Here is a 54,188-nt window from a genome sequence, read left to right as displayed (position 1 = left end):
TTTTAAGTCAGTTAATGACTACCGGCCTTCATGAAATACCCGGGCTAGAGCCCGTACTTGAGCAGAGCCCAGAAGCGCGCTTCGGGACCTTTCGAGTTCGCGAGCCCTTCAAGCATCAGCCTTAGCGCGGTTGAGACCCATTGAGACATACGCGGAGAATCCAGCTCGCTTCGCGAACTTGATGCGTCGTCGCTGCGTCTCGGTGAATCCGAGCTTAGCGTACAGTCCCAGGGCGGGCGTGTTGGTGTCCTTGATATCACGCAGCACGAATTCGTCGGAGGGTAGCTCCAGGAGCTGACGCATCAGTGCAGTGGCTACGCCTTTGCCCTGATGCTGCGGCGCTGTCGTGACGAATGCAATCTCCGTCAGACTGTCGCGGGCACCGTCACAGGCCCCCATGAATTGACTTCGGATGATCCGATAGCTGATGATCCCGTGTATTGGACCGAGCACGCGCTGGAGCTCGTGCCGATCCGGCTCGAAGCATTCCTGCTCGCCTTCGGTGACGACCGCGACCGCGGCGGGCTTGCCGTCGACGAGCGCGATGTGGAAGCGCTCCAGGATGAGCATCGGGGCGAACGCGTCGGCAAGCACACCGGGGTCTTTGGAAAAGAAAGCGAAATCCTCGGCGAACCCTTGCGTGAGAACTTCCGCGATCTGGTGTCGGTATTCCTCTCCGAGTTCGTCTGCGCGCGCGACTTCGATCTTCATCGGGGTCCTCCTGTGAACATTCGTAGGATCAGGTCGACATCGGGCTCCGCAGATTCGTCCCCCTGAGCAACATGCAACGTGGTGATGCCGGCAAGCATGGCGAAGTAGTGGGCGGTCAGTCGGGCGGAGTCTCCCTTGGCGATCTGGCCCTTAGCCTGGCCTCGCGCGATAAGCGATGCGAAGGCCCGCCCGATGGCTCTCTGCGATGCGGCCAGCCGAGATGAGGTTCCCTCCGGGGTGTTTGACGTGACGCCCTGATTTATCATCATGTAGAACTCGGCCGCGCCATTGTTCGCTGCGAGGTCCGCCACGTAGACCTCGGTGAAGGATCGGATCATGGAGATCGGATCGCCTTCGGTCGAGAGCTGCGCGGCGGCAGCCCCGAGCCCCCGCGAGGCCTGTTCGATCAGTTCATCGAACAGCTCTTCCTTGCTCGCGTAGTGCCGGTAGATCGACCCGGTGCTGATCCCCGCTTCGGCGGCGATCTGACGCATGTTCGTGGCCGCGAAACCGCGGTGTGCGAACACCCGCACGGCAGCCGTCTCCACAGCAGAGCGCGTGGCTGAGCGCAACGCTTCGTTCTGCTCCGTCGTCCGCGGCACGATGATCCTTTCAATGAACTTGTGTTCATTTTATGCAGCGATCGCACCGGGCGCAACTGGGTGCCCGACTAGGGTTGCTACGAGGTGCCATGTTCGGCGCGCTATCAATCACTGAAATAGTCATAGTATGAAACGCTAAACTTTGCCGTTACGACAAGGTCAAACTCGGGGAGTTGTGTGGTGGTTCCAGAGGTTGGTATCTGTGGCGACGTCGTGGAGTTTAGATTTAACGTCTAACTTTTAGAGCTTTAGATGCCCGGTTTTTATAGGGCGGACTCTAGCGGTCGATGCAACACCAGACGGCTAAGCCACTAATAGTAATTCATCAAGACGCTCGGCTGGAGTTTTCCAGCCGAGCGTTTTGCGTTGTCGCCCTGTTGAGGTAAATACACACATGCTCCAAGTCCGCTGGACCATAAACAGATAGATCAGCACCCTTGCGGCCTGATGCGGGACTATTGTCTAGCTAGTCCAACTTTTGGAACCCAGTTCAATTGGTGAGGAGTCCTTATGCGTCTGTTCGATTGTCGATTATGTCGGGTAAGCCGGGGACAATGAGATTGTGAATAATTTTAACTTCCTCAGTGAATGGGATTCCGCACCGAAGCCGCCTGTAAAGGTTTCTTCGCGCGGCTTCAGACTGGCCATCGAGGAATCGATGATCGGCAGTTATACACGGGAGACTCTCGAAGCAGTGCTGCATGAAGAGCTTCGTTTACCGTGGCCAAAAAAGGATTATCACCCGAACGATTCCAACTTCAGTAAGCGTGATGTCATCAAGGGCTATACCTCGGGGTGGGAACTCCCGCAGCTAGTTGCTCTGGCTCGACGCGTGGTTGCTGAGCTTGACGTGGAAGAGGTGCTTCGGGCTGACGTCATTGCTCTGCTAAATGAGTACGATCGAGGCGGTGGTGTTGGTGCGCCGACGAAGAACCTCATATTCGCTGCGAATGGTCCCAAACCAGATCTGGTGATTCGTGACGCCGTCAGTAATGACATTGAGATCGTCCGAAATGGCGAGTTCTGCTTGATTTATGATCAACCTGTTCCTGCCGATGGGTTGAAGTTTAGGCAGCTAATTCAGTGGTGGCGTAAGCGCGAGGGACTCCCGGATTCGGTACTTGAGCGGGATGTTGGGATCAATCTTCATCAGCGATTGAGAGCTTCAATCGGAGGCAATCCGGTAGAGCTTTGTGTCTTTGACGCATATGCATCTCGATACAACGGAGACAATTTTGATGTCCCAGTGCTGATCCCACAGGTGTATCTACATTTTGACCCTTCGACGCAACTGGCTCGTCGCGCGGCTGGGCAAAATGGCAGTCCGCTTGCCCGTCAGCGTATGGATTTCCTGATTTTGTTTTCTGATAGGCATCGCGTCGTTATTGAAGTGGATGGAAAACAGCACTATGCCAATGGGGAGATAGCAAGTCCTACGCTATATAGCGACATGGTCGCTGAAGACCGTCGACTTAAGTTGACTGGATACGAGGTCTACCGGTTCGGTGGGGCTGAACTGATGAAACCCAATGCTCCTCAACTGCTCACCGAGTTCTTTGACCAGCTCTCGGAACGCATGCTCTAGGATGTCATTGCCTGCGCGACAGATCTTAAAAGTGACGGCTGACCATTATGGTTCGTCGCTGATGTTGGCGACTCCGGCGCTGTCGATTCATGTCAGCGTGCTATGTACCGTACCTACGGAAACGCCGAGCGCACGAGCGATTTCTCTTATTGACTCACCTTTATCCCGACGTGCCAGAATGATAATTCGCTTATCATCATGAATCACCCGTGAGCGGCCAACAACCTTGCCGTACTTGCGTGCCGCTTCGAGCCCGTTCGTGGTCTTACACACGATGTTGCGCCGACGGCATTCTGCCAAGGCCAATGCCATATCCAAGACGAAGCTTCGTTGGGTGTGTTCACCGGCGGCGATACCTCCTAGTACTTTGACCGCGATGCCGCGCGTGAACAGGTCATTGAGCACGACGGGACCTTCAAGCAGGCTTCCTACCCAGGCGACCAACCTCCTGCGCCGTGAGCATGTCATCAGGCCGTAAGTAGGCGATGACTGCGCTAAGTCCCGGACGATGGTCAAGGGCGAGCTTGCTCTTGACGTTCTCTTCGAAAACTTTGACGCAGATCTTATCTAACGCATCGTGCTAGCATTCTGTTTCTTGCTTCGTTGTGCTGACGCGTACCAATCCGAACAGTGTCACAACAATCTCCGGTCAATAAACCTGTTCCGTTACATCTGTCCGTACTATCAATTGTTAAACGCTCTGCGAGCTGTACGAAGCTGCACCTGGTGTCAATCTCAACACGACGCTTCATCGATGCGGTTGGATCTTCGCCGGCCATTTGACCATGGAGGTTCCATGGCCAGCGAAGGATTCAATATAAGAAGTGTTGTCACCCGTTGGCGGTGCGAACTAAGGTCCTGATGCTCTCGACTGGCAATGCTATTTGGCCGCTAGGTTCTTCTTCGCAGTTTGTTGAAGCAAGGGCGTATGTTGCGGCATTCTTATTGCCTACACCCTGGCCGCTTTTAACTAATGTCTGAAGGGTATCGTTCCAGCTTGGCCAGTCGTTGTTGATGATTGTCTCAAGCGTGTCGTCGACCGCGTGAAGCTCAGGAGACAACGCTCCAATTGGGTAATCGAGCTCGTCCAGGTTGAAGTAGCGTTGGAGAGCACGGTTGTCTCCGACATGGTTGCGCACGGCATGTTTGATGGCCCTCGCGTTCTCTTTGATCTTGTCAGGATTCGTCTCATGCTTTTTCTTCTCGGTCATCCGCGCTTCGCAGCCTGAGTCATTGTCGAAGACGACCATCGTCGGAATTTTTAGTTCACTCAGAATTGCATGGGGGATGTAGAGATGTCCTTTGCCTTGTGCCGCGGCGACAGCAATGCCGTCAGCGGAAAGGTGCTTGGATCGCGCAGCAATGCCTTCGAACACGGCCTTATCGTCATCGCCCTCTACCAGCATCACGGCATCGGCAAAGAGGGCTTCGGATAGGTGCTGATTGCAAACCATATCCCACCGAGCGGTCACGACCTTCGGGTCGACGTAACCCGTCAATCTGGATGCAACCGCATCCAGTTTTGCATGCGAGACCGTGACCTCAGCGTGCTGATCTGGGGCAGCGATGCTTCGCCGAACGCGTCGAATCTCATCGAAGTACCGCGCGTCTACAAAATAGGGTGAGTGTGTTGCGTAGGTGATCTGCAAACCGTTGGCGGGATCACTTGCGAGTGTCCGCAGTACGCTGGAGAATGCACGAGCTTGAGTGGGATGCTGGAAGAGCTCTGGCTCTTCAATGGCTAGGCAAATGACGCTCTCGGAATCTTCGCTGGCGCTCTTGCTGGCAAGCATTTTTAGGCTGGAGATCAATAGGGCACGTTGGAATCCATGTCCTTGCCGGTCGACATCAGTTTGAGTCAACTGGTCCCTGACGGTCACTCGGATTTTCGACATTTGAGGTTTCATTTCGGGCTCTTCGGCCGACAATTGGATCTTGCGACCGGAGGTGAACGCCTCGATTTCATTGCTTAGGTCAGCACCGAGCTTCTCAAGCTGGGAATTGAGATGCTCTTTCGAGATGGCTTCGCGACGAGCTGCTACTTCCTCGGCGAGCTGGGAATACGCTTCGTCGGCAGCTGCTCGGTCAACCGTCTTTTCGAGGATGCGACTAATAATCGTGCCTCTGGCATCCTGACTTTCTTCGTTCGCTCGAAGATCTGCTGTTACCAAGACGAAATCAAAGATTCCAGACAGAACGTTCTGTCCGTTGAATCCAAATAGATGATTTCCACCTGATTCAGACTCTTCAAGGTGCTCAGGATGAGTGCGCTCCCAGTCATCCATGGCGGACTCAACTTTGGGGGCGGAAGTCCACTTAGGTAGATCATGATCCGGGTGAGCATCGAGAACCTTTTGCCAGGCTTCCTTTTTGGGGCCAGCTCCAACAGCATTTCGGACATCTTCGAATGGCGGGAAGGCCAAGGCGTTGCCGGTCATCTTGTCCTGGCCATTGGACCACGTGCGCCAAGCCGTGAAAGTATCTGTGCCCGCTGGAGCATACTTGTCGCCCAGGGCCGCGCGATCTGTGCTAGTCAAAGTGTCAAAGGTGACTCGCACTCGTACTCGCTGTTGGTTGCTTCCCGACCAGACATCCTTCTCGTCAATGACTCCACCGTTGAAGAACCAGTCCAACGCACGAAGCACTGAGCTTTTTCCGGCCCCATTGGGGCCAATAAAAGTCGTGATCTGGCTAAAATCGATGTCGGCTTTGTTTAGGCATCGAAAATTCTCAATACCGACTGACATCACACGCATACATACCGCCTTTGGTCTGTTCCACTGATTCGCTGGCAAGTCTTCCATGGACAAGTGACATTTATGCTGCATGACGCAAGGCAAGACCTCGGCTGCATCTGCAACTGGTGTCTTGCCTTCTCTATATCCAACGGGCTGGTGACCCTAGAGAAGGATCTTCAGCACCGTGTCTCCGAGTTCGCCGCACATCTTGTTGAACTTGACTGCTTCGGCCTTCTTATCGGTTATGGCGGCCCCGTCGTCAATGCCGTGCATCTGACTCAAGTACCTGTCGGTGACTTCTGCTGGCGGCCGACTAGTTCTACGCCGTTAGCGTCTGGAACCCATCTGATCTAGTGTGACCCTTCGGCGTAGCCGGCTGGTGCCAGGGTGCCGCTGCCTTCGACGCTGAAGGATCCCAATGCTCATGTACCGAGCGCATGATACCTGTGTGTCGACTACACAGATAGCTGCTGGTCGGCCTGATGGTCTGACATGTCGAGCTATGCGCTGCGTTCTCACCGACGACGGCCTTCAGATACGCGCTGTGATCCTCGTCGCTGATGTCGTAGTCACCGGCTGCCAACTTTGCATCTAACCAATCACGGCGCTTGTTGGAGCAACGCAACTCTCTGCTCAGCGTCTTGAACCTGGACCCATGCTGGGTGAGGTAGCCTTTAGCAGATAGAATTTCTTTGCGCTCCTTCAACAACGCGCGACCCGCGGTGTACTCGATATCGCGTTCTTCAAGAAGCCCTACGTGCAACCGCAGTTGCTCGCTGACGGCAGGGTCGAGATGGTCGCCGAACTCGTTCAACCAGGCTTTGCTGATGCCGGAAGGAACCTGCGAGTCATCAAAGCGCTGCGCAGTGGACAGCACTTTCCACGCATGCTGCTCTTCGAACTCAGCCATGGCCTCGACTGCGTGCTGTTTGCGTTGATTGGGATGACGCACCATGCGAAGCAGGGACTGTCGCAGGGCATCAGGTGGAGCTTTTTCTTGTCCAACCGAAGGGGCCAGTTCATTCTTTTGAAGCCGAGGGCGTTTTTGCGCTCAGCGCCAACGGCTGCGAGGAACGTAGCATGGCGGTAAGGCAAACATCTTAAAGAAGAGTGACACCGTTGAACTTAGATTTTCAAACTAACCTCGGTGGAGCAGTTCACTCCCTAGAGAGGGACTTTAACGCTCGCATGTGAAATCGCAATGCGTTTGCGGCGAACCCCGCGGCTTCCGCTGTGCCAAAGGCGATATGGAAGTCGGGGTTCGATTCGTACTGAGCCGCTAGACCTCGGATCAGGTCGATGGACTTCGCCGTATCGCCTGTGTGGTTAGGAGTAACAGGAATCTCTTTGAACCACTCCAGATGAACGGCCGCGTGTTCTTGCGCGACGGGGGAGCCCACATCATGTCCTTCTTCCTGGATCTCACGCCAGCAGACGAGAAGGGCGTCGGCTCTGGCCTTCCAATCCTTCTGTTGCTGGAGTGACTTATCGTGCCACCACTGATTCGACGCGTCGAATGCTTCGAGACCCCATCGCTCGACAACCTCAGTCTTGTATCGGTCGTTGAATCCTTTGAGCATGACATCCATGCGAGGTTCGCGGCCCTGTCGACGCATTGACAAGGTGTGTTCCACCGCGTTGATGCGTCGATCCAGGGCAGAGCGTTCACGAGCCAGAAACTCCAAATGTCCAGCGAGTGCTTCGATTTCCACCTCAGGCGTCACGAGCGCATCGAGCACGGTCGCGATGTCAAGCAGTGGCATGCCCGTGTCACGCAACAGCAGGATTCGTTGCAGCCGGGCGACCGCGTCGGGACCATAGTAGCGATAGCCGTTGGACCCAACGCGGTCTGGTTCGAGCAGCCCAATCTGGTGGTAGTGGCGCAGCGTGCGGCCACTGATGCCCGCACGCTGCGCGAGTTGGTGCACGGTCCATTCCAAGGACTGCCTTCTGTTGGTTGACTTCGTTCTCAGTATTCCCGATTGAGACGCAAGCCCAGTTGAGGCGCTGCGACACATAGAACCTCGTCCACTGACGTGCCGATGCTCTGAGCCGCGGTGGTACCCGCGGCATCAAGATACGCTTGTACAAGCCGTGCACCGTCGGCATAGCCCGTACCGGTGCGCAGACCCACTGGCTCTGCGCCCAGGAGACGAGCATTAGCGTCACCATGCACCCAGGCCGTGAAGTTCTGCATTCCGGTGGTGTGCAGGCCGCTCGCGACTTTCGCAAGGACTTCGTCATCATTATGGGTGCTCTCGCTGACGAAGTGCGTATATCCACGGTCACCGTACAGCTCCGCAGCGAACACGTCTGCAAGCCCTTCCGAGATCACCTGTTCGCCTACGGTGACCGTCATCGGATCCCATACGACTCCGCCGGGTGAGTACCGCACATTGTGGTGCAGTACATGAACGGCAATCGCTTCGAGCTGTTCGAGAACCTGGGGCGTGGGCCAGATAGTGATGGTGATGTAGCCGCTGATTCCGCCGAATGCGGACAGCCCCTGGATTTCGTTAACGAAGTGTTTGTTAGCGGGATCGCCCAATACGAGAAGAACTTGCAGATCGGGCACCTCTATGTCCGGCTTGGCTAACCGCAGGGCTGCGGATCCGGACTTGAGCGCCTCGGTGATGCGGTTCCAGGCGTCTGCCTCGACGAGACGTTCGAGGCCCTCCTGAATTGGTTCGGTTGTGCTCTCCCAATCGAAGCCGAAATTCTGGCGGTGTACGGTGGCCAAGTCCACACCTCCGGGAATGAAGTGGTACATCCCGACCAGTGGCGACCACATCTCCCGGACAAGGTCGGCGCGGTCGTCGGGTGTCGCTGTTAGGACTCGGCGCATGCTCGACTCGCTGTCAATCATTGAAATAGTCATAGTAAGAAACCGTAAACCTTGCCGCAACGGCAAGGTCAAATCTGGAAAGTAGCGAACTGCGTATAGAGGTTGGTATATGTGGCAACGTGGTGGAGTTCCGCTTCAACGTCTAATCATTCTTGTCGCGTCTGCCCTCGGTTTCTATTGAAGCCGGGGGCATTCGTGCGTTCTACGGCAACGGCTGCGAGGGATAAAATGCGATGGTGCGGTTTATACCTTGGGGGATGGCTATGCCGTAATATTTAGATTCTCAAACTGATATCTGGCAGCGAGACAAGAAGGAGCCCTGATAGCGAGCGCGATGTCTAACGATCCTTTAAAACTCGACAATGCTGGCGAGTGGGCTGGCCTGTGGTGGCTTCCGGGCGACCCGGAAGAGAAGGTCCCAGGCGTTCTCCGATACGACCCAGACCATGGGCTCTCACTCTCGTTGATCGGCACGTTCGAAGATCGTGTCACGTCCAACCCTGCCTCTGGCGTGACCGCGTTCCACGAGGGGATCCGTACTTGGGATACGATCCATGGGGCAGCCGAGCGGCGCGATGTGACTCTGCTGGGTTGCATCCCGAAGAACAGCAAGAGGACATCAGGTGCGAGGGCGAAGAGCCCCGACAAGCAGATCGTGGCGGCTACGACCGCGATCATCGGTGCGCATGTCAGCGGCGAGGTGGACCCGGTGTTCGCTGGGGCAGAGGTCTCGGTCGAGGATTTGGGTCTCTGGGCGGCGTCTTCCGTGTTCGAAGGAATCCTCGGCGCTCCCGACGGCAAGATCGACGGGACCGGGCGTATCTCGGTGAAGCCCCTCGAAGCGCAGTCGGTCGTTGTCGAAGACACCGAGTATCGCCTTGTGCACACTCACACGTTGCCGCATTTCGACCAGCGCAAGGGTGGCACTGTCGGACGTATGAAAGACACAGTCTCCATTCGCGTCACGCCAGGCGATTCTTTCTCGTTGAGGGCTGCTCTGCAGACGGCGAGCCTGGTGCAGGACCTGATCTCCCTGGCGACGCATCGCGCCGCCGGAGTGATCTGGCTCCGGCTAGAGGTTGCCGGTACCGAGTCACTGCTGCCGAACGGTCGGCCCCTGCCGCGCCGGCGCGCCGATGTGCTCTACTCGCCCGTCGCGCTGGGCGAGCATGACGCAAAGGGCGTCGAGCACCACCGAGTGTTCTTCACCTGCGACTCGCTCCCGTTTGAGGAGGTCCTGCCCCGTTGGTGTGAGACCCATGGCCGCCTGCGGGCAGCGACGAACATGATATTGGGCCTGCGCTACGCGCCGGCCCGCTTCGTCGAGAACAATCTCCTGACTGCAGTCGGTGCCGCCGAGGTTCTGCACCGTAACCTCCGCATCGACGAGAAGCCGTTTCCCAAGGCGGAGTTCGCGGCAATGCGAGAGGCGATGCTGGCGCAGGTCCCTGATGAGCACCGAGACAGGTTCAAAGGGGCCATCCGCAACGATCCGACGCTCCGGGACCGGCTCCACGCCCTCTCCACGCGCCCCGATCAGGAAGCGATCGCGCAGCTTGTGCCGGACGTCGACCACTGGGCAAGGAGGACGACGCGGGCGCGCAATGACCTCGCGCACGAGGGCAGCACGCCGAACCATTCCATCGAGGAGCTGTTCGCCATCGTCGAGGTGACGACCGCGGTCGTGATCCTCAACGTCCTGCACGAGATCGGCCTGCCGGCGGACCGGCAGCGAGAGATCGTGCGGGCGCACCCGCAGCTGAGGGCAACGTTCCGGACCGCGAGCGAGTGGCTGGTTGCGTCGAATCCTGACTCCTGAGTGACCGGATCTCGCGGGTGCTCATCGGAGGGGCAAACCTCTGCCTCGCCTCGTGCTCGCACGGGGCCGTCTTCATGATGAGGCGCAACGGTGGGCACCACATAGCGAAGCGAAACGCTGCAGTCCGACCGCAAGCGACTCGTCCCAAAGTCTGCGCGTCGTCAGATGCTGGTATGTGAGGCGATGTGGTGGAGTTTAGATTTCCGTTCGACCGTCTCGTAGGGACGATCCGGCCTGCGATGTGCGGTTTGCATCGTTCTCACGCGCCTGTTGCAGCATTGCAATACCTCCGGGAAGCGACGCGGGCGTTGCGCGTTGCAGGCCGCATGCGTAAGATAGAAACTACTAAGACCGGTTCCGCCTACCTCGGTAGGCCCAGGGCCGGTCCTCATTTTTATCAGGCGGTGTTCATCGTCGAAGACGTCAAGAGCTACAAACATTACACCGAGCAAGTGGAGATCCTAGCGGATCGCGGCATGGATATGGGAGACCAAGAGTCAGCTGTCGCGACGCTTCGGCGAGTAAATTACTACCGGCTGAGCGGCTACTGGTACCCGTTCAGAAGGCAGACTCCCAATGGCCGTCACGATGACTTTTACACCGGCACGCGCTTCGGCGATGTCGTCGCACTATACGAGTTCGATGCGCGCCTTCGCGCCGCCACGTTTGCAGCGCTGGCTCCGATAGAGCTGGCCATCCGTGCGCTACTCGGGCATGAGCTCGGGCGCATTGATCCCTGCGCTCATTTGCAATCTTCACTGCTAGGCCCCACGGCGCGCAGCGGCGGCGGGTACGCAAAATGGGTGAAGCGTTACGAGGACGAGCTGAACCGGTCGCGTGAGGACTTCGTGGAGCACCACCACAAGAAATACGGCGGGAAGCTGCCGGTATGGGCAGCAACTGATCTGCTGGATTGGGGGAGCCTGACGTACCTCTATGGCTTCGCCCCTCGCCGCGTCCAAGACGTCGTTGCTGATGCATGTGGGCTCAGTGCGCCCCAGCTAACTAGTTGGCTCAAGTCGCTCAATCTCGTGCGAAATACGTGTGGCCATCACGGACGTCTGTTCAACCGCGTCCACACGATTACGCCCAAGCTCCCTAAGGTTAGTCGCCACCCTGACCTCGATGCCGTCTGCGCGGACTGGAGTCGCACGTTCGGTCAACTCACGCTGGTGCAGTTCCTATCTGACAGGTTGGGCACTGGTCGCAGCAGACTTCTCCCTGCGGTGGTGGCGAGCTTTCCGGTGGTCCAGATTGTCCCGATAATGCACATGGGCGTCCCCGACGGCTGGCAGGACAACAGCCCGCTCTGGGCCTGAGCGTGCGTTGCAGTCAGAGGTTGGTATGTACCGGAAGCCGGGTGTTTTCCGGCTTCCGGTGAACTTGCGGGCCGGTGGCTGATAACCGCTAACTGCGAGCGGATTTCACAGGTAGGGGCGTGTGATTAGCTCGAGGTAGTGGCCTGAGGGATCGAGCAGATAGACGCCGCGACCGCCGTGCTCATTGTTGATCTCGCCGGGTCGGGATCGCTGAGGGTCGGCCCAGAGCTCCTGCCGCCGGTCGACGATCTTCGCGTATGCGCGATCGAAATGCGCGTCATCGAGCAGGTAGGCGTAGTGCTGCGGCGGGAACTCCATCGGTGGGCTTGCGAACTGCAGCAGGACGCCATCGGCGATTTTGATGTTGACGAACGGACCCCAGGCCGGAGCTTCGTCCGCTTCGAGCAGGTCTCGATAGAACCTGGCCATATCGGCAGGGTCCGTTGAGGCGATGATCGTGTGATTGAAGCGCGCTGTCATGATTCTCCTGGTGGTGGCGTGAGTGAGCTCCGCTGACCTCACGCAAGGATGGACACGAATCAGGGAACAACCAGAGAGCCGTTCCCGGTGCGTCCGACTTGGGCCTGACTTGTCATCATCGCGGAGAGCCTACCTCCCCGTTGGATGGAGGTCAATCATCATTTGTTCTGACCAGAGCGCAGAAGTTGTTCGGTGCCCGAACTGGGTTGAATTCCGCTTCAACGTCTGACGCACAAGTTCTGGATAATTGCCTGCAGATCTTGCAGGGTCTAAACTGTTGGCGTCTGGGGTGTAGACATCGAGCTGATCGCGGGCGACAAGGCTGGCGATTAGTAGCGTTTGTACAAGAGGAGCATTCCACTGGCTGACGTACTGTTCGATGAGCACCTGCGCAGATCGAGAGGAGAACGATCGAGATGGCCAAGACCCTGAAGGACTTCGTCGCCAAGCACCCCGTGGACCGGGAGCTCGTTGAAGCGCACAAGGAGCGGATGCTCGCCGAGGTGCGTGCGTACCGCCTCCGCGAGTTGCGCGAAGGGGCGGGCCTGACCCAGGCCCAGCTCGCCGAGCGCATCGGCGTGGGCCAGCGCCAAGTCTCCAAGATCGAGCATGGCGACCTCGACAGCGCGAAGATCGGCACGATCCGCAGCTACCTCGAGGCAGTCGGTGGCGGGCTGGCAATCGAGTTCGTGGTCGGCGACCAGCGCGTCCGGGTGGCCTGAGCCCAGACGTTTGCCAACCGTGGCGACGTGGTGGAGTGCCGCTTCAACGCCTAAAACTCCTGACTAGAATGAATTTATCCTTCTTGAGATCGGTGTAGTTTCGTTGAAGCTGTAGCCGACTTGTCGCAGCCGTCGCGAACGTGTTGATTTCGATGGTGGGCCCATCGGAGGCCTAGCAATCGTCCCTCGATCCGGCGGCCATCGGAGTTCGGGGTCGGTTTCGTTGAGCCTAACGTTCGAGCAGCCTGTGGTTGGCGACAAAGGACACCAGGGGCGAGAGCGAAGCTAACCGGACTCCGTTGAAGACACGGTTGGCTTCGCTCTCGCGTGCCCGAACTCAGACGGTCAGAACGATTTTCCCTGCGACGTGTCCGCTCTCGCCGAGTTCGTGGGCGCGGTGCCCATCTCTCAGAGGGAAGGTAGCTGCGATCACGGGGCGGACAGCCCCGTCGTGGAGGAGTTCGGCGATCGCCTGCATGCCCGCTTGGTCGCCTTCTACGAGCATCATCTCGTGGCGGGCACCGATGGCGCTGGCTTCGGCAGAATGGTCAGTGGTGGTGTTCAATGCGATGGAGACGATGGTGCCGCCGGCTCGGAGGGTTCGCAGGGAGCGAGGAACGTAGTCGCCGCCGATTGTGTCCAGTACTACGTCAATGTCTTGTGCGGCTGCCGAGAAGTCATCTTTGGTGTAATCGATGACTTCGTCTGCTCCCAGCGACGTGACCAGTTCATGGTTCTTGGAACTCGCCGTCCCGATCACATATGCACCCTTGGCTTTGGCGATCTGCACGGCGAAGTGACCAACTCCACCAGCGGCCGCATGGATGAGAACTCGCTGTCCCGGTTGCACGTCGGCGACATTGACGAGCGCCTGCCACGCGGTCAACGCTGCGAGTGGCACGGCAGAAGCTGCTTCATGATCGATGTTCGCCGGCTTCCGGGTCAAGTGCCGCGCAGGGGAAACGACGAACTCGGCCGCGGCTCCGTGCCCCTGCGGGTAAGGGAGCATTCCGAACACCTCATCACCCGCCTTGTGGATGGAGACACCGAGGCCGACCTCCTCGACGACGCCCGACACATCCCAGCCGAGCACTTTCGATCCGTCCCCTAGGAATCCGGGGATACGCCGGTGCACCCAGTCTGTCGGGCTCAGTCCCGTCGCGCGGACCCGGACGAGGACTTCGGCTGGTCCAGGGGTCGGGCGCGGCTGTTCAGTCAAGTGGAGTACTTCTGGCCCGCCGAGAATGTTCTGGGTGAGCGCTTGCATGGTGTGATCTGTCATGGTTCCAATTCTGGTCTCCTCGCGTCGCCCTGACGAGTGGCCCGCTGGCCATTATGTGGGAGGATTGGGCCATGCATCGTGTTGTAGTTCTCGCATCCCAAGGAGTGCTTCCCTTCGAGCTGAGTATCGCGACGCGGCTGTTCGGTTCCGCGCTCGACGAGAATGGTGAGCCTCTGTATGAGGTGATCACCTGCTCACCAGATGGGCACCCGGTCCGCACGGCCGCAGACTTCACGATCACGGTGACGCACGACGCGTCCGCTCTCGCGACCGCGGACACTATCGTCATCCCCGCGGGGGAACACCACGCGAACATCACCGGGCCGGAGCAGCTCCCAGAGGACCTCGCTGCCGCCGTCGCGCTCGTCCCGCCCGCTGCGCGCATCGTTGCCATTTGCCTGGCGTCGTATGTGCTCGCTGCGGCGGGTCTACTCGAAGGGTGTCGCGCCACAACGCATTGGAAGAGAACTGAGCATTTCATCGCTTCCTACCCGGCCATCGAGGTAGAAGTTGATGTGCTCTATGTGCAAAGTGGACGGATCTTCACGTCCGCCGGAGCCGCGGCCGGCATCGACCTGTGCCTGCAGCTGATCCGCATCGACCACGGCAGCCGGGTTGCGAACGATGTTGCACGACGCTGCGTCATTCCGCCCTGGCGTGACGGTGGACAGGCGCAGTACGTGGAAAGACCTGTGCCCCATTCTGACGACTCGAGCACCTCTGGGACCCGAACGTTTGCACTCCGACACCTTCAGCGTCCGCTACCCGTCGCCGAGCTGGCCGAACACGCCGGAATGAGTCGCCGGACCTTCACCCGACGATTCCGCGCGGAAGTCGGACAAAGCGTCGGGGAGTGGCTCACCCGACAACGAATCGAACTCGCGAGAGCGCTCCTTGAGACCACAACGCTCCCCATTGATCAGGTCGCAGAGCAAGCCGGATTCGGAAGCGCCTTCACGCTCCGTGACCACTTCCGCGCTTCTCTTGGCACGTCTCCTAGCCAATATCGGAACAGTTTCCACGAATAGCAACAGGGCCCGGCATGCCAGTCTCGCCCCGGAGCAGCAAGCGACGAGGGATAGAAATATCGGAACCCGGATTCTGCGCCTTGGCCACCGGCGAGAGGTCTATCGATGAGGGACAGTATGGCTCAGAGTCAGAGGTTATTCCGTACCGTAATGCGGTGGAGTTCCGCTTCAATATCTAAGCTTGGCAAGCGCTCGGTCTTCTTCGGCATCGTCGAGCCCGCCTGCGGCGAACGATTATGGTGTTGTTCGTAGGCATAAACGTCGGGCGAATCATTAAACTTGAGCCGGGCTATTGTGTCATGCAGGAGGGCCCGAGGCATGGCGATCGTGACGCAGTCGCGCTAGCCCGGTTCCATGATCCACAGCGGCAGCGTAGCAGGCTCTATCCATGAATTGATGCCAAGAACTGAGCGCCATCCGGCAGGCATGAATCGGATCAATCCCGAGGGCACAATCGTCGAGGAAGACTCAGTGAATTGCGATCATCGCAGCTAGACCGGATTGGGCCTGTTGGCCCCATCGAATACGAGACCATCTAGGATCTGGCCGTGACCCTCGCGGTCCGGCACCCCACCGCCGCCTAATCTTCTTGCAACCCTCAGACGGGTGGCTGAGGTGATCGCGAGGCAATTTGCTCCGCTCAGAAACGCCACCTATCCTGAGCGAGGTATTCAGAAACATCTATAGGTGGGAGGTATCGCAAGTGAGAAAAATTTCACGGGTTGCCATGCAACGCGTGGCGCTATACCTCGGCATCTCCGTTTTTGGCATGGGCCTGCTGATTGGAGCGTATTGCCTGATATCGGGTAGGTCGCCGGTAGAAGTTCTTGAAAACCTGTGGGTCGCATTGTTATTCGCTTTCTTTGTGGCCGTAGCCACCGCGTTGCGCGACCAGCGGAAAGACGAAGCACCGCGTTCCAAGGGAACGAATCGCAAGTGAGGTGGGGGCCTTCTTTTTGTTCCGTCTGGGCAGCTCAGGCCAGTCGCTGCTGGGCATGCTGAGCGAGGTCTCCGGGGGAGAGTCAGACGAGGACATCCGTGAGGCGAATACACTGTGCAGATTCGTTGTGCCCGACCGCGAGAGCTACAGCTAGTGCCCACTTTTCCAATGGCATACGTGCCAGAACGCGGCTGTATTCAGGTTTAACGTCTAGCGTTATTGGCGCACTCCGTTATATACTGGAACTGTGATCAGATCGTTTGGCAGCAAGGATACCGAGCGTCTGTGGCTTCGTGAGCGCGTGCCGTCCATTGATCCTCGGATACTCCGGGTGGCGCTGCGCAAGCTCCGCCAGGTGGGGTCAGCGACGAACCTGGATGACTTGCGAAGTCCGCCGGGCAATCGGCTCGAAGCCTTGAAAGGCGACCGGGCCGGCCAGCACAGCATACGTGTTAATGACCAATGGCGGATCTGCTTCAAATGGACAGACGCCGGACCAGAGGAGGTGGAGATCGTTGACTACCACTGAGAAGATGCAGCCCATCCACCCGGGCGAGGTCCTCATGGAGGACTTCATCGAGGGATTCGGGATCACGCAGAACAAGCTCGCTGTGTCGATCGGAGTGCCGCCGCGGCGCATCAACGAGATCGTGCACGGCAAGCGTGGGATCTCGGCGGACACCGCGCTGCGGCTCGCGAAGTACTTCGGCACATCGGCCGAGTTCTGGCTCAACCTGCAGAGCCACTATGAGCTCGATCGCGCAGAGGATATCGCAGGGGAGCAGATCGCTTCGATCACGCCGCTGAAGGTGGCATGAACGGTGGAGTGCGGGTCGCAGGCCCCGATCGACACATGCCAAATGATGTCGCGCTCCTGCTCGTCACGGTTTCCCAGTAGTTCGGGCAACCGGAATCCAACGCCGAGCTGCGTTTCACCGTTGTCGGCCGAGCAGTGCACGGTTCAGGCCTCGGTACCTCGATGCGCAGGGTTATCGATGACTCCGCCCACCACGGGGCCTGCTTCCTGGAAGTGAAGACGCTCGCAGCCTCTCATCGGGATGCCGGATTCACGCGTACACGCGCTTTCTCCGCGAAGTGGGGGATTTTTGCCGCTGGTGGAGGCTGAACTATGGGGTGAAGCCGGTTTCTTGGGAAGCAGCTGCTTCCTGAGAATCCGGGCGTAAAGAATTGCCGGCTCGTGATCTGAACGAGTGCGGGCAAGGGAGCGGACCGACGAGGTGGACTCTGACACTCGTCAACGGCTTGTCGCCCAGAAAGCCTTGCGCCTATGTCGAGCGAGCCCGTCGAGAAGATTTGGCCCACAGTATTTCTGTCGGAATGCGATTTCGCGAGAGGTTGCTCCGTGCTAGAACCCGGTGGAGCTAAGCTTCAACGTGTAAAAATTCATTGAAAAGTGCTTGTAGGCCCGCGGGCTGAGGACGGCTTTTATACCCGGCGTGGTGATGCCGCCGCGAGAACCATTTCCAACGATACTTCTCTGGCAGGAGCCGGCTAGAACTTGCCTATGCGAGGCTGTCTCGCAGCGACATCAGGTGAGCGCGGCTGCGCTGAGCGGCCGTGTCCGCGTCTCGATCGAAGATCGCGTCGGCGAGCCCACCGTGAAGGTCCTGGTCCGCCGTGTGCCCAAATGTCTTGCGGATTCGCAGCATTTCGATCATCGCCTCGCGAAGCCGCGGGGTGAAGCTGTCGAACAGATCCAGAAGTATTGGATTGTGCGCTGCGGCCACGATCGCGCGGTGGAACGCGGTGTCGGCATCGACGTGGCTCTCGATTTCATCGCGGTATTCGGCGCGGGCGGAGAGGGCCTGCCGGATCGCACGGACATCCGCCGGGGTCCGGCGTGCGGCTGCGAGCGAGGCGGCTTCCGTTTCGATGGCGATACGTGCCTCGATGACCGAGATGATGCCGGCGCGACGCAAGACGATATCCCAGTCTTCCGAGACATCCAGGGCTGTGATGAAGACACCCGATCCCTGCCGGGCGGCCAGGACTCCGCGCCCTGCCAGCTGGCGAATGGCCTCGCGCAGTGTGGATCGTCCGACGCCGAGCTGGGGAGCAAGAGTGGTCTCGCCCGGGAGTTTTTCTCCCAGCGCCCATTCGCCCGACCGGATGCGTTCGAGTAGCAGATCCGCTACCTGATCCGCCAACGGTGTTCGAGTCACTTGTGCCACGTTATCGCCTTCCAACTCATCAGCTTGTCTGAGGAGTTGTGCTACAGTCTATCCATGTTCTTCGATAATTTCCTTCTACTTCGCCGCCACGGCGGGGCGTAGCCGGACCGGCTCCCCGTCGTGGAGTCGAATGCTGTGCCGGTCGCAATTCTTGGACTGAAGGAATCAAAAATGACAAAGACCTCTTTTCCCCATATCTCGACTCCGGCAGGCGCCGTGCCGGATAATGCACCGAGCTGGAACCAGCAGCGATATTCACAGATGCCCTCGCACCGCTACACCAATGCCTACTCTCGAGTCGACGTGCCACTTGACGCACGCGACTGGCCGTCGAAGCAGCTCACCGAGGCTCCGCAGTGGGTTCCGGTCGACTTGCGCGATGGCAACCAAGCGCTCGCTGAGCCGATGGACCCGGCACGCAAGCGCCGCTTCTTCGAGCTCATGGTCGCCATGGGCTACAAAGAGATCGAGGTCGGATACCCTTCGGCATCACAGACCGACTACGACTTCGTGCGGCTGATCGCGGAAACTGGCATCGCCCCGAATGACGTGACGATCGTCGTATTCACCCCAGCTCGTCGAGAGCTCATCGAGCGGACGGTTGCCTCGATCAAGGGGATTTCCAACCCGGTCGTGATCCACATGTATACGGCGACCGCCCCAACGTGGCGCAACCTGGTGCTCGGATACGAGCGGGAAGCGCTCAAAGAAATGATTTTGGCCGGCGGACGTGATGTGCTCGAATTTGCCGGGGACATGCCGAACGTACGCTTCGAATTTTCGCCAGAGGTTTTTAATCTGACCGAACCGGACTATGTACTCGACATCTGCAACAGCATGACAGAGCTGTGGGATGCGAGGCCTGAGCGTCCGGTGATTCTCAATCTTCCGGCCACCGTCGAAATCGCAACTCCAAATGTGTATGCCGACCAGATCGAATACATGCACAAAAATCTTGCACGCCGCGATTCCGTCATCCTGTCGGTGCATCCGCATAATGACCGCGGTACCGGGATCGCCTGCGCCGAGCTTGCGGTCCTCGCCGGAGCTCAACGCGTCGAGGGGTGCATCTTTGGAAACGGCGAACGCACCGGAAACGTTGACATCGCGACACTGGCGCTGAATCTCCATGCCCAAGGCATCGACCCGATGATCGATTTTTCCGACATCGATGAGATCCGTCGAACGGTGGAGTATTGCAATCGTCTGGAGGTGCACCCGCGCCACCCCTACGTCGGGGACCTCGTGCACACCGCCTTCAGCGGCACCCACCAGGATGCGATTAAAAAGGGGTTTATCGCTCATCGCGTTCAGGCAAGCGCCGAACAGCGTCTGGAACACGATATTCCCTGGAACGTCCCCTACCTGCCGATCGACCCGGCCGATTTAGGGCGCAATTATGCTGCCGTGATACGCGTGAACTCCCAATCGGGCAAGGGCGGAATCGCATATCTGCTCGAAGCTGAGTACGGGATTGAGCTGCCACGGCGCCTGCAGATTGACTTCGCCCGCCACGTGCAGCGGCATACGGACTCCACCGGCAGCGAAGCCAGTGCAGCCGGACTGTGGAGTGTCTTTCAGCAGGTCTATCTGCATCAGGGCACATCGGCCGAGCGCCTCGCGTTGCACAGCTATCAGGTTGTAGATATGGAGGGAGCCGCTCGTATAGAGGTTGTTCTCGACGATTCCGGGCAGCAACACAGCAGCACGCATGATGGTGTTGGGCCGGTTGAGGCTTTGACTTCCGCACTGGAGATTCACGGCATCGCAGTTGACGTCCTCAGCTTGCACCAGACCAGCGTGGGTGCAGGCAACGACAGCGAGGCATTAACTCTGCTTGAATGCCGAACCGATGACGGCATTTTCTGGACCGCTGGACGTGGGCGTTCGGTGCTGGCGGCAAGCATGTCGGCTGTTATGTCAGCGGCCAATCGGGTCACCGCCCAGAGGCAGCCGGCAAAATCGGGGGCTATTGGCCTGCCGTAGTCTTCCCGTTCGAGAAGCTGCCAGGTTTCCGGCAGAGCACGCCTGGCGGTGGTTTCGTGTGGCGACGTGGTGAATTCAGGTTCAATGCCGTGGTCGCTGAGCTACGCTAAACCTTTGCGATGGCCGCCATGAACAAATGTTCGTGGCGGTCATGCGCATTTCCGAGCGGTTGCCACCTTGGTGCAGCCATCAGATTTTTTGCACAACCAACCAGCGGCGAAAATTGTGTCCGTAATTTCCTTAGAACAGCGGCCAGGGAACCGCTGGCATCTCACCGCTCGGTGCCGGAAACTGCCCTGCCGAGCTCAACTTGGCGCAGCGCGCGGCGAGAGATGCGAGTTCTTCGCCGCTGAGCAACTCCGCCAGGCTTTGGCCCAGTTCACCGTGCAGCCCTTCGCTGACACGGTTTATGCCCGCTTCTTCCTCGGCCGTTAGCTTATCTCCGCGCCATCCCCACAGCACCGTGCGCAGCTTGTGCTCCCGGTGAAAGGTGAGCCCGTGGTCCACGCCGTGCCGGTGACCGCCGGCCAGGGCGAGGATGTGGTCGCCTTTGCGGTCGGCGTTGTTGACGATGACGTCGAACACCGCCATGCGTCGCAGAGCAGGCGAGTCTTCGTGAACGAGGGAGACCGCTCGACCTTGCTCATCTTGTCCCTGGAGAACCTGTTTCCAACCAGTTGACGGCACCTGGTCCGCCGCGATCAGGTTCACGGCGTCTTGGGCGGGATCCGGCTCCTGCCAAAGCTGCACCATGCCAACGCCGAGCGGACCATCGCGCAGCCAGGTGCGGGGCACCACGTCCCAGCCGAGGGCCTGCGAGACCTGGTAGGCGGCCACCTCCCGGTGGGCCAGCGTTCCCTGGGGGAAATCCCACAGCGGGCTTTCGCCGGCGATCGGCTTGTAGACGACCACCGTCTCGCCGATGCTGCCTAGAAAGGTGGCGTTTGACGCGGTGGTGATGCGGCCGGTGAGCGTCAACTCGGCGGCCATGAGTTCAGGAGATTGCATTAGGCCTCGGGAAGGGTGCAGGTGTGTCCGTCGGCGTCCACGGGATACCCGCACAGCAGGCACATCGGACGCCCGGCATCTACGATCTCGCGGGTGCGCTTGGCGAATGCGCGGGCGGTGCCCACCGGCATCCGGACGCGCAGCATTTCGGTCTCCTCGGCTTCGTCGGGGTGAAGCGACTCCTCACCGAGCTGCGCATCGGGATCTTCCTCGACGAGGGGATGGGCCTCGATCACGATCTGGGACGTGGTTGGGTCCCAGCCCAGGCTCATTGCGCCAGCGCGGAACTGCTCCTGGTCCTCTTCAATCGGGTCATTGTCGACAAGTTCAGGGGGAGTCCCGGTGGGAATGCTGAACGGGTTGCCGTCGACGGTGAGGAGCTGGTCGAGAATGTCATCGATATTCTCCGCGAGCTGAGCCGACTGCTGCTTTTCCAGCACGATGCTCACCAGCTGCTTGCCCGCGCGCACCTGCAGGTAGAACGTACGCGACCCTGGAAGGCCGGTGACGCCAACGACGACCCGATCGGGCCAGGAAAATTCGTGAATACGTGTAGGCATATAAATATTCTAGGCTCCTGAAGTCCGTGGTGTCTGTTGCCCTGCGCCGCCGCCCACCGGGGCATCTGCCGAGTGGAGACCTTTGGCCAGCCACGAGAGATCACCCGCATCGGTATTCATCGCGTAGACGCTTGGCCGACCAGCGCCGTAGCGCACGATCGATATGGAGGCGGGGCCCACGTTGATGCGCTGGAACAGGTCAAGGTGCATGCCGAGCGCGTCGGCGAGAACTGACTTGATGATATCCCCGTGGCTTACCGCCGCCCAGACGGCCTCAGGCCCGTGCTCGGCTTCAAAAGCCGCATCGTGGCGTCGAATCGCCGCGACTGATCGCGCCTGCATCTGTGCCATGGATTCACCGCCGGGAAAGGTGACTGCTGAGGGTTGCGACTGCACCACGGGCCAGAGCTCTTCGGTTGCCAGCTCGCTGAGCGTGCGGCCTTGCCACTGGCCGTAATCGCATTCGATGAGATCAAGATCGGTGGGTGCGTAGGGAGCGCCAGCCTGGCGGTCCAGAATGTACCGTGCGGTCTGCTGGCAACGCTCAAGAGGGCTTGACACCACCCCGGCTAGGGGCACGGGCGCGAGCCGCTCCCCGGCCAGTGCCGCCTGATCCATCCCGGTCTGATCCAGATTGACGCCGGACGCCCGGCCGGCCAACAGGCCCGTGGCGTTGGCGGTGGTGCGGCCGTGCCGCACGAGAAGAACTGTTGCCATCCACCCAGCCTATCCATTTGCCGACGGCAAACACAGCGACCGTTCCGTTGTTGCCCGGGGCGGAATCATGTAACTGCAAGGATTGGCGAAAGCTGAGCTTCGATGTCGAATGCGAACTCCGCTTTATAGCACGAGGCTACTGATTCTTGAAAGATGCCCGCCAGCTCTGAACTGCATAGCAGGCAGTGCCGATCAGCAATGCTGCGAAAATCGCTGTCTGCCAGGTCAAGAATGATTGCGCGTTGAGGATCGAAACTAGGATGAGTGCCGCGATGAGCGTGCTGCCGGCTGTCCAAGCCCACGCCGCACGGCGTGCGCGATAGGACGCATTCGGTGTGAAGCTGGCCGCGTAACTGGCAGGAGTACCGAATTCCTCGTGCAGAGAGGCCTCGGCCTCGGCAGCGTAGGCGCGGGTTTCGTTCACGATCACGCGAATCCGCCGGTCACTGAGATCACCACGAAGCCGGAGGTTCCCCTGAAGCTCACCCACCCATTCGTCTTGAGTTGCTGCTGCTACTGGTGCGAGGTGCATAACGGTCTTTGGCTTGCGTTTCAGGACGACGCCGATTGCGTAGTGAAAGAGCACGTACAGCGGTGCCGGTGCCAGATACCAAAAAACGCTTCCTGTCCCAGCCGAACCTTGCATAAGTACGGTGAGACCGCTGAGGGCGAGAGTGCCAACGATTAAAGTCACGGCGGTCCAGACCATCGCCATCAGGCGCGTAAATTTGCGCACCGCCAGATTCCAAACCTGCACTAGGCCTATGGTTGCTGCTGCCAAAAAGAAGGGAAGGGCGAACATCATCCAGCTCAAGGGTGCTGTCCACCCATCGTCGATCAGCGCAACAATGGTTACTGCTACCGCAATCAATGTCGCGCTGAAGCAGACGGCTTGCGTGAACTGCCCCGTGGAGAGCAGTTCGTGCCGGTCGTAGGCAGGGGTTCCGGACTGCTGCCAGCGCTCCTGCTGATCCTTGGCCCAGACCTTTGGATCCCCAAACAGGTCTTCCGCCGGTTCCTGCGCATCTCTGAGTACCGGCAAAAGCTTGATGAGTGCCTCTTTGGCGGTAGAAAGCTTGACGTCGTCGAGCATGAGGCGCCCTGCAACGGTTCGAAGCCACTCAACGTCGCTTTCCGCTCCCCGGGCCGCACGAAATTCTTCGATGAGCCCGGTGAGATCAAGCTCGATGAGTGGTTGTGGGGAATGCTGAGTCATGGCTTCCTTCCTTGGAGGTCCGAGTCGTAATCAGTAGCTGGTTTTGGCGCGCCTAGCGATTCGGCTAGAGCATGCCAGGCCCGGCGTTCCTCTTGGAGCCTTGTATACCCGGGCGGAGTCAGTGCATAGTTGCGTTTTCCGGGGCCGTTCTGCCCTTGTTCCCATTGCGCGATCACGGCGCCATCGTTTTCCAGGCCGGTGAGCAGCGGGTAGAGGGATCCGCCTTTTGGGCGCCCGAAGCCAAGTTCGTTAACTGCCTGCGCGATTCCGTACCCGTGCAGCGGCCCATTCTCAAGACTGGCGAGAACAGCCGTTCCCAGTGCGGCGCGGGTCCACGTTGACGGCCATTCCGGTTTCACCTCATCGTCGTTCATGTATCTAAGTATAACGTGTATCTAGATATTTGAACCACGAAGTTTGCGGCGGCTGTTGCTCTGCCAATCGACGTGCTGGGCTACGCTCGGATAGGACGGTTAGCGCGCTTTGCGAGAGGTCGATGCGGTTGTGAAGATGAATAGTGCACCTTGGACGGCGGGACGTGATGCCCAGCTCCCGGAAGACACCGCACGATTGTTGTCAACCGTTCCCGAATGGTTTGGGCAGCCTGAATCCAATGCGGAGTACATCGACGCCGCGCGCACCAAAGAAACCTGGACGGTTCGGGACAACGCAGGGAAAGTCATCGGACTCACGCTGGTCGACCGGCATTTTCCGCACGTCGCGGAAATCCATCTGACAGTTGTTGATCGTGAATTCCATGGATCCGGCGTGGGCAGTGCGATGGTTGAGGCGCTCGAAGCCGAGGCGCTCGGCAACGGGGTCAAGCTGCTGGAAGTGAAGACGCTCGGAGCATCGCATCCGGATGAAGGATATCGACGCACGCGCCACTTTTATGAAAAGTGCGGTTTTCTTGCTCTGGAGGAGACCAACCTGTGGGGCGAAGATACCCCTTGTCTGATTATGGTGAAGCCGCTATTCCCGAAGGCAACAATCAGGCGTCGAAGCTGAACCGACTATTCTTGGGTCTGATCTGTACCGCACTGCAATCCGGGATTCGCGCAATTATATGGACCGCCGGGAAGCCCTTGAACTGCCTCAAGCACTAGGCCTCTAAGCTGTGGCAAAGCCAAGGGAGTAAGCACTCTGTTGTTTACCCCGGCCAACGAGAGTTATTGGGAATACCTCTGCCTTTTCATCGACCCGCTCCATGAGCGATATGGTGGGGAAGCCCAACCGGTAAACTGTCGCCGTCAAGGGATAAGGTGCAGGATAAGGAAGCGCTGATGAGAAGCTCGCCAGAAAACATCTTGTTGCGATTGGCGGATGCCGAGGAGCAACAGATCCGCGAGGTGTTCGCGCGTCTTTCCGAGTGTGGGTTTCCGGTGCAACAGCAGACGCCGCATATCACCATCACCTTTTCACCTGCAATGGCCGATGAGGTTGCGCAATGTTCTGCGCGGTTGCTTCCTGCGCTGATCCCGGCACGGCTGGAGCGTGTGGGCACCGTTGTTTTCGGAACGAAGCGAAAGCAAACCGTCGCCTGGTTGCTTGAAACCTCCGAAGAACTGGAATCTGCTGCACGCGAGATTAGCGCGCTGAACCCGGATGGTCGAGGGTCGAGATGGACTCCGCATCTGACGATGGGCCTGCGGTTGCCACGAGAAATCGTCCCGGACTACATTCGTGCATTGGATGAGCTGACTCCACGGAATTTGGAGCAGCTCACCGCTATCCGGGCGGCACTGTGGAAACCAATCAGCGGTGAGCTCACCGTACTTGCCGAGGCGAGCAACGCTCACGAGACAAGAATCCGAGCGGACTAGATTGCACTTGTCGGCCGGACAGCCATGGACGAAGTCCGGTACTCAGCGCGGCGGCAAAGTCTCTGGGCAGTCGGCCTAGGAATTGAGCTGGGCCGCTGCGGCCTTGAGATGTTCGTCGGCCCCGGTCTGCAGCGCGAAGAGGCCGTAATCAACGGCGGCGGTACTGAAAAGTTCGGCGCAGTGCTCCGCCAAAAGCGGAGAAACCACCCCGCCTTGAGCTACGTACCGGGCCACGGTGGCATCGAACGCCTGCGGAGAAACGCTTGCCTGGTGGAAGACGAAATCCCGGGCCGGGTCGCCGATGGCCGCGGTGGTCCAGTCCAGTATGCTGTCGATGCGCTCGCCGGTCATCAGTTGGTGCGCGGGATAAATTTCTCCGTGCGTCACGGTGGTGTGCTGCGGCCAGTACCGGTCATCGGCCAACCAGGCGTTCCAGCGGTCCTGCAAATCTGGGGCTACCTCAAATTCGTTCACGACTGTGGCGATGTCCTCTCGCTTGCGTTGGCGCACGGAGTCGGGAGTGAACACCTCGATCCCGCTGTCGGCAACTACCCGTGGATCCACCGCATGCAATTGCGCAATCACATCCGCCAAGGAGTGCGCGTAGTGCCGGGATTCCAGGTCGAAATGCCAGTGTGGCTGCCCTGCCTCGTCGAGGGTGAGCCCCGGTTCGCCGGGCAATAGCGGATAGGCGATCAACTGCTCGCTATGGATTTTCCAATCGGGAATCGCTACGTCCAGGTGCGGCGCTAGGCAGTGGAGCAGCCGGCCTTCTACCGCCGCGCGTTCGGTGACATCGGGGCGACGTGGAATCCGCAGTACCCAGGAATCGCCGGAATTTGTGGTGCCGATGGCGACCTGGAAATCCAAGCCTAGTTCGTTGATGGTGATACTCGAAGGATCCAGCGTCAATCCGTGGATCTCGGCCAGCGCACAAATTTCTCGAATCGCAGAGTTTTCCATGATCCCAGCCTTGCTGGTTGAGCGGGAAAAGTACATAGCGGTGCTGGCACCTGGCCGGCTGAACATCACCGAGCCGCTGAGCACGAGGGCCCCGTCAAGGCCGCGAAGCCCAACCTTTCGTCGAGGGACTGGGGTGGCGATTCGATCCAGGCATGGCGCTGGCCCGTTTGAATTTAGTCTCCCTCGCCTCTGGAATCTGGACGGGCCCGATAGTTGGTTTGTCGCTTGGACTGGCAGCGAAGAGGCACCACAGAGCTGTGAGCAGTGGAGCGCTTAGCGGAAAACTCGGCCGATGCCACCGCTCAGTTGCGACAGCTGCATCCAGATCCCGAAACGAACGAGCGGGCGAAGGAGCAGTTCGATCCATGGGTGAACGACGCGGTTGGCATTGCGTTCCCAGCGCAGGTGGATATGAAGCTGGGTGCCGCCAGCTGCAGGCTCCAACTCAATACGTATTCGCTTGATGTTGGCCCGCGCCGATTCTGGAAAGGTGAACTGCCACTCGATCAATGTTGCGTCTCTGCATGCGACAAGCTCGACATCCTGGGTCTGGAATTCAGGCTTAATTCGAAGCTGCTTGCCATCGGGCCGCTGCGTGCGAGTGCGTGCGCTCCAGCGTTCGCCAATATGGATGCGTCCCAGTGGATCGTTGCCGGCGATTTCATTGATAGTCGGTTCCCACTGAGGTATCCGCGACGGGCTGTAGAGCAAAACCCAGACCTGTTCAACGGCAGCGGGAATAAATGCCTCGATGCTTCCCGAACGTTGGTCCGGCCGAATGCTGTGTCGTGGCTTGAAGGCAGTGAAGTGCTGGGCTTCATCGATTAGCGCGATCACCTGATCGGGTGCCGTATTTAGCCGCCGTAGTATTTGGTCGATCATGCCGCTCGGCTCCGTCATGAGTTCACCCAGTACGTCAGCGGCAGTTCCCCGACGCCCGCCGCCGCTCGCGCGTTTGATCACGGCTAACGCGCGGTCGCTCCATTCGTAGCCACCGGTTTCATGGAAGACGATCCGCCCTTGTGGCGGGAGTCCGCTGTTGACGCCGAGCGAGGCGAGTTGTGCCGAATGCTGCTCGTTGACGGCAGCTCTTGCCGATTCAAGAGTGATCCCCATGCTTCGCAGGACCTGTCCGGCGCTCTGCTCGCTGAGGACGAGTGCAAGAAGCAGATGCTCGATGTCGGCGGTGCGCTGTCCGATGCGGGAGGCTTCCTCCATGGCGGCGAGCGAGAGCGTGTGCGATGTAGTTGCCGCGTCGCTGAACTTGCTCAATGGGCCCTCCTTGCTACGGGGATAGTCTGATCGACCTTCTTCGCGTACTTCTTGTGCGCTGCCTGGCGGGAGACCCCGAGTGCGTCGGCAATGTTCTGCCAGCTCATGCCCAAGCGCAGGGCCGCCTCAACTTGCGCGAGTTCGAGCCGCTCGGTGAGTGCACGCAGGGAAGCGATAGCGCGAAGCCCGGAGCGTGGGTCGCTGGTGTCTGCCGCGACCGTGGTGATCTGTGTTGACTCCATGCTGTCAACCTACGTTGCCAAGCAATCGCCTGTCAACAAAGGTTGCTAGCCGGGTGTCTGTGGCGGGGGATTGGTTGGACTTACCGGTGATTGTTAGGTGTGGCGACGAGATAGGAGCCCGCATCAAGATCTAATAATGCCAAGAAACCCGCATTCTGAGAGGCGTTTTCCCGGATCGCAGCAGTGGAGCTGAGAACATCATGCCCGTCAAGGAGCTCGCTCTCCAGATATTCGGCCGCCAAACCGATTGCGGATCGAAAATGCTCTGCGCTAGGGTTCAAGTGATTCCAGATCTCAAGAGCTTAGGGAGTTGCCATGGTCCGGACGCGGGTACATAACTTGCTAGTTTCCTCGGATGGCTATGCCGCAGGTGAGTACGTGACGCTCGAGAAGCCGATCGGTGACGCCCGCGCGCTTTTCGGCAAATTCGACGGACGCGTCATCCACGGCATCCATGGCATCGATGACCCGGTGACCGTGGATCGGGCCATGTTCAGCATGTGGGGCCAGGGGATCGGGGCGGAGATCATGGGCCGCCGTAAATTCGGTCCGCAGATGGGCGAATGGCCCGATGACGGCTGGGAAGGGTGGTGGGGAGACGAACCGCCCTTCCTCACCCCGGTGTACATCCTGACCCACTATCCGCGCCAGAAACTCGAATTCGCCAACGGCACCAGCTTCCACTTCGTCGATGCGTCGCCGGAGCAAGCGCTTGGCCTGGCGCAGGAAGCGGCCGGCGGGTTGGATGTCCGGATTGGCGGTGGACCATCGACCGTGAGCCAGTTCTTGCAGGCTGATCTCATCGACTTCCTGCATGTGGTGATCGTTCCGATCGTGCTCGGTTCCGGAGTCCGGATCTGGGATCACCTGGCCGGCTTGGAAGACCGCTTCAGCGTCGAATCCATTGGCACCTCCAGCGGACTGACCCATCAGTTGTGGAACAGGACGAGCCGCGAGTGAAGTTCTCATGTGGCCACCAAGTGGAAACCATGAACTGGAATTCTGCCTTTCTGCGTCCAATGCCTGCCTGGGAGCTGTAAATGCATCCTGCCGCACGCCGCTGGCCTGTCTGAACGAGGGAAGCTGAGAACCATGAGAATGCTGCTGGGGGATGTGTTGCGGACCGCGGGCGATCTGCCGTGGACGCACGCGCTGTATGCTTCCGCAGGCCGGCGGCTCTTCGAGGAGTCCGCGCCGGTGCTGGTCTGGGATGTGGATGACGTCTCCGATGCCGCCACGGATCTGCCGGCCGAAGCGATCGCGCTCGACTACGAGTATGTCCTCGCGATCGATGACGTGCAAAGCATCGTCGCCAATGCCCTAGCGCAGCGACCTGGCGCGACAACCGCGGAGCTGCTCCTCGCGTTCCAGCACTATCTAGACCGCGACGCTTTCATCGTGTGGGAAGGGTGAACCATGCTCTCAAGAGAGGCACTGAGCGAGAAGTTCACCCTGCATCCGCCCGCCTCGCCCGCTGTTCTGGAAACCGAGCGGGGCGAGTATGGCGGTCCGCTGCCCGAGGAATATGTGGATTTGCTTCGGATCTCCAACGGTCTGTACACCGAAGGGAACCTGAGCATCCTCGGGGCCGAGGGCGTAGTGCAACGCAACGTCGACTACGAGGTGCAGGCCTACCTGCCCGGCTACTTCATGATCGGCGACGACGGCGGCGGGACCGCGATCCTGCTGAACCTGCAGGACCGTGGCATCTACGAGGTGGACATGGGCGTCATGGATGAGCAGAGCATGGAACGCAACGCCGGTTCCCTCGATGAATTGCTCCGGCTCGGCACGTGCCTGGCCGAGCGCAACGGCTAGCGAGGGAACAAGCACCGGCGGGCACCTTGATGAAATTGATCAATCTAGTTAAGCCATTGAGCTGCGTCTGATTCCGGTGCGGGCGCCAGCCTCGGGCGCGTTGCCCTGCCCGTGGCTATTGAATGTTTCTGCTGGGATCGGCTGACTTTTCGCAAGCAGCTACACGGTGCGGGAATAGCGGTATCCCCAAAAATCGCGAGCACGCTCAATCCGGGACGAGCTCAGGGGGTTCAACGCAGGATCCAACGGGCCATTCAATTACTACGGAGCACAGTGGCAATGGAGTAGCACCTTGAAAAGTCGCAAAGCTGTGGTTCCGTCAAGTCCATTGTTCTCCTCGTTATTCTGAGCTCCGGATTCTCATCGACAGATAGTTCGAGAATCCGGCACGCTTGGCAAACTTCACCGGGCGCGAGTGCGATTCACGGAATCCGAGCTTGCGGTATAGCGCCAACGCGGCGGTGTTCGTATTCTTGATGTCTCGGAGCACGAATTCCTGGTAAGGCAACCGCAGCAAATGCTTCATCAGAGCGGTTGCGACGCCCTGGCCTTGACGTTGTGGCACGGTGGTCACGAAGCCGATCTCGGCCAGAGCGGGCCGTGCGTCCGCGTAGGCCCCGAGGAACTGGCTCCGAACGATAAAGTAGCTGATTGCTCCGTGCCAGTTTCCCAACGCACGCCGAAATTCACGTCCGCTGGGCTTGAAGCACTCCTGATCTCCTTCCGTCAGGGTCGCAACCGCCGCAGGTTCTCCATCGACCAGTGCAATATAGAAGCGCTCTAGGATGATCATGTGTTCGAAAGCGTCCGCCAGAACCTGCGGGTCTTTCGAGAAGTACTTGAAGTCGTCGGCAAATCCGTGGATTAGCACCGCGGTGATGTCCCGGCGGGAGTTCTCGCCAAGCTCGTCGCCACGTTTGATCTCGATCATGGGTTTCCCTCGCCAGTTAGTAGGCGAAGCACAACGTCTGCGCCTGAGTCGGTCAACGCGTCCTGGATGACCAGGCGCATGTTCGCAATACCCGACAGCATTGCGAAATAATAGGCGGTTAGTTGCTCCGGATCGCCATCTGCGAACTGTCCGGAGGTTTGTCCCCGACGGATGAGCTCGGCGAAGGCTTCCCAGAGAGAGCCCTGTTCGGCCGCGAGCCGTGCCGCCGTTCCTGCCGGGGTGTCGCTCAGGAATCCTTGGTTGATCACGAGATAGAACTCGGCTGCCTCTTGATCTCCCGCAAGGTCGGAGAGGAAGTCATGTGTGAAACCGCGCACTAAGGCGAGCGGATCGCCGTCGCCCGAAAGAGTATCGGAGACCGCTTCTAGGCCGGCCGCGGCTTGCTTGAGCAGGTCGTCGAAGAGGACTTCCTTGCTCGCATAATGCCGGTAGATGGATCCGATGCTGAGCCCAGCTTCTTCCGCGATGTGCCGGATGCTCGACGCAGCAAATCCATGCCGTGCAAAAATGCGGACGGCGGCGCGCTCGATCGCCTGGCGCGTAGTCTCGCGCAAGGCCCGATTCTGTTCTGCTACACGCACGAACACCTCCATAGAATGAACTGATGTTCATTCTATGGATTTCAGACCTGGCGTGCAATGCTCATCTGTTATCGAATGGCTGACCGTCGATGTTTTCGCCACGGAACAATAGCGGGATTCGCGATTCGCACGATCCGTAGTCCTTATCTGGATAATATCCAGCTCGTCCCTTCCCCGGAAGGCCAGGCTTGCGACTCGACGCAGATTTCCTTGCGGTCACCGCATCAGCATGATTGCTGCTCTGGCTCCTCGAATTGGCCGCTGAATAAGAGCTGCAGAGCTGTGCGCCCCGGGGCATTTGCGGCAGGCACCGAACTGCAGAGCGTCAGCAATTGGCGTCCGCAGGAGTCTTCGCCTGGGTGCGCCCCGCCAAGGGCATGATCAGCAGCGCGATCGCCGTCAGCGCGGAGGCCACCCAGATGGGGGAGAGCAGGCCCAGCCCGGTGGCCAGGCCGAATGCACCCAGCGCGGGCCCGGCAGCGGCTCCGATGTTCAGCGCCGCGGTGGCGTACGAGCCACCCATCGTCGGCGCCCCCGAAGCCGCGTACAGCACTTGTGTGATCAGGGTGCTGCCCACGCCGAACGACAGCGCTCCCTGCACGAACAGCAGGATTATCAGGGCGCCCGGATGGGATGCGCTCAAGGCCAAGGCAACCCAGCCTGCAAGCAGCAGCGGTCCGCCGAAGGCGAGCACGGCCCCCGAATGCCGATCCGCGAGCCGCCCCGCGAGCGTGACGCCGAGGAACGACCCGCCGCCGAAGATCACCAGGGCTACGGGTATCCACCCTTCGGCCAGCTGCGCGTGTTCGGTGACTACCGGTGCCAGGAAGGTGAACGCGGCGAAGGTGCCGCCGTTGACCAGGGCGCCGAGTCCCAGGGCGAGAATCAGGCGCGGCGTGGCTAGCTCGCCGAGTTCCACGCGCAGCCTCGGAGCGCCCGAAGCGTCCGCGGGCTGCCCGGCAGTTGGCCCGAGACCGCGCAGGATGCCAATGGCTGCGGGAATGCAGAGGACGGCGATCGCCCAGAATGTGGTGCGCCAGCCCATCGCCGTGCCCAGCAGCGCCCCCGCGGGCACGCCCGCGATGGTTGCGAGCGTGGTTCCAGCGAGCAGGATCGACAGCGCGCGCCCCTTCTGGTTCTCCGGCACGAGCGTGCCGGCCGCGCTCAGTGCGACGGCGAGAAATCCGGCGTTGGCGAGGGCGCCGAGCACGCGGGTGATGAGCAGAATCGAAAACAGGGGCGTTATCGCTCCGATCACGTGGCTTGCGGCAAAGAGGAGAAGGCAGAGCAGCAGCGTGAGCCGCGGCGGCCAACGCCGGGCGAAAGCGGCCATCACCGGCGCACCGATGACCATGCCTAGCGCAAAGGCGGAGGTCAGCAGCCCGGCAGTGCCGAGGGGCACACCAAGTTCGGTGGCGATAGCGGGCAGCAGGCCCGCGAGCATGAATTCTGAGGTGCCCATGACAAAAACGGCCAGGGCAAGCAGGTAGAGAGCAAAAGGCATCGAGGACTCCGAGGTGAGAGGTCAAAAGGGGGTTCCTTTTTGTCACCACGGCCAGGGGCCCGGATAAGTCAGGCACGCGTGCGCGCAGGGCGCGGCGCTGGTGCTTAGCGGTTCAGGGGACTGGCGGGGTGACCGGCAGTCCCCGACTTGTCTGACTCGGGACTCGACATGCCTGAAACTATACATGGTGCCGATGCGCCGCATTCCGGAATTTCCGCCGGGCTGCCCGGGAGAGTGGATCAGCAGGAGGCGGCTTGCGCGACGGTGAAATGCTGGCCGCCGCCAGGGCCCTCAAGTTCGTCGAGCACGGAGATGGCTAGGTCGGCCGCGGTGATCCGCGAGATGCCGTGCGCATCGGTGAGCAGTGTGCCCCGCCCGCGCCGATAACCGCCCGTGCGCTCGCCGGGTTCGAGAATCGCCGGCGGGCTCAGGTAGATCCATCCGCTGTAGGGGTGCCGCTGGCAGGTTTTGAACTGGTCGAGGCTGGCCTGCGCGACGTGCTTCCACGCAGCGGGCACGTAGTCGGGGTCTTCGATCAAGAGCCGGCCGGGATCCGTCGGGGAGCGCAGCGGTGCCGCGCCGCCGACGATCAGCACCCGAGTGCCGTGCTGCTCGGCGGCGTCCAAAACGCCTCGGGTGAGCGGCGCCAATCGGGACTCTTCGCCCGGGCCGAGCCGGATGGCGAGCACCGCCGCGTCGGCCTTGGCGAGCACCGGGTGCAACGCTGCGGTGTCGGCTGCATCAACGGCCAGTGTGCTCAGCCGGTCGTGGCGAGGTGCGGCGTGGTGCCCTCGGGAGAGCGCGATGACGTGGTGTCCGCGGTCGAGGGCTTCTGCGGCGATGGCTTTGCCGGCCATGCCGGTGGCGCCGAGAACTGCAATGTTCATGCGGGGAACCGTGCTTTCTTCTTCGTTGGGCCCAGTTGACCGGCGACCATGGCGATGAGCGCGACGGCGAAGCCGAAAAGTTGGCCTGGGGTGAGGACCTCGGCGGCGATGGCCGCGCCGAGGGTTGCGGCTACCAGCGGGGAAAGCAGCCCGAGCAGTGCGGTCGCGGTCACCGGCAGCCGGCGGATGCCGGAGAACCATAGTCCGTAGGTCAACAGCGCGCCGATCAGGCTCAGCCACAGGTATCCGGCGACCGCCGGGCCATCGATGCCCGGCGGGATTCCGTCGAAGAGCATGGCCGGGATGAGCAGCAGCAGTCCGGCGGCGGTGAGCTGCCAGCCGGCGAGTCCGATCGCCGAGACGCCCTCGGGCCTGCCCCATTTCTTCGTGAGCACGACGCCGGTGCCCATCGAGGCGGCCCCGGCTAGGCCCGCGAGGATGCCGAGGGGATCAAGGCCCGCGTCGGGACCGAGCACCACGAGGCCGACCCCGGCCATGCCGCCGAGGCCCCAGATGACCCGCCATGCGGAGAGCTTTTCGTGCAGGATTGCTCCGGCGAGCAGCGCCACCACGATCGGCTGCGACGCACCCAAGGTGGCGGCGATGCCGCCGGGCAGGTGCTGGGCGGCGAGGAACAAGAGCGGAAAGAACGCGCCCATGTTCAGCGTGCCGAGAACCAGGGACTTCCACCACCAGGACCCGCGCGGCAGCCGCCGGGCGATCAGCAGGGCGAGCAACCCGGCGGGCAGCGAGCGCATCAGCGCTGCGAAGAAGGGATGCCCCTCGGGCAGCAAGTGCGTCGTGACGATGTAGGTCGTGCCCCATACGGCCGGGGCGATCGCCGTCAGCAGCGTCCAGCCGATGCGCGAGGTCAGCAGGGTGCCGGGAACTGGCAGCGGGATCGTCGTTGTGTTCATATATTCATCTTCTGCCGAACCGAATCATGAGTCCAACACATTGTTGTCATGCCATCGATGAACTGCAATCATGAATGCATGGAACTTCAGCAGATGCGCTATGCGGTCGCGGTCGCCGAGGAACGCAGCTTCACCCGCGCCGCCGCGCGCTGCCACGTGGTGCAGTCCGCGCTCAGCCACCAGATCAAGGCCCTGGAACGCGAACTGGGTCTCAGCCTATTTGCCCGCACCAGCCGCCGCGTCGAAGTCACTGCCGCCGGCGAAGCGTTCCTCGTCTCGGCCAGGCTGAGCCTCGACGCGGCCGAACGCGCGGCCTCGGCTGCCGCCGCCGCGACCGGCGAGATCCGCGGCACGCTGACCATCGGGGTGATTCCGACGGTGACTGCGCTCGACATTCCCGCGGTGCTTGGAGCTTTCCACCGTGCACATCCAGCGGTGGGGATCAGGCTGCGCGGCGGAGGCAGCGACGAATTCATCGCAGCCATCGCCGACGGAAGCATGGATGTGGCCGTGCTGGGGCTCCCCGGGGCGATACCGCACGGCGGGGTCGACGCCAGCGTGCTGGCGCGTGAACGGCTCGTCGCCGTCGTATCCGCGCAGCATGCGCTCGCCGGCCGGGGAGAACTGCGGCTGGTGGAGCTGGCCGAGGAGACGTTTGTGGACTTCCCCGTAGGCACAACCGGACGAGCCCCCTCGGATCTTGCCTTCGCGGCGGCCGGGATCCGTCGTGAGGTCGCGTTCGAGGCGATGAGCACCGACCTCATGCTGGGCCTGGTGCGCAGCAACCTCGCCATCGCGCTCCTGTCCCCGGCGGTGATCCCCGACAGCGGCGACTTCCGCGCCATCCCGATCAGCGACGGGCCCACGCGCATCGAGTACCTGGCGTGGAGCGGCTTCAACCTCTCGCCGGCGGCCAAGGCTTTTCTGGACGGTCTGCATGGTTCTGCAAGCGCCTGAATCCCCACGGTCCGGGCCTCGCGGAGGCATTCCAATCGAGCCGGGCCGATCCACGACTTCAACCTCAGGCTCCGGGTTGAGATTCTCGAGATTGTGCCAGAATGATTTCATGATTCTGCCGACCCCGACCATGGAGACCGAACGCCTGCGCTTGCGTCCCTTCACGGATGCCGACGCGGAGGACCTTTTCGCCTTGCAAAGCGATGTCCAGGTGCTGCGTTATTGGGACTCGCCGCCCTGGGATGACCGGGCGTCGATCGCCCGATTCATGGTGGGGTGCAGGAAAATGGCGGAGGAAGGCAGCGGTGCCCGCGTGGCCATTGAACGCCGCTCCGACCAGGCTTTCATCGGCTGGTGCACGCTGAACAGCTGGAATCCGGCATTTCGAAGCGCTTCTCTGGGATATTGCCTCAACCAGGCCGCCTGGGGCAACGGCTATGCGACGGAAGCGGCGCACGCCCTGCTGCGCTGGGCGTTCGGCGCCTTCGACCTCAATCGCATCCAATCCGAGGTCGATACCCGCAATGCCGCATCGGCTCGGGTGCTCGAAAAACTGGGCTTCCGCTTGGAAGGCACCTTGCGCGAGGACTGCATCGTCGATGGCGTGGTATACGACTCCTGGGTGTATGGCTTGTTGCGCAGCGAGTGGGCCGGTTGAGCGGCACATGGCGATGTCAAAGGGATCGGGCACTTGATCTGGAGCCCCTGACATATAGGTCAGTATGCGCTGTATAGTCATTGTATGCTGACTATTGCTTCTCGCCTGGATGTCATGAACCGGCTCGGCCGGGCCATGGCCGATCCGACCCGCTCCCGCATCTTGATGACCCTGCTCGGTGGGGCGAGCTACCCGGCGGTGCTCTCGCGGGACCTGGAATTGACCCGCTCGAACGTCTCGAATCACCTGGCCTGCCTGCGCGATTGCGGGATCGTGGTCGCCGAACCCGAGGGCCGGCAAACCCGCTACGAGATCGCCGACCCGCACCTCGCCGCGGCGCTCACCGCGCTCGTGGACGTGACCTTGGCCGTGGACGAAAGCGCGACGTGCCTGGATCCGGCCTGTGTGGTCCCGGGCTGCTGCGCAAAGGGTGCCGTGCAGTGATGGCCGCGGAGCTCACGCTGGCACGGAGGGACGTGCTGCGGCGGCGGATCAAGATCGTCGTGGCAATCACGATCTCCTGGAACGTGATCGAGGCCGTGATCGCGCTGATCGCCGGTTCGGCCGCCTCCTCGGCGGCGCTGATCGGCTTCGGACTGGACTCGATCGTCGAGGTCCTCTCTGCCGCGGCGGTGGCTTGGCAGTTCGCCGCGCCCGACCCCGGACGCCGGGAGAAGACCGCGCTGCGGGTTATCGCGGTCTCGTTCTTCGCTTTGGCTGCCTACGTCTCGGTGGATGCCGTGCTTTCGCTCTCCGGGCTGCGCGAGCCGGAACACTCCCCGGTGGGTATCGCGATCGCCGGGTTGAGCCTCATCGTCATGCCGCTGTTCAGCTGGTTCGAGCGCCGCACGGGCCGCGAGCTCGGGTCCGCCTCCGCGGTCGCAGATTCCAAGCAGACCCTCATCTGCGCCTACCTGAGCGCCGCCCTGCTCGCCGGCCTGCTGCTCAACAGCCTGCTCGGGTGGGCATGGGCCGACTCGGTCGCCGCACTCGTGATCGCCGTCTTTGCCATCCGCGAAGGAGTCGAAGCGTGGAAGGGCGATGCCTGCTGTGCCGCCCCGCTGGCCGTGCTCACCGGGGAACGGGAGACAGAGGCGTGCAACGATGAGTGCAGTGACCACTGACCGAGCCAAAAGCTTCCCGATTGCTAATCTGGGAAGATGAACATTCGGCGAGCCGTGCTTCGCGGCCTGATGCTGTGGTTGATCTTCTCGCTGGTCGGGATCGGCATCGTGGCGGTACCCGACAATGGTGGTGCGGTTTTCCGGCTGAGCCAGGGGCATGGGCCTTCGCCGTGGGATCTGCTCGGTATCGCGATGCTGCTGCTCGGCTGGGTCCTTTTCCTCGTGCCGCTCATCCGGGCCCGAGCGCTGTGGCCGGTTCCCGGTCTCGTCCTCGGCGGGTTCTTGGCCGGCCTGGCAATAGTAGTGTGGTCGGTGCTCTCGGATACCGGATCGTGGTGGATTCTTGGTGCCTCGCTATCAGCCGGGGTCCAGCTGGTGGCCGCAATTGCGGTCGCCGCCGGGCGGAGCCCTAGCCGGCGCGGAGTTCGTCCGCAACGGGAATAGCCCCAAGGCAGCTCATGGCACGGGCCGCCGCATCTGGCTGCGGGGCTGCAACCGGTCGACGGCGGCCGCTACTTCGAGGCTAGCTGCCGTTGAATCCGCCGCCCGGTGCAGAAGCCCACGATCGGTTGCAATGCGATGCCGAGCGCCGCGAGCACGATCCACAGGGCCAGATTCGCCTCGGCAGGCGGGGACATGAACAACCCGGAGCCAAGCCACATGCCGATACCGGCGACGGCAAACAGGAATACGTAACCGAGGAGCTTGCACGGCATTTTGCTGGCCGTCATCCCCAGGAGAGCCAATGACGACCAGAAGAACGAGGCGATGACAAACAGCGCCGACAGCCCAAATGCCAGTGGCTCAGAGATGTACCAAGCGGCAACGGTTGTGCCGTAGATATTTTGGTCGACGGCTATGGGCCAACTGATCATGAAGATCAGCATCAGCAGGACTGCTGCCAGCGTGGAGAGCATTAAGAGTTGAGGCAGGCCTTTGGCGGGCAATCCCGAATCCGGGCGCTTGGAGTCAACGCCCAGGAAGGTGAAGAGCAATGCGCACATGGCGACGGCGATGCCGGACCATGCGCCATCTCGCTGGACTTCATTGATGTGGTTTGTGGTCAGGAGCCCGGTAGCGGACAGCAACACCAAGATGGTCCCCATGACCGCGACGAAGATCGCCTTGTAGAACATTGTCCGGAGCACCGGAATCCAGATCAGCGGCGAATCACCCTTGGCGCGCTTTGACGTTTGCTGATCCGATTTTGCTGCGCGTCGGTTAAGGGAACCCATCTGACTATTCTGCCTCAATGCGGCGGGAGCTAGGGTGCCTTGCGCTGTTCGCTGGCGGTCTTCCGCATGATCCGCAGGTAGCCGAAACCGACGAACAGATGCAGCAGGGCACCAGCGGCGAGAATGTAGACACCCGGGGTGAAGAGCACCGAAAGCTGATCGATGCGCCCCAGCGCAACACAGGCCAAGCCCAGCATCATGATCCCTGTTCTGATCTTTCCAAGCCATGTTGATTCCGGCGGGGAAGACAGGCGCAAGAAGAAGTAGGTGCACAGCAAGGTCAGATCGGTGATGAAGATGGCCAACCCGATCCACAGCGGAACCGATCCGTTCAGCACAAAGGCGATGGCGATGGCAACGATGCCGAGGCGGTCGGCGATGGGATCGAGCAGAATGCCGAGCCGGGAAACCTGGCCGAACTTGCGTGCGATGAAACCGTCGATCCAATCGCTCAGGCCGAAGGCCAGCAGCAAGATGGCGGTGAGCACCGGCCGCGTATCGGAGATCAGGTAGCCGCAGATGGGTATGACCAGCAGGAAGCGGAGCACCGTGATGGCGTTGGGGATCGTTGCCCAATCATGCTTACGTCCCGAGCGCATCGCCACCGTTTTCTCCTTTTCTCCTACGTTGAACGATTGCCTACTGTGGAGAAAATTACAAGAGCTCGGGAGGCTTCGCGGGGATTAAAACACTGATTGGAAGCCACCCTAGAGTGCGGATACGGTCACTGGTACGCTGAGCCTTGTTCAGCGACTCCAAGGAGAACCCACATGTCTGATGTCACACAGCTCGCCCAGAAGCTCACCGACCTGCACGATTCCGGCCGTACTTTGGTTCTTCCCACGGTTTGGGATACCTGGAGCGCCAATGTTGCGGTCAGTGCGGGATTTGAAGGTCTCACCATCGGAAGCCACCCCGTAGCGGATGCCACGGGCAGCGCAGATGGCGAAAAGATGGACTTCAAGGATTATTTGCGCCACAGCCAAGTCATTATGGATTCGGTCAGCATCCCGGTCAGCGTCGATGTTGAATCCGGCTACGGACTGGAACCAGCGGAACTTATCGGGCGGCTTCTCGATGCTGGCGCCGCCGGAGCGAACATCGAGGATGTGGTGCACTCCGAGTCAAAGCGCGTGCGCGAGCGCCAGGAACATGCCGATTACATCGCCGCCGCGCGCCAGAGCGCCGATGAGGCGGGTGTTTCCTTTGTTATCAATGGGCGCACCGACGCGTTGAAATTCGGCACCGACGTCTTCGCGGACCCCGCCGAAGAAGCGATCGCCCGGATGAAGCTGATGGAGCAGGCCGGCGCGCGTGCGGTCTACCCCGTGGGGCTGAGCACCGCCGAACAGGTCCGGCGCTTTGTCGACGCGGTGCAGATCCCGGTCAACGTCACCGCTCATCCGGTCAAAGCCCACGGCGCAGGGAACCTCGCGGAGCTCGGCTCGCTCGGAGTTCGCCGCGTGACCTTCGGCCCGCTATGGCAAATATGGTTGGCAGAACTTTCCGCGGCGGAACTGGCCAAATGGGTCAAGTAGCCCGTCGCGAAAGGTAATTTGCGCTGGAGCGCAGTCCTCGATCGGGACGGCTAACTTCCCGATCGAGGATGACCGATCCCCTGGGGGAGCGGCCAGCCTCAGACGTGGCTTCAGCGATCAGGCCAGGGTTCCGGCCGCGTAGGCGGCCTGTCCGACATGCTGGATTGCATCGTCGAGCATGGAGAGCAGCCGAACCCCGCGGGTCACCGGCGGCTCCCACGCGCGGTCGACGATCTCATCGAGCTGCGCTTCGCCCAAGGTTCGGACGTACCCGCTCAGCGCGGCGAGCGTTGCCTCGAGGTAGTCGAGCAGCAGCTGCTGGTCCTCGACGACAATGCTCCTCGCCTGCTCTGGGCTGTGCCCGTAGCCGAAGCCCATCCCGATCTCGCCGAGCTCAAACCGCTCGCCGAAGTCTTCCCAGACCTGGCGCCGGTCGTTGAGCTCGGCTAATTGCACATCGAGTTCCCGGGCGCTATGCCACAGCAGCCAGGCAATTGAATTCGGGTGTCCCGCAGGATGCGCGTTGAGCTGCGCGGCGCCGAGCGGTGGAAGATTTCGGGCGGCCGACAGCGGCCGCGTAGCCAGCTGGATGAGCATCTCTTTGGAATCCATATTCCACATTGTGCCCCGCTCGCCGCGCTATGTCAGCCCGGAGGCTCGGCGAGCAGCTCAAAGTGCACGGTGTGCGTGGGAACCCCATTGATCTGCAATGCGATCCCATGAAGCCCGGGATAATACCGGCGGGTGGTGATCGCCCGGAATGAATGGGAACGGCCGATGTCCAGGCTTTCGCCCGGTGCCAAGGTGCGCGTGGCAAGTTTGAAGACCTTGGCGCTGGTGGACCCGTTGGCCTTGAGATGGTGGACGAGGTAGTCGATGGCCAGCGCGCTCGGCTCGGCGCCGGCATTGCGGATGGCCGCGGTGAATTCCACGCTTCCACCCCATGGAACTTGTTGCTGGCCGAGCCGCGGGCCGTCGATCTCCAACGTCGCCGGAGCAAAGCCGAGGACCGCCAGGGCCTGGGGATCTCCGCGCTTGATCAAGGTACGCAGTCCGTGCTTCACCAGCGGCAGTGTGGTTTTCTCGGGAGCTTGCAGCCAGCGGCGAGCGGTCTGCGTGACCAGCTGCGGAGCATCGCGGCTCAGGTCGTTCAGGTGGTTCGCCACGGAACGACGCACATACTGGCTTTCATCGCGGTACAGCGCATCGAGGATGGGGATGGTGCGGCCGGGCGTCGCGGTGAGCTGCGGAACGCGAACCGCCCAGGGCAGATAGGGGCGGGTGCCCTCGCTGGCCAGCCGGCGCACGTGCTCGTCAGGGGACCGGGTCCACTCTTCGGCGATCTCCAGGGCCTTGTCCAGGTCATGGATGAGCAGCGTCCGAATGGCGAACTCCGCGGTCAATCTCCCGGTGAGCGCGGCCAGCAGGGCCATAGCGTCGTTGAATGCCGCGGAGGTATTCTCCCGTACCGCACGGGTCGCCACCGCGCTGGTCACCGGCCAGATCATCCAACCGGTGAAGGTCGCGGAACGCTCGCTGGCTTCTCGAATGACCGTTGCCAGCCGCGCGTAGTCTTCGGGGAATTCCGACAGCAGGGCATCGCGCAGGGCATCGGCGCGTTCGCGCAGGCTCAGCTCGGCCAGAGCGGCACTGGCTGCCGGCAGGAATTGCAAGGGCTGCTCCGGGACGATGGCCTGGATCTCATGGGCGAGCTGTTCGGCGACATCGGCACCGATGAGTTGATCGGCGAAAGGCATAATGCCATTGTTTCCCGCATCTGCGGGATCTGCGAATTCTGCGATCGGGGAATTCGGATGAAGCGCTGGGCTGATGCCCACAAAGCCTGCGAGGGCCGCCCGGCTGGGCGACCCTCGCGGGAAGCTTAAGGAGCGAACCGAGGTTAGCTTTTAGGGAGGATCTGGAAGCTGACGGCGCCTTGCTCGTCTACGGCCGCGTCGAGCACCTTGTCGTCGAGCTCATCGGTGATCAGCTCGTCGAGGTAAACCGGGCTTCCTTCGCCGCGAACTACCACGTCGGCTGGTTCCGGTGCGGGAACGATCTGCACCGCGAAGGCTGCTTCGTTCGGTGCTCCGGCACCTTCGGACTGATGGATTCGGAGTCCGGCATCTGCTGCCTCGGACTGGTTGGTGACGATCGCGGTAACGATCGTATCTGCCTGGTCGGTCAGTGTGAGCACGAGGCTCTCCTTCCGGTTGCGGACATGCCAAGATCAGGGCACGTGGGTGCCACCATTCCAAAAACAAGCACGAATCTCAACCCCGCTTAACACCTGCGAAATACGCATACGCATCACCGAGCTCTCCGGTACCCTCCTCCTTCGCAAAGGCGGCGCAGGGCTCTAGCCGAAGGCGAGGTAGGGCGCGGATTTCCCGGGCTCGCGCACCCTGAACCGCAGTTCCAGGTCGCTGCGCTCGATCAATTGCAGCTGATGTGCGTAGGGCTCGCTGATGACATACACGGTGTCGCGCAGCTGCCATTGCTCGGCGAACCATTGGCGCAGCGCAGCCAAGAGGCGTTCATCGAGCCCGGATTCCAGCCGCGATTCACGAACCCAGAAATAGATGACCGCCTCCAGCTCCGCCCAGGCGCCGGGGCCCACCGCGCTCACGGTGGATTTGGCCAGGAATTTGGCGCCGGGCGGGTAGACGTACACGCAGCCCAGGCACTCGGTTTCGCTGGGATCGAGCATCGTGTAGGTAAAGGCGCGATGCTCCTTGTGGAAGCGCTCATGCTCGATGAGGTCCTCGCGGTTCTCCGCCACGCTGAAGTCATCGGCCGGCCACGGGTCCTGCTCCCAGAGCCGCAAGGACTCGCGGGTTTCCATCACCGCCGCGTAGTCCAATGCGGCGTCCTCGGCGGTGAGCGGACGCAGCAAGAACTCCTCGTTGCGCAATTGAACGGGAATCGGTGCGTTCGGATCGGTGATCAACACGGGCAGCTCCTGACGGCGAAGGGGGCAACCCAGCATAGATTGCTTGCAGGGAAATTGTGGCCGAAGTCCATGCGCGGTGCGCTAGCGTAAGACCATGAGCAACATTGCAGGACTCGAGGAACTTTTAACCGCCCTGAACGCGGGCCAGAGCATCACCGGAGGTTCCGGGCATCACCAGGCGATGCATGCCGCGAGCCAGGAGGCGTTGCGCATCGCCGCTCAGCTGAACGGAAGCTACCACTCGCCCGCGGCGGTCCGTGCGCTGCTCGGCGAGCTGACCGGGAGAGAGGTGCCAGAATCCGTCCAGTTGTTTCCGCCATTTACGGCCGACTTCGGCAAGAATATCCACTTCGGCGAGAACGTGTTCGTCAACAGCGGCGCCAGATTCCAAGACCAGGGCGGGATCGAGATCGGCGAGGGGTCGCTGATCGGGCATAACGCGGTGATCACCACGTTGAACCATGACATCGTGCCCAGCCGGCGCGCGGATATGCACCCGGCACGGGTGGTGCTTGGCGCCGGCGTCTGGCTTGGCGCGAATGTGACGGTGCTCCCCGGGGTGCGCATCGGCGATGGCGCGGTGGTCGGTGCCGGGGCGGTGGTGACCAAGGACGTGCCGGCCGGGGCCATCGTCGTGGGAGTGCCCGCCAAGCAGGTGGGCAGCGTACCGCAAGAGTAGTCCAACGTCGGGTTCAGCGGCCGCCACCGGTCAGCGCACGGTTGAATTCCAGGGCTGTGCCCAGCCACGAAGCCAAAGCCTCGTCCTTCTCGAGGCTCGCGGCGTCCACCTGGATCCAGCCCGGCCCCATGCTCCGTCCGGTGCCCATTTCCGCCTGGCCGGCTCCGGGGCTCAGCAAGAGCTCGGCGTGGTTCGCCGGGGCAACATGAACCAATAACGCCCCTTCCTTGAGCGCGCCGACCAGTAGTTTCTCGTTGACCATAAATGAGTGGCCGCCGAACATCGATACCTCGCGCAGGACCGGCTCGCCGGCTAATTTCTCGCGAATGCGCTCGATGAGCAGCTGCTGGGCCGTGTGCATCATCTCTGCCCTCGCTTAGCGGGGCTCGGGCGGGGCATAGGACATCCGGTCAAAGACCAGCACGCTGTCGCTGATCTGGCCGTCGGAGACGGTAAAGCATTCGCCGGCCACGGCGGAGGAGGTGCTGGCGGTCTGCGGGTAGTAGAACAGCGCCACGCGGTTGCCCTCGGCGAATTCGGCGATCTGCGCGGTACCGGTCAGCAGCGGCGCGAACCCGGCGATGAACTGCCGGTAGGCCTGTTTGCCCTCCAGATCGAGGCCCGGCGCCCGGCAGGTGATGGCCTCGGCGACATAGCTCATCGCCAGCTCGACATCGCCCGAAGTCCAGGCCCGATGATAGTTCTTGACGATTTCCAACGCTGAGGATTGCTCCATGGTGGGTTCCTTGGGATTTAGAAGGTCAGTTTTGTGCGGAGGCCGCGGACGACGAAAAAGAGGATCACTGCCTGCGCGGCAAGCAGGAACGCGCCGGAGCCGACACCGTCCCAGCCCATTGCCAAGCCCGACTGCAGGGTGCCGATGCCGCTGGCCACGGGGTAGAACAGCGGCCAGAGGATCGCGAGGTTACGCACGCAGGCAAAGACGATGGCGAAGGCGAGGGCGATCAATCCGAAGCTCAGCGCCACCGGCAGCGGAACCGATCCCACATGCTGCAGGGCAAAACCGAGGCCGGTGAGCGCGATGGCCGGCAGCCAGCCGAAGGCGCGTTCCCAGCGTAGATAGAGCCAGCCGAAGACGAAGAAGGGCTCCCAAAACACCAACAGGTTGGCTAGCAGGTGGGGGAGGAGCTCGACCTGCTGCGCGGCGGCAGTGGTGATGAGCTGGTAGGCGGAGCCGGCCCCGAGGAGCGCGGCGATGATCAGGGAGCGGAGAAGGAATCTGCGGGTTATGCCGAGCCCGGCCCAGCCTTCCCGACGCTTCCTAAGCACGGTAAGCGCCGGAATGAGTGTGCCGAAAAGCAGGATGCCGACAATCAAGAACCCGCCGCCGAACGCGCTGCCGGCCCAATAGCAGGCCCAGAACGCCAGCAGCGTGCCCAAGGCAATGACGGTGTCGCGGCCGGGATCCCAAGCGAAGATCCGCCGCCGGATCCGCGGCGGCGAACCAGATGCGGTGGAATCGGAGGTCGGGGTGCTGGAACTCGACATGCTCATATCCTCGTCGGTGCGGTGAGTTGAGCCGCTTCTGGGTCCGAAGCGTGGCCCGGTGGCTCTTAGCCTAGAGCCGATTCCGATAGCTGGCTAGGGAGCTCCGCCGGACCGCTAGTATTCGCCCTTGAGCACGAAGTAGGATCCGCGGATAGTTCCGGCAAGTTTCGACTTCTGCCGGGCGAATTTGAAGCGCTGGGCAAGTTCCTCGGGCACGTCCATCCCCTCGGAGAGCTTGAATCCCACCGCACGCTTCGCACCGGGTGCCAGGGAGTAGTGCACATTGATCGAGAGACCGGATTCGTAGAAGAGGTAGGCGCGTTTGGCGCCATCGGCTTCGAAGAGGCTCGCCTGCAGCACCGGGGATGCGATCTGCAGGTCGCGTTCGTCGGCGAGGATGCGGTGCACCCAGTCGACAATTTCGGGGACGTCTTGGGCGGCACTGAGCAAGAGGTCGTGGTCGAACTTATTCTTCAGGTACCGGGCCTCATTGGCGCGCAATCCGGCGAGGGCATCGGCCACCGGTGAGCTTTCCAGACCCGCGGTGCTCACCTCTTTGAAATCGACTAGATAGGACATGCATGCTCCTGGAAAATATTGGGCCGACCGGTTATGCCGATCCTACCTTTGCTTGTGCCTGTTCACGAGATGGGCAGGGGCGCGAAATTCTAGCCGGGAGCGTAGCATCGAAGCATTAGACGGAGCCGCGAATTAGAGGAGCCATGTCGATGCTGCGCATTCCACCGCCGGTATTAGCGCTGGGCGCCGGTGCGCTGCAGGCGCTCCTGTCGCGCCATCGCCACAGCTCGCCGCGCTCACGAGTATTCGCGGGATTGCTGTTGCCGGTCTGCTTGGCGCTGGATATCTCCAGCCTCCGGGCCTTCCGCCGCCGGCAAACGACCATCAACCCGATGGCCTTGGACTCGATGAACGATCTGGTGACGGACTCGGCGAACGCCTTGACTCGCAATCCGATGTATCTGAGCCTGGCGGGGTTGCTCGTAGCGCACGCCCTGTGGCGGCGCAGCGCGCTGGCGTTGCTTCCGGCCGCGGGAGTTGTGCTGCTGCTGGACAGGGTGCAGATTCCCGCCGAGGAAGCAGCGCTCGAAAGGGCCTTCGGCCAGCGCTATCGCCGCTACCAGGAGCAGGTCCCGCGGTGGGTATCGGGGCGCACGATCCAGCGACTGCTCGCACGGTAGGCTGGGCGCATGTACCTGGAAAACATCGTTTTTGACTCGGTGGATCCGCAGCGTCTCGGCCGATTCTGGCAGGAGCTGCTGGGCTGCGAATTTCTGGACGAGGATGCCAGCGGATTCGAAACGCGCCTGCACATCCCCGACGGGCCGACCCTCGACCTGTGCTTTCAACGTGTTCCCGAAGCTCCGCGGGATCCGGTCCGGCTGCATCTGGACCTGCTCGGTGGCCAGGAGCAAGAACAGGTGATCGCCCACGCGCTCGCCTTGGGCGCGAGTCCCAAGGATATCGGGCAGCAGGATGTCCCTTGGGTGGTGCTGGGCGATCCTGAAGACAACGCCTTCTGCGTCATGGAAGGCCGCGCAAGCTATAGCAATACCGGACCTATCGCCGCGCTGCCCCTGGATTCCTCCGATGTGCGTCGCGACGCCGCCTTCTGGTCCTGGCTCACCGGCTGGGAGCAGACCGCGCTTGGCCGGCCCGGAACGCTGCGCCATCCAAGCTATCGCGGGCCGGTGCTGGAAATATGCCCCGAACCGCTGGCCAAGGGACCGGAAAAGAATCGACTGCACCTGGACGTGCGTTTGGAAGCCGCCGATGATGCCGAGGCGCTCGCCCGAGAGATCGTGCGCCGCGGTGGCACGGAATTGCATCCGAATTGGGGCGAACTGCCCTGGCGCGTCTATCAGGACCCCTCGGGCAACGAATTCTGTGTCCTGCCAGCGGCGGGAAATGACCTATGAGCCAGGAGCTTGAAGCCGACGCTTGCTTCGTCGATGCGCGCCTCGCCGAGCTCTATGACCCGCTTGATGCCGACCGCAGCGATCTGGAGCCCTATGCGCAGATCATCGACTCGTTGGGTGCGCGCAAGATCTTGGACGTGGGCTGCGGGACCGGAACCTTCGCCTGCCAACTGGCCGCGCGCGGACTGCAGGTCACGGGGGTCGATCCTGCGGGCGCCAGCTTGGCGGTGGCCGGCGCCAAGCCCCAGGCACCGCTGGTGCAATGGGTGCACGGGACGGTGGCGGACGTGCCGACAGGAGATTATGACGTGGCGGTGATGACCGCAAATGTCGCGATGGTTTTCACCGGCGATCTCCAGTGGCAGCAGACCCTGGAGCGCATCGCGCAGTTGCTGAAACCTGGCGGGCGGCTGATTTTCGAGGCACGGCGGCCCGAAGCGCGTGCCTGGCTGAATTGGACGCCGGAATTGACCCGCGAAACGACTCTGATCGATCGGCTGGGGCCGGTCAGCACCTGGATCGAAGTGCTGGACTACGCCGATGAGTTGCTCAGCTTCCGTGAGACCTTTCGCTTCGAGCAGGAGGGCAGCGAACTGGTCTCGCATTCCACACTTCGCTACCGCACTCGCCAAGAGCTGACGCGCACGGTGGAAGCCGCGGGATTCTCGGTTCAGACGGTGCAGGATGCTCCGGATAGGCCCGGGCGGCAGTTCGTGTTCATTGCCCGGCGCGACACGAGCGATTAGTCTCGTCTCCATTGGAGCGAACCACCAAAGGCAAGGAAACATCGTGAGAGAGCAACAGCCGGCCCAACCCCTGCCCGAGGGCATCGCCGCGGTCCACGGCACCGGATTTCCGGTGGTCCTGGTGCACGGCAACGGGGTGGACCACCGGATCCTCTTCGCCCTCGATGAGCAGTTGGAAACTGCCGGCACCCTGCAGCGCATCTACATCGACCTGCCCGGATTCGGTGGGACTCCAGCCTTGGCGGGCCGCGCCGGCCTGCCCGAATTCGCCGCCTGGCTCCAGAAGCTGTTGCAAAACCACCTGGGGGCACGCCCGTTCGCGCTGATCGGCAATTCGCTCGGCGGCCTGCTCGCCCAGGAGATGGCAGACCGCTTCGAATCCCAGGTGCGCGGCATGGTGCTGCTGGCGCCGGTGACCCGACCGGCGGCCGAGGAACGCACGGTGCCGGCGCGCAGCGTGTTGCACGAAGACGAACTGCTGCTCGAGGAGCTGGGTCCGGTCAATGCCGGGCACTACGCGCAGATGTCGGTGATCCAGACCCGCGCGAACTGGGAACAATTCGAGCGCCATGTGCTGCCCGGAGTGCTCGCCGCTGACCTGCGCGCCATGGCGCATCTGTCCACCCGCTACTTCTTGGAGACGCTGCCGGTGGACCGCGAGCGGATTTCGCAGATTCCGGTGCTCATCGCCTGCGGAAGGCAAGACCACATCGTCGGGTTCGAGGACGCCAAGGCGCTGCTGGTCCGCTACCCCAACGCTTCCTTCCTCGAACTGGACCGTGCCGGACACAACGCGCATATTGACCAGCCCGAGATTTTCGCCCAGGCGTTGGCGCGCTGGACCGCGACGCTCACTACTAGCGGCTAGCGCTCGCCGGTATCCTCGCCGCACCCTGCCAGGACTTGCCACTACTTCCGGGAGTTCTGATTCGTTGCGTCAGATGAAAACCTCCGGTGTGACTGATAACTTTAATTGGCGGTTTAGTTGCAGCTCTAAGAGTCGGTTCGTGCAGTCCCAGCAGGGGGAACGTTCTACGGGACAGTTCGGGGAAGCCGTTTGCGCAGTACACCGATGTGCAGAGGCGTGTTGATTTTTCTGAGGGAGTGAATCGGAACGATCTTTTCCTGATCTTAGAATGCCGAATATGCGCACCGAATACGATCGTTTAGGAAGCCGATTCAGCTGGGCACTTCTCCCTTTTGTCGGTACCGGGTGTCAGAATGGAGACATGCAGCATACGGTCCCTATTTACAGCATCGCGAAATCCTACACCGCCGCCGCCGTTATTTTGACGTTTAATCCTCAACAACACATCGGTGATCGCCTAGTCTGGTTACCTGCGCATTTGAAGTCTCTGTCGTTCGAAGACTTGCTCTCTCACCGTTCCGGGCTCAATGATTACTTTGTTTGGCCGGACTATCGAGCAGCAGTAGAAAACGCCGCAGAACCCTGGGACTCAAAGGACATTATCGCTCGTGCAGAGGTGCAAAACCCCGGCGTATTTCGCTATTCAAATATCGGGTATCTACTTTTACGCTTAGCTCTCGAAGATTTCCACCAGAAGCCTTTTTACAACGTGCTCGACAGCTTGATCTTTAGCCCTCTTGGTATTCAAGCGTCCCCTTTTGATTGCCCTGATGATTGGGAACAGTGCAATCATCCCGCGATCACTGAAGAACTGCGCAATTACAACCCAGGATGGGTGTACACCGGAACTTTCGCTGCCACGCCCGATGAAGCTGCACGCGGTATTGCATTAATCATGCGAAATGAGCTGGGGTCGGCTTTGCCTGAAGCAATGTTGAAAACCCATTTGGTTGGTGCTCCGCAGAATCATCCAATGTCGCCGGAAGCTGGATACGGGCTGGGACTTATGACGCGCGGTCTACCTCCAGTAGTTGTTGGGCACGGTGGGCAAGGCCCAGGGTTTAATCACTTCACTGCGGTCAGTTCCGATGGTTCTCGCTGGTGCGGAGCTACGAGCGTGCAGGAAGGTGAAGATCAGGATTTGATTCGTCGTTGCGTGGCGGCTGTGAATCCTCGGTGAGGACGCAGTAGATGCCACACCGAAAACGATGGTTTTTGAGCTGGTTGATCCGCTCTAAGACTATCGCTTGCTGCTTTGGCCCTCGGGTAGTCGTGCAGGATTAGAAGTACCTGTTTCTGAGATTTCGAACGAACTAGTCCGCAGAGCGAGAACGACTCCCAAAGCCAGCGTCAGCAGGAGCAAACCTTCGCGGAGGGCTGTACCAATCGCAGTGAGAATAATATTCTCAGGTAGCGACGTGAGCATCCAATCTCCGAGGTCGGTTGGTTGCATAAGAAGAAAGAGCAGTCCTGTTAATCCCCAGCGCCGGGTGCGGGCGTTCAGGGAGAGACGCAGGACAATAAACACCAGGAACACCCAATGGTGTATCCAGCTAACCGGTGAGAGCAATTGGATGCTTGCACCGGCTATAAGAACTGCATCGAGTGTTCGCTGTGCTTTGTGTAAGCGGTAAGCAAGGGCCAGAGCTGTCGTGGCTACGCCTAAGATGAAGAAGGCTTTGACTGCTAGGGGTGCATCCGGCCAAAAGTATGCGAGAGCGCCGGAAATGGAATTGTTCCCGCTCGTTGCGAAGTTGCTGCCCAGATCTACTTTGTCGCTTAGCGACAGGATCTCCACGCTCAGATAATGCCATGTATTTACGGGGAAGAGTACAGCGCCGATGGCCAGGGTTCCCAGACCTCCTGCACACATCCACATTGCTGCTCGGAACTGGCGAGTGATCAAAAGATAAAACAGAAAGAATGCCGGAGTGAGCTTGATTCCTGCTGCAATGCCCGTCAATAAGCCACGTGGGAGCCAAGAAATCCGCTGTGTCTTGTTAGCCGCTAGATCATAGAGGCAGGCAACAGCTAGCAGGATATTGATCTGTCCGAAAGCAAGATGCTGAGCGATCACTGTCGTTCCGCTCAGCAGGAGAAACAGGGCGATAACAAACTTGGATGAGGGATCCTGGCTGATAGAGCGGGCGAGGAATCTCAGCGCCCAAGCGAGTCCGCAAAGCATGACGAAGGTCCAGGCCACCCAGGCCAGCATTGGTGGGAGCCAAGCGAAAGGCTGGATGAGTAAAAGGGTGAAAGGGGTGTAGACGAACGGCAACCCCTCATCTGGCAACTGTCCGCTGAAAATATTGTGAGCGTAGATATTCTCGGTAGTGAAAGCCTGCCGCGCCGCGTCGTAGTAGACAAAAAAATCTACGGGCATGTAGGTCACGCGAGATAACGCCAGACACAGAAAAAGTAAGGTCATTGCCAGCGGGAGAAGATACTGAATTAAGTATTTCTGCTTTAGCACTGGCAACGACCTTACTTGTCTATTGGGTAGAGATTCTCTCTACTCACTCTATGACAATTAGCAAGAGCGAAGATAGAAGGCGTTGGTGATTGAGTAGATTCCACCGTCCTGTTTCCGCAGCAGAGTTGTGCCTGGACCGACGCACTGCTCGTAGTTTCCTACAACCTGGTCAATCTGGATGTAGGCATTGCCAGAACCGCAGTGGTTGTAGTAGCTGTATCCCCCGCTTGCGTAATAGCCGCAGGTGGCAGCTTGCGCGGCAGGGGCCGCTACAATTGCGCCCGAAGCAATAATGCCCAGCGCTAATGCGGCTCCTGTGAGGCGTTTCTTCAATCCGATCATTGTCTTACCTTCCCTTTTGAGATGCAGTGACAAGACCAAAATATGTATATTTAGATTTTTAAACTAGTAGTGATATTTAAATATTTTGAGTGTAGGATACGCAAATCAAATATCTGGACTAAGGGGCGGACACCTTCTGGAATCGGTGGCTAGAGCAGTAGGTGGGTCTGTAATATGCCTTTATGACTGCGACAATTATTCGCCCACTTAGGGGTCGGATTCAGGTAAGGGGTTTGCGCGCTCCCCGAACTGGACAGCCGACGAACAGGGAACTGTTTAGAACGGCAACTGGCGCTGCCATCCGACCGACATGGGTTGGGGCCCCTCCTGGGGAACCGGGCTGGAAAGGGTATTGGACGATCGCACGTCAACATCTAACGGACGTTGCCGAAGCGGTCGCTATCCGCGATGGACTCGTATTCATTGAGATGCACTACAGCACGGCCGAGCAGTGCGATACGAGATACCAGACAGCTGAAGGCAATGACTGCACGTGCTCCTGTGAAGGCAAATACCACGGCAAGGGTGAGCATGCAGCTTGGCTCGAAGTCGGCGATACGACGCTGTTTCGCGGGGGAGAAGAGAAGATCGTGACGCGTTCTCTAGATGATCAACAAGCCTTGCAGGATCGCGATGACAGGTTGGACGAACTCATTCGTCAGGTTGGAAATTGATCAGTTTTTCAGGGTGAGTCAATAGCGGTGGTTTTAGATCGCGATTACACCCGGAACCCTGAAGAGCCGAAAAAGTCATAACCTAGATGACGATTTACACATTTGCCTTTACTATTAAAATTGAGTTCATATCCAAGATGACCTCACCGTCTCTCGACGACCAGACAGCGTTCCAACACAAGAAAGGTTTCATCTCTTGAAATCTAAAACCTTTGGCTCCATCGCCGCAATAGCTCTATTGGCGTCTTCCTTGATGGTGACCCCAGCTATTGCAGCAACGAATAGCCCCACCGACTCAGTAGAGCCGATTTCGCATTTTGGGATTGACGCCAGCAACGTCAAGGTAGATGTTTCCTACGTTGATGTGGACAGATTGAACCAAGATGAGAAGCAGGCTTTGGAATTGCTTGCAGAACGAGTAGAGCAGGATGGAGGAGGAGTCATTCTTAGTGTGAGCTCTACCGAGTATGTGCCTGAAGCATCTTCGAATAAAGCAGCAACAACATTTGCTTTGCCTGGTGGGTGCAAGTTAGTAACAGGTGAGTACCATACCCCGAACAGCAGCAACTACAGCCATGTGTCCGGATGGGCGCACAACCGCTGCGACCAAGCCTTTTCGCACAGAATCGAATTAGATATCCATAAAAAGAAAGCCGGAGCTCCAGGTAGCGGAACCATTGTCGCCAGTGAAACAGAGTTCCACAACGAAGTTGAAACTGATTACACGTGCAAAACCGGCTATGTTGCTGAATTCAATACAGTGTCACAAGGACGTGTAACCATCGCTGGCAAAGGCTACATCGCAACAGGCGCTTCAGGCTGGAGGCGATACAACTGTGGTGGATAATTTCCCAGGAGAGCGGAGTGAGGTTGACTATTCTGCGAATGGCCATCAAGACCCAATATTCACAGAACATGCTCTTCTCAAACTGAATCAGCAGTGCTTGCCGTTACCTGAAGTTGACGTGGCAATTGACGCAATGAATCGTGCCACGAATTCAACGATTGCGACTAACAGCAAAGCAGATGTAGACGTATTGCGCCATCTGGCTCTTCTGTATCTGGAATCTTTCAGAAACAAGAACCTTTCCAGAGGTGAGCATAATAAAGCCATCATGAATGTCGCTTCCATAGTGGTTTCGCTTCGTGCCCCCGAAGCCCGTCTTATCTCTTCAGAGGAAATGGATAGCCTACTTTTGAAAATCTACTTGTACTTCTTCCTCGAAGAGTCCACCCCTATTCAGCTCGTGAATAGTCTGCTCAAGTAAGGATAAATACACGCGTGCACGAACTGTGCATCAGTAGATGGTGCAATCCACTCCTATAAGTGGAATGCTCCCCGATAGTTGGACTGTGAAATGAACTGCTCCCCGAAAATTGGACTGTAAAAAGTCGACACTTTTGAGGGAGCATTTTCATGCGTGCACGAAGCACACTCACCGCGAAACAACGGGACTAGGGAAAACTGCAAAAGAAGACAACTAACACATTTCGACATTGAGGTGACAACAATGCATAGAGTCGTACCGTGGTACTTCGCAGCCGCAGTTCGAATTTGATTCATGCTCTCTTGATTCTCTCCTCGCTGCTGCTCATATTGCTCTTCCTGAGCAGTGGTTCAGCCAGTCACTATGAGAAGAGAGCATCAGGGATAACGGCATTTTCCCGCCACTGAACGAGCTCGGCGAAATCCTTAACGTGTGGGCTGAGGAGAATCTAGCGTTATTTGTCGGTCCGGAAATTTTCAAGTCAAGTGAGACCACTAAGTGGCTCTTCAGAATTGAGA

General features: G+C 60.2%; 65 protein-coding genes. 30 read left to right on the top strand and 35 right to left on the bottom strand.

Translation table 11 applies throughout. From position 1 onward, the window contains the following. Positions 1-108: 108 nt before the first annotated feature. Positions 109-711 (bottom strand): GNAT family N-acetyltransferase, encoded by a 603-nt coding sequence (locus tag CIK76_RS17780; protein ID WP_096288937.1) that lies wholly within the window; start codon positions 709-711, stop codon positions 109-111. Continuing rightward, positions 708-1,313: a TetR/AcrR family transcriptional regulator gene (locus CIK76_RS17775; RefSeq protein WP_096288935.1), complete on the bottom strand. Its 606-nt coding sequence runs from the start codon at positions 1,311-1,313 to the stop codon at positions 708-710. Before CIK76_RS17775 ends, CIK76_RS17780 begins: the two co-directional genes overlap by 4 nt. A gap of 562 nt (positions 1,314-1,875) precedes the next feature. Between CIK76_RS17775 and CIK76_RS17770 the strand changes: the two genes are divergently transcribed. Next, entirely contained in the window at positions 1,876-2,898 is a 1,023-nt protein-coding gene (locus tag CIK76_RS17770) for a hypothetical protein (RefSeq protein ID WP_096288933.1), read from the top strand. Positions 2,899-2,985: 87 nt separating this feature from the next. Here CIK76_RS17770 and CIK76_RS19695 read toward each other — a convergent pair whose 3' ends face one another. From CIK76_RS19695 to CIK76_RS17740, 5 genes are all read right to left on the bottom strand, one after another. Continuing rightward, positions 2,986-3,303 (bottom strand): sigma factor-like helix-turn-helix DNA-binding protein, encoded by a 318-nt coding sequence (locus CIK76_RS19695; protein ID WP_217990436.1) that lies wholly within the window; start codon positions 3,301-3,303, stop codon positions 2,986-2,988. A 425-nt stretch (positions 3,304-3,728) separates the two neighbouring features. Next, positions 3,729-5,654: an ATP-dependent endonuclease gene (locus CIK76_RS17760; protein ID WP_176484301.1), complete on the bottom strand. Its 1,926-nt coding sequence runs from the start codon at positions 5,652-5,654 to the stop codon at positions 3,729-3,731. A 301-nt stretch (positions 5,655-5,955) separates the two neighbouring features. Continuing rightward, the gene (locus tag CIK76_RS17755; protein WP_176484300.1) at positions 5,956-6,591 is read right to left on the bottom strand and encodes a hypothetical protein; all 636 of its coding nucleotides are present in this window, start codon (positions 6,589-6,591) and stop codon (positions 5,956-5,958) included. A gap of 202 nt (positions 6,592-6,793) precedes the next feature. Beyond that, positions 6,794-7,576, bottom strand: coding sequence for a MerR family transcriptional regulator (locus CIK76_RS17745; RefSeq protein ID WP_217990435.1), 783 nt, complete (start codon positions 7,574-7,576; stop codon positions 6,794-6,796). Positions 7,577-7,605: 29 nt separating this feature from the next. Next, on the bottom strand, positions 7,606-8,514 hold the full coding sequence (locus CIK76_RS17740; protein ID WP_096288923.1) for a DUF2268 domain-containing putative Zn-dependent protease: 909 nt from the start codon (positions 8,512-8,514) through the stop codon (positions 7,606-7,608). 301 nt (positions 8,515-8,815) lie between these two features. Here CIK76_RS17740 and CIK76_RS17735 point away from each other — a divergent pair, with 301 nt between their 5' ends. Together CIK76_RS17735 and CIK76_RS17730 are read left to right on the top strand one after the other, a co-directional pair. Then, positions 8,816-10,300 (top strand): HEPN domain-containing protein, encoded by a 1,485-nt coding sequence (locus CIK76_RS17735; RefSeq protein ID WP_096288921.1) that lies wholly within the window; start codon positions 8,816-8,818, stop codon positions 10,298-10,300. A 404-nt stretch (positions 10,301-10,704) separates the two neighbouring features. Next, a complete protein-coding gene (locus CIK76_RS17730; protein WP_096288949.1) occupies positions 10,705-11,619 on the top strand; it encodes an Abi family protein in 915 nt (304 codons plus the stop codon). 105 nt (positions 11,620-11,724) lie between these two features. Here the strand turns inward: CIK76_RS17730 and CIK76_RS17725 are convergent, their stop codons facing one another. Next, positions 11,725-12,099, bottom strand: a complete 375-nt coding sequence (locus CIK76_RS17725) for a VOC family protein (RefSeq protein WP_096288919.1) — start codon at positions 12,097-12,099, stop codon at positions 11,725-11,727. A gap of 416 nt (positions 12,100-12,515) precedes the next feature. Here CIK76_RS17725 and CIK76_RS17720 point away from each other — a divergent pair, with 416 nt between their 5' ends. Further along, positions 12,516-12,821: a helix-turn-helix transcriptional regulator gene (locus tag CIK76_RS17720; RefSeq protein ID WP_096288917.1), complete on the top strand. Its 306-nt coding sequence runs from the start codon at positions 12,516-12,518 to the stop codon at positions 12,819-12,821. A gap of 337 nt (positions 12,822-13,158) precedes the next feature. Here the strand turns inward: CIK76_RS17720 and CIK76_RS17715 are convergent, their stop codons facing one another. Beyond that, complete coding sequence (locus CIK76_RS17715; RefSeq protein WP_217990434.1) at positions 13,159-14,103, bottom strand: NADP-dependent oxidoreductase; 945 nt, start codon at positions 14,101-14,103, stop codon at positions 13,159-13,161. 71 nt (positions 14,104-14,174) lie between these two features. Between CIK76_RS17715 and CIK76_RS17710 the strand changes: the two genes are divergently transcribed. From CIK76_RS17710 to CIK76_RS17690, 5 genes are all read left to right on the top strand, one after another. After that, positions 14,175-15,131 (top strand): helix-turn-helix domain-containing protein, encoded by a 957-nt coding sequence (locus tag CIK76_RS17710; protein WP_096288915.1) that lies wholly within the window; start codon positions 14,175-14,177, stop codon positions 15,129-15,131. 703 nt (positions 15,132-15,834) lie between these two features. Then, entirely contained in the window at positions 15,835-16,071 is a 237-nt protein-coding gene (locus CIK76_RS17700) for a dicarboxylate/amino acid:cation symporter (RefSeq protein WP_141393613.1), read from the top strand. A 1-nt stretch (position 16,072) separates the two neighbouring features. After that, on the top strand, positions 16,073-16,225 hold the full coding sequence (locus CIK76_RS19505; protein WP_176484299.1) for a hypothetical protein: 153 nt from the start codon (positions 16,073-16,075) through the stop codon (positions 16,223-16,225). A gap of 93 nt (positions 16,226-16,318) precedes the next feature. Then, positions 16,319-16,600, top strand: a complete 282-nt coding sequence (locus tag CIK76_RS17695; protein ID WP_096288909.1) for a type II toxin-antitoxin system RelE/ParE family toxin — start codon at positions 16,319-16,321, stop codon at positions 16,598-16,600. Beyond that, positions 16,587-16,889 carry a HigA family addiction module antitoxin gene (locus CIK76_RS17690; protein ID WP_096288907.1) on the top strand — a complete coding sequence of 101 codons (303 nt, stop codon included), beginning with the start codon at positions 16,587-16,589 and terminating at the stop codon, positions 16,887-16,889. The genes CIK76_RS17695 and CIK76_RS17690 overlap by 14 nt, the downstream gene beginning before the upstream one ends. Positions 16,890-17,594: 705 nt before the next feature. Here the strand turns inward: CIK76_RS17690 and CIK76_RS17685 are convergent. Continuing rightward, the gene (locus tag CIK76_RS17685; RefSeq protein ID WP_096288905.1) at positions 17,595-18,263 is read right to left on the bottom strand and encodes a FadR/GntR family transcriptional regulator; all 669 of its coding nucleotides are present in this window, start codon (positions 18,261-18,263) and stop codon (positions 17,595-17,597) included. 171 nt (positions 18,264-18,434) lie between these two features. Between CIK76_RS17685 and CIK76_RS17680 the strand changes: the two genes are divergently transcribed. Continuing rightward, positions 18,435-20,249: a 2-isopropylmalate synthase gene (locus tag CIK76_RS17680; protein WP_096288903.1), complete on the top strand. Its 1,815-nt coding sequence runs from the start codon at positions 18,435-18,437 to the stop codon at positions 20,247-20,249. A 240-nt stretch (positions 20,250-20,489) separates the two neighbouring features. On the opposite strand, the gene CIK76_RS17675 is transcribed toward CIK76_RS17680, so the two are convergent. From CIK76_RS17675 to CIK76_RS17655, 5 genes are all read right to left on the bottom strand, one after another. After that, complete coding sequence (locus CIK76_RS17675; RefSeq protein ID WP_096288901.1) at positions 20,490-21,257, bottom strand: SCO1664 family protein; 768 nt, start codon at positions 21,255-21,257, stop codon at positions 20,490-20,492. Continuing rightward, positions 21,257-21,817, bottom strand: coding sequence for a DUF3090 domain-containing protein (locus CIK76_RS17670; RefSeq protein ID WP_096288899.1), 561 nt, complete (start codon positions 21,815-21,817; stop codon positions 21,257-21,259). Before CIK76_RS17670 ends, CIK76_RS17675 begins: the two co-directional genes overlap by 1 nt. 9 nt (positions 21,818-21,826) lie before the next feature. Further along, positions 21,827-22,534, bottom strand: coding sequence for a histidine phosphatase family protein (locus tag CIK76_RS17665; protein ID WP_096288897.1), 708 nt, complete (start codon positions 22,532-22,534; stop codon positions 21,827-21,829). Between the two features lie 136 nt (positions 22,535-22,670). After that, positions 22,671-23,750: a hypothetical protein gene (locus CIK76_RS17660; RefSeq protein WP_096288895.1), complete on the bottom strand. Its 1,080-nt coding sequence runs from the start codon at positions 23,748-23,750 to the stop codon at positions 22,671-22,673. Then, a complete protein-coding gene (locus CIK76_RS17655; RefSeq protein WP_096288893.1) occupies positions 23,747-24,124 on the bottom strand; it encodes a PadR family transcriptional regulator in 378 nt (125 codons plus the stop codon). Before CIK76_RS17655 ends, CIK76_RS17660 begins: the two co-directional genes overlap by 4 nt. A 136-nt stretch (positions 24,125-24,260) precedes the next feature. Here CIK76_RS17655 and CIK76_RS17650 point away from each other — a divergent pair, with 136 nt between their 5' ends. Together CIK76_RS17650 and CIK76_RS17645 are read left to right on the top strand one after the other, a co-directional pair. Further along, positions 24,261-24,758: a GNAT family N-acetyltransferase gene (locus CIK76_RS17650; protein ID WP_096288945.1), complete on the top strand. Its 498-nt coding sequence runs from the start codon at positions 24,261-24,263 to the stop codon at positions 24,756-24,758. Between the two features lie 275 nt (positions 24,759-25,033). Then, on the top strand, positions 25,034-25,573 hold the full coding sequence (locus CIK76_RS17645) for a 2'-5' RNA ligase family protein (RefSeq protein ID WP_096288890.1): 540 nt from the start codon (positions 25,034-25,036) through the stop codon (positions 25,571-25,573). A 75-nt stretch (positions 25,574-25,648) separates the two neighbouring features. On the opposite strand, the gene CIK76_RS17640 is transcribed toward CIK76_RS17645, so the two are convergent. From CIK76_RS17640 to CIK76_RS17630, 3 genes are all read right to left on the bottom strand, one after another. Next, positions 25,649-26,536 carry a macrolide 2'-phosphotransferase gene (locus CIK76_RS17640; RefSeq protein ID WP_096288943.1) on the bottom strand — a complete coding sequence of 296 codons (888 nt, stop codon included), beginning with the start codon at positions 26,534-26,536 and terminating at the stop codon, positions 25,649-25,651. Positions 26,537-26,809: 273 nt separating this feature from the next. After that, entirely contained in the window at positions 26,810-27,808 is a 999-nt protein-coding gene (locus tag CIK76_RS17635) for a Clp protease N-terminal domain-containing protein (RefSeq protein ID WP_096288888.1), read from the bottom strand. Continuing rightward, complete coding sequence (locus CIK76_RS17630) at positions 27,805-28,050, bottom strand: hypothetical protein (protein WP_096288886.1); 246 nt, start codon at positions 28,048-28,050, stop codon at positions 27,805-27,807. Before CIK76_RS17630 ends, CIK76_RS17635 begins: the two co-directional genes overlap by 4 nt. A gap of 315 nt (positions 28,051-28,365) precedes the next feature. Here CIK76_RS17630 and CIK76_RS17625 point away from each other — a divergent pair, with 315 nt between their 5' ends. From CIK76_RS17625 to CIK76_RS17615, 3 genes are all read left to right on the top strand, one after another. Continuing rightward, positions 28,366-29,010, top strand: coding sequence for a dihydrofolate reductase family protein (locus CIK76_RS17625; protein WP_096288884.1), 645 nt, complete (start codon positions 28,366-28,368; stop codon positions 29,008-29,010). Between the two features lie 153 nt (positions 29,011-29,163). Beyond that, positions 29,164-29,463 carry a hypothetical protein gene (locus CIK76_RS17620; RefSeq protein WP_141393612.1) on the top strand — a complete coding sequence of 100 codons (300 nt, stop codon included), beginning with the start codon at positions 29,164-29,166 and terminating at the stop codon, positions 29,461-29,463. A gap of 3 nt (positions 29,464-29,466) precedes the next feature. Next, a complete protein-coding gene (locus tag CIK76_RS17615) occupies positions 29,467-29,868 on the top strand; it encodes an SMI1/KNR4 family protein (RefSeq protein ID WP_096288880.1) in 402 nt (133 codons plus the stop codon). Positions 29,869-30,208: 340 nt separating this feature from the next. Here CIK76_RS17615 and CIK76_RS17610 read toward each other — a convergent pair whose 3' ends face one another. From CIK76_RS17610 to CIK76_RS17590, 5 genes are all read right to left on the bottom strand, one after another. Further along, positions 30,209-30,799: a GNAT family N-acetyltransferase gene (locus CIK76_RS17610; protein ID WP_096288878.1), complete on the bottom strand. Its 591-nt coding sequence runs from the start codon at positions 30,797-30,799 to the stop codon at positions 30,209-30,211. Further along, positions 30,796-31,401: a TetR/AcrR family transcriptional regulator gene (locus tag CIK76_RS17605; RefSeq protein WP_255248534.1), complete on the bottom strand. Its 606-nt coding sequence runs from the start codon at positions 31,399-31,401 to the stop codon at positions 30,796-30,798. Before CIK76_RS17605 ends, CIK76_RS17610 begins: the two co-directional genes overlap by 4 nt. Positions 31,402-31,726: 325 nt before the next feature. Next, positions 31,727-32,905, bottom strand: coding sequence for a Cmx/CmrA family chloramphenicol efflux MFS transporter (locus CIK76_RS17600; protein ID WP_096288874.1), 1,179 nt, complete (start codon positions 32,903-32,905; stop codon positions 31,727-31,729). 239 nt (positions 32,906-33,144) lie between these two features. Further along, a complete protein-coding gene (locus CIK76_RS17595) occupies positions 33,145-33,792 on the bottom strand; it encodes an NAD(P)H-binding protein (protein WP_096288872.1) in 648 nt (215 codons plus the stop codon). Next, positions 33,789-34,709: an EamA family transporter gene (locus CIK76_RS17590; RefSeq protein WP_096288870.1), complete on the bottom strand. Its 921-nt coding sequence runs from the start codon at positions 34,707-34,709 to the stop codon at positions 33,789-33,791. Before CIK76_RS17590 ends, CIK76_RS17595 begins: the two co-directional genes overlap by 4 nt. Before the next feature lie 57 nt (positions 34,710-34,766). Between CIK76_RS17590 and CIK76_RS17585 the strand changes: the two genes are divergently transcribed. The 5 genes from CIK76_RS17585 (at position 34,767) to CIK76_RS17565 (ending at position 37,892) form a co-directional block, all read left to right on the top strand. Then, positions 34,767-35,666: a LysR family transcriptional regulator gene (locus CIK76_RS17585; RefSeq protein WP_255248533.1), complete on the top strand. Its 900-nt coding sequence runs from the start codon at positions 34,767-34,769 to the stop codon at positions 35,664-35,666. Positions 35,667-35,775: 109 nt separating this feature from the next. Beyond that, on the top strand, positions 35,776-36,324 hold the full coding sequence (locus CIK76_RS17580; RefSeq protein WP_096288866.1) for a GNAT family protein: 549 nt from the start codon (positions 35,776-35,778) through the stop codon (positions 36,322-36,324). A gap of 84 nt (positions 36,325-36,408) precedes the next feature. Beyond that, positions 36,409-36,768, top strand: a complete 360-nt coding sequence (locus tag CIK76_RS17575) for a metalloregulator ArsR/SmtB family transcription factor (protein WP_096288864.1) — start codon at positions 36,409-36,411, stop codon at positions 36,766-36,768. Continuing rightward, complete coding sequence (locus CIK76_RS17570) at positions 36,768-37,448, top strand: cation transporter (protein ID WP_096288862.1); 681 nt, start codon at positions 36,768-36,770, stop codon at positions 37,446-37,448. Before CIK76_RS17575 ends, CIK76_RS17570 begins: the two co-directional genes overlap by 1 nt. A gap of 36 nt (positions 37,449-37,484) precedes the next feature. After that, on the top strand, positions 37,485-37,892 hold the full coding sequence (locus CIK76_RS17565) for a hypothetical protein (protein WP_096288860.1): 408 nt from the start codon (positions 37,485-37,487) through the stop codon (positions 37,890-37,892). A gap of 68 nt (positions 37,893-37,960) precedes the next feature. On the opposite strand, the gene CIK76_RS17560 is transcribed toward CIK76_RS17565, so the two are convergent. Then, complete coding sequence (locus CIK76_RS17560; protein WP_096288858.1) at positions 37,961-38,683, bottom strand: hypothetical protein; 723 nt, start codon at positions 38,681-38,683, stop codon at positions 37,961-37,963. A 29-nt stretch (positions 38,684-38,712) separates the two neighbouring features. Further along, the gene (locus CIK76_RS17555) at positions 38,713-39,282 is read right to left on the bottom strand and encodes a CDP-alcohol phosphatidyltransferase family protein (protein ID WP_096288856.1); all 570 of its coding nucleotides are present in this window, start codon (positions 39,280-39,282) and stop codon (positions 38,713-38,715) included. A 171-nt stretch (positions 39,283-39,453) separates the two neighbouring features. Here CIK76_RS17555 and CIK76_RS17550 point away from each other — a divergent pair, with 171 nt between their 5' ends. After that, entirely contained in the window at positions 39,454-40,221 is a 768-nt protein-coding gene (locus CIK76_RS17550; RefSeq protein WP_096288853.1) for an isocitrate lyase/phosphoenolpyruvate mutase family protein, read from the top strand. A gap of 117 nt (positions 40,222-40,338) precedes the next feature. Here the strand turns inward: CIK76_RS17550 and CIK76_RS17545 are convergent, their stop codons facing one another. The 4 genes from CIK76_RS17545 to CIK76_RS17530 form a co-directional block, all read right to left on the bottom strand. Then, a complete protein-coding gene (locus CIK76_RS17545) occupies positions 40,339-40,833 on the bottom strand; it encodes a DinB family protein (RefSeq protein WP_096288851.1) in 495 nt (164 codons plus the stop codon). Between the two features lie 32 nt (positions 40,834-40,865). Further along, positions 40,866-41,978 carry a DNA alkylation repair protein gene (locus CIK76_RS17540; RefSeq protein WP_096288941.1) on the bottom strand — a complete coding sequence of 371 codons (1,113 nt, stop codon included), beginning with the start codon at positions 41,976-41,978 and terminating at the stop codon, positions 40,866-40,868. A gap of 143 nt (positions 41,979-42,121) precedes the next feature. Beyond that, a complete protein-coding gene (locus CIK76_RS17535) occupies positions 42,122-42,418 on the bottom strand; it encodes a Fe-S cluster assembly protein HesB (protein ID WP_096288849.1) in 297 nt (98 codons plus the stop codon). Positions 42,419-42,580: 162 nt separating this feature from the next. Beyond that, positions 42,581-43,174, bottom strand: coding sequence for an N-acetyltransferase (locus tag CIK76_RS17530; protein ID WP_255248532.1), 594 nt, complete (start codon positions 43,172-43,174; stop codon positions 42,581-42,583). A 94-nt stretch (positions 43,175-43,268) separates the two neighbouring features. Here CIK76_RS17530 and CIK76_RS17525 point away from each other — a divergent pair, with 94 nt between their 5' ends. Next, positions 43,269-43,853 carry a DapH/DapD/GlmU-related protein gene (locus CIK76_RS17525; protein WP_096288845.1) on the top strand — a complete coding sequence of 195 codons (585 nt, stop codon included), beginning with the start codon at positions 43,269-43,271 and terminating at the stop codon, positions 43,851-43,853. A 13-nt stretch (positions 43,854-43,866) separates the two neighbouring features. Here the strand turns inward: CIK76_RS17525 and CIK76_RS17520 are convergent, their stop codons facing one another. From CIK76_RS17520 to CIK76_RS17505, 4 genes are all read right to left on the bottom strand, one after another. After that, positions 43,867-44,217, bottom strand: coding sequence for a TfoX/Sxy family protein (locus CIK76_RS17520; protein ID WP_096288843.1), 351 nt, complete (start codon positions 44,215-44,217; stop codon positions 43,867-43,869). A 12-nt stretch (positions 44,218-44,229) separates the two neighbouring features. Next, positions 44,230-44,589 carry a nuclear transport factor 2 family protein gene (locus tag CIK76_RS17515; protein ID WP_096288841.1) on the bottom strand — a complete coding sequence of 120 codons (360 nt, stop codon included), beginning with the start codon at positions 44,587-44,589 and terminating at the stop codon, positions 44,230-44,232. Positions 44,590-44,606: 17 nt separating this feature from the next. Further along, positions 44,607-45,362 (bottom strand): hypothetical protein, encoded by a 756-nt coding sequence (locus tag CIK76_RS17510; protein WP_096288839.1) that lies wholly within the window; start codon positions 45,360-45,362, stop codon positions 44,607-44,609. Between the two features lie 114 nt (positions 45,363-45,476). Continuing rightward, positions 45,477-45,941, bottom strand: coding sequence for a phage tail protein (locus CIK76_RS17505; protein WP_096288837.1), 465 nt, complete (start codon positions 45,939-45,941; stop codon positions 45,477-45,479). 149 nt (positions 45,942-46,090) lie between these two features. Between CIK76_RS17505 and CIK76_RS17500 the strand changes: the two genes are divergently transcribed. The 5 genes from CIK76_RS17500 to CIK76_RS17480 all read left to right on the top strand — a co-directional run bounded on the left by CIK76_RS17500 (position 46,091) and on the right by CIK76_RS17480 (position 50,093). Next, complete coding sequence (locus tag CIK76_RS17500; protein WP_096288939.1) at positions 46,091-46,561, top strand: isoprenylcysteine carboxylmethyltransferase family protein; 471 nt, start codon at positions 46,091-46,093, stop codon at positions 46,559-46,561. A 9-nt stretch (positions 46,562-46,570) separates the two neighbouring features. Beyond that, positions 46,571-47,299 carry a VOC family protein gene (locus tag CIK76_RS17495; RefSeq protein WP_096288835.1) on the top strand — a complete coding sequence of 243 codons (729 nt, stop codon included), beginning with the start codon at positions 46,571-46,573 and terminating at the stop codon, positions 47,297-47,299. Then, positions 47,296-48,045: a class I SAM-dependent methyltransferase gene (locus CIK76_RS17490; protein ID WP_096288833.1), complete on the top strand. Its 750-nt coding sequence runs from the start codon at positions 47,296-47,298 to the stop codon at positions 48,043-48,045. Before CIK76_RS17495 ends, CIK76_RS17490 begins: the two co-directional genes overlap by 4 nt. 43 nt (positions 48,046-48,088) lie before the next feature. After that, positions 48,089-48,913 (top strand): alpha/beta hydrolase, encoded by an 825-nt coding sequence (locus tag CIK76_RS17485; RefSeq protein WP_217990432.1) that lies wholly within the window; start codon positions 48,089-48,091, stop codon positions 48,911-48,913. Positions 48,914-49,190: 277 nt separating this feature from the next. Beyond that, positions 49,191-50,093, top strand: coding sequence for a serine hydrolase domain-containing protein (locus CIK76_RS17480; RefSeq protein ID WP_176484297.1), 903 nt, complete (start codon positions 49,191-49,193; stop codon positions 50,091-50,093). A gap of 60 nt (positions 50,094-50,153) precedes the next feature. Here the strand turns inward: CIK76_RS17480 and CIK76_RS17475 are convergent, their stop codons facing one another. Continuing rightward, positions 50,154-51,386, bottom strand: a complete 1,233-nt coding sequence (locus CIK76_RS17475; protein ID WP_096288827.1) for a glycosyltransferase 87 family protein — start codon at positions 51,384-51,386, stop codon at positions 50,154-50,156. A 57-nt stretch (positions 51,387-51,443) separates the two neighbouring features. Then, on the bottom strand, positions 51,444-51,728 hold the full coding sequence (locus tag CIK76_RS17470) for a DUF6355 family natural product biosynthesis protein (RefSeq protein ID WP_096288825.1): 285 nt from the start codon (positions 51,726-51,728) through the stop codon (positions 51,444-51,446). A 428-nt stretch (positions 51,729-52,156) separates the two neighbouring features. On the opposite strand from CIK76_RS17470, the gene CIK76_RS17465 reads away from it, so the two are divergent. The 3 genes from CIK76_RS17465 to CIK76_RS17460 all read left to right on the top strand — a co-directional run bounded on the left by CIK76_RS17465 (position 52,157) and on the right by CIK76_RS17460 (position 53,670). After that, the gene (locus tag CIK76_RS17465) at positions 52,157-52,402 is read left to right on the top strand and encodes a hypothetical protein (protein ID WP_096288823.1); all 246 of its coding nucleotides are present in this window, start codon (positions 52,157-52,159) and stop codon (positions 52,400-52,402) included. 196 nt (positions 52,403-52,598) lie between these two features. Beyond that, positions 52,599-53,249: a hypothetical protein gene (locus tag CIK76_RS19180; protein WP_141393610.1), complete on the top strand. Its 651-nt coding sequence runs from the start codon at positions 52,599-52,601 to the stop codon at positions 53,247-53,249. After that, positions 53,242-53,670 carry a hypothetical protein gene (locus CIK76_RS17460; protein ID WP_128471010.1) on the top strand — a complete coding sequence of 143 codons (429 nt, stop codon included), beginning with the start codon at positions 53,242-53,244 and terminating at the stop codon, positions 53,668-53,670. Before CIK76_RS19180 ends, CIK76_RS17460 begins: the two co-directional genes overlap by 8 nt. Positions 53,671-54,188 lie beyond the last annotated feature (518 nt).

This window comes from Glutamicibacter sp. BW80, from assembly GCF_002332385.1.
In the GTDB taxonomy this organism is placed as follows: domain Bacteria; phylum Actinomycetota; class Actinomycetes; order Actinomycetales; family Micrococcaceae; genus Glutamicibacter.
Note: the sequence above shows the minus strand (reverse complement) of the source record. Positions and strands in the feature narration are given on the sequence as shown.

Excerpts from the sequence above, each read along its gene's own strand:
- CIK76_RS17780 (WP_096288937.1), bottom strand. The coding sequence starts at position 711 with ATGAAGATCGAAGTCGCGCGCGCAGACGAACTCGGAGAGGAATACCGA.
- CIK76_RS17760 (WP_176484301.1), bottom strand. The coding sequence starts at position 5,654 with ATGCGTGTGATGTCAGTCGGTATTGAGAATTTTCGATGCCTAAACAAA.
- CIK76_RS17755 (WP_176484300.1), bottom strand. The coding sequence starts at position 6,591 with ATGGTGCGTCATCCCAATCAACGCAAACAGCACGCAGTCGAGGCCATG.
- CIK76_RS17740 (WP_096288923.1), bottom strand. The coding sequence starts at position 8,514 with ATGACTATTTCAATGATTGACAGCGAGTCGAGCATGCGCCGAGTCCTA.
- CIK76_RS17735 (WP_096288921.1), top strand. The coding sequence starts at position 8,816 with ATGTCTAACGATCCTTTAAAACTCGACAATGCTGGCGAGTGGGCTGGC.
- CIK76_RS17725 (WP_096288919.1), bottom strand. The coding sequence starts at position 12,099 with ATGACAGCGCGCTTCAATCACACGATCATCGCCTCAACGGACCCTGCC.
- CIK76_RS17720 (WP_096288917.1), top strand. The coding sequence starts at position 12,516 with ATGGCCAAGACCCTGAAGGACTTCGTCGCCAAGCACCCCGTGGACCGG.
- CIK76_RS17715 (WP_217990434.1), bottom strand. The coding sequence starts at position 14,103 with ATGACAGATCACACCATGCAAGCGCTCACCCAGAACATTCTCGGCGGG.
- CIK76_RS17710 (WP_096288915.1), top strand. The coding sequence starts at position 14,175 with ATGCATCGTGTTGTAGTTCTCGCATCCCAAGGAGTGCTTCCCTTCGAG.
- CIK76_RS17680 (WP_096288903.1), top strand. The coding sequence starts at position 18,435 with ATGACAAAGACCTCTTTTCCCCATATCTCGACTCCGGCAGGCGCCGTG.
- CIK76_RS17675 (WP_096288901.1), bottom strand. The coding sequence starts at position 21,257 with ATGCAATCTCCTGAACTCATGGCCGCCGAGTTGACGCTCACCGGCCGC.
- CIK76_RS17670 (WP_096288899.1), bottom strand. The coding sequence starts at position 21,817 with ATGCCTACACGTATTCACGAATTTTCCTGGCCCGATCGGGTCGTCGTT.
- CIK76_RS17665 (WP_096288897.1), bottom strand. The coding sequence starts at position 22,534 with ATGGCAACAGTTCTTCTCGTGCGGCACGGCCGCACCACCGCCAACGCC.
- CIK76_RS17660 (WP_096288895.1), bottom strand. The coding sequence starts at position 23,750 with ATGACTCAGCATTCCCCACAACCACTCATCGAGCTTGATCTCACCGGG.
- CIK76_RS17655 (WP_096288893.1), bottom strand. The coding sequence starts at position 24,124 with ATGAACGACGATGAGGTGAAACCGGAATGGCCGTCAACGTGGACCCGC.
- CIK76_RS17650 (WP_096288945.1), top strand. The coding sequence starts at position 24,261 with ATGAATAGTGCACCTTGGACGGCGGGACGTGATGCCCAGCTCCCGGAA.
- CIK76_RS17645 (WP_096288890.1), top strand. The coding sequence starts at position 25,034 with ATGAGAAGCTCGCCAGAAAACATCTTGTTGCGATTGGCGGATGCCGAG.
- CIK76_RS17640 (WP_096288943.1), bottom strand. The coding sequence starts at position 26,536 with ATGGAAAACTCTGCGATTCGAGAAATTTGTGCGCTGGCCGAGATCCAC.
- CIK76_RS17630 (WP_096288886.1), bottom strand. The coding sequence starts at position 28,050 with ATGGAGTCAACACAGATCACCACGGTCGCGGCAGACACCAGCGACCCA.
- CIK76_RS17625 (WP_096288884.1), top strand. The coding sequence starts at position 28,366 with ATGGTCCGGACGCGGGTACATAACTTGCTAGTTTCCTCGGATGGCTAT.
- CIK76_RS17615 (WP_096288880.1), top strand. The coding sequence starts at position 29,467 with ATGCTCTCAAGAGAGGCACTGAGCGAGAAGTTCACCCTGCATCCGCCC.
- CIK76_RS17610 (WP_096288878.1), bottom strand. The coding sequence starts at position 30,799 with ATGATCGAGATCAAACGTGGCGACGAGCTTGGCGAGAACTCCCGCCGG.
- CIK76_RS17600 (WP_096288874.1), bottom strand. The coding sequence starts at position 32,905 with ATGCCTTTTGCTCTCTACCTGCTTGCCCTGGCCGTTTTTGTCATGGGC.
- CIK76_RS17595 (WP_096288872.1), bottom strand. The coding sequence starts at position 33,792 with ATGAACATTGCAGTTCTCGGCGCCACCGGCATGGCCGGCAAAGCCATC.
- CIK76_RS17590 (WP_096288870.1), bottom strand. The coding sequence starts at position 34,709 with ATGAACACAACGACGATCCCGCTGCCAGTTCCCGGCACCCTGCTGACC.
- CIK76_RS17585 (WP_255248533.1), top strand. The coding sequence starts at position 34,767 with ATGAACTGCAATCATGAATGCATGGAACTTCAGCAGATGCGCTATGCG.
- CIK76_RS17580 (WP_096288866.1), top strand. The coding sequence starts at position 35,776 with ATGATTCTGCCGACCCCGACCATGGAGACCGAACGCCTGCGCTTGCGT.
- CIK76_RS17575 (WP_096288864.1), top strand. The coding sequence starts at position 36,409 with ATGCTGACTATTGCTTCTCGCCTGGATGTCATGAACCGGCTCGGCCGG.
- CIK76_RS17570 (WP_096288862.1), top strand. The coding sequence starts at position 36,768 with ATGGCCGCGGAGCTCACGCTGGCACGGAGGGACGTGCTGCGGCGGCGG.
- CIK76_RS17565 (WP_096288860.1), top strand. The coding sequence starts at position 37,485 with ATGAACATTCGGCGAGCCGTGCTTCGCGGCCTGATGCTGTGGTTGATC.
- CIK76_RS17560 (WP_096288858.1), bottom strand. The coding sequence starts at position 38,683 with ATGGGTTCCCTTAACCGACGCGCAGCAAAATCGGATCAGCAAACGTCA.
- CIK76_RS17555 (WP_096288856.1), bottom strand. The coding sequence starts at position 39,282 with ATGCGCTCGGGACGTAAGCATGATTGGGCAACGATCCCCAACGCCATC.
- CIK76_RS17550 (WP_096288853.1), top strand. The coding sequence starts at position 39,454 with ATGTCTGATGTCACACAGCTCGCCCAGAAGCTCACCGACCTGCACGAT.
- CIK76_RS17545 (WP_096288851.1), bottom strand. The coding sequence starts at position 40,833 with ATGGATTCCAAAGAGATGCTCATCCAGCTGGCTACGCGGCCGCTGTCG.
- CIK76_RS17540 (WP_096288941.1), bottom strand. The coding sequence starts at position 41,978 with ATGCCTTTCGCCGATCAACTCATCGGTGCCGATGTCGCCGAACAGCTC.
- CIK76_RS17525 (WP_096288845.1), top strand. The coding sequence starts at position 43,269 with ATGAGCAACATTGCAGGACTCGAGGAACTTTTAACCGCCCTGAACGCG.
- CIK76_RS17520 (WP_096288843.1), bottom strand. The coding sequence starts at position 44,217 with ATGATGCACACGGCCCAGCAGCTGCTCATCGAGCGCATTCGCGAGAAA.
- CIK76_RS17515 (WP_096288841.1), bottom strand. The coding sequence starts at position 44,589 with ATGGAGCAATCCTCAGCGTTGGAAATCGTCAAGAACTATCATCGGGCC.
- CIK76_RS17510 (WP_096288839.1), bottom strand. The coding sequence starts at position 45,362 with ATGTCGAGTTCCAGCACCCCGACCTCCGATTCCACCGCATCTGGTTCG.
- CIK76_RS17505 (WP_096288837.1), bottom strand. The coding sequence starts at position 45,941 with ATGTCCTATCTAGTCGATTTCAAAGAGGTGAGCACCGCGGGTCTGGAA.
- CIK76_RS17500 (WP_096288939.1), top strand. The coding sequence starts at position 46,091 with ATGCTGCGCATTCCACCGCCGGTATTAGCGCTGGGCGCCGGTGCGCTG.
- CIK76_RS17495 (WP_096288835.1), top strand. The coding sequence starts at position 46,571 with ATGTACCTGGAAAACATCGTTTTTGACTCGGTGGATCCGCAGCGTCTC.
- CIK76_RS17490 (WP_096288833.1), top strand. The coding sequence starts at position 47,296 with ATGAGCCAGGAGCTTGAAGCCGACGCTTGCTTCGTCGATGCGCGCCTC.
- CIK76_RS17480 (WP_176484297.1), top strand. The coding sequence starts at position 49,191 with ATGCGCACCGAATACGATCGTTTAGGAAGCCGATTCAGCTGGGCACTT.
- CIK76_RS17470 (WP_096288825.1), bottom strand. The coding sequence starts at position 51,728 with ATGATCGGATTGAAGAAACGCCTCACAGGAGCCGCATTAGCGCTGGGC.
- CIK76_RS17465 (WP_096288823.1), top strand. The coding sequence starts at position 52,157 with ATGCACTACAGCACGGCCGAGCAGTGCGATACGAGATACCAGACAGCT.